37 protein-coding genes are annotated in these 46,744 nt (G+C 70.4%); 19 read left to right on the top strand and 18 right to left on the bottom strand.

From position 1 onward, the window contains the following. Positions 1-205: 205 nt before the first annotated feature. The 3 genes from ACJ8AN_RS29510 to ACJ8AN_RS29500 all read right to left on the bottom strand — a co-directional run bounded on the left by ACJ8AN_RS29510 (position 206) and on the right by ACJ8AN_RS29500 (position 6,282). Complete coding sequence (locus tag ACJ8AN_RS29510) at positions 206-1,573, bottom strand: hypothetical protein (protein ID WP_407758846.1); 1,368 nt, start codon at positions 1,571-1,573, stop codon at positions 206-208. Positions 1,574-1,705: 132 nt separating this feature from the next. Next, positions 1,706-5,035 carry an amidohydrolase family protein gene (locus tag ACJ8AN_RS29505; protein WP_407758845.1) on the bottom strand — a complete coding sequence of 1,110 codons (3,330 nt, stop codon included), beginning with the start codon at positions 5,033-5,035 and terminating at the stop codon, positions 1,706-1,708. A 68-nt stretch (positions 5,036-5,103) separates the two neighbouring features. Beyond that, positions 5,104-6,282 (bottom strand): DUF6068 family protein, encoded by a 1,179-nt coding sequence (locus ACJ8AN_RS29500; RefSeq protein WP_407758844.1) that lies wholly within the window; start codon positions 6,280-6,282, stop codon positions 5,104-5,106. 345 nt (positions 6,283-6,627) lie between these two features. Between ACJ8AN_RS29500 and ACJ8AN_RS29495 the strand changes: the two genes are divergently transcribed. The 4 genes from ACJ8AN_RS29495 to ACJ8AN_RS29480 all read left to right on the top strand — a co-directional run bounded on the left by ACJ8AN_RS29495 (position 6,628) and on the right by ACJ8AN_RS29480 (position 11,124). Continuing rightward, entirely contained in the window at positions 6,628-7,386 is a 759-nt protein-coding gene (locus ACJ8AN_RS29495) for a M57 family metalloprotease (protein ID WP_407758843.1), read from the top strand. A gap of 451 nt (positions 7,387-7,837) precedes the next feature. Continuing rightward, positions 7,838-8,605 carry a M57 family metalloprotease gene (locus ACJ8AN_RS29490; protein WP_407758842.1) on the top strand — a complete coding sequence of 256 codons (768 nt, stop codon included), beginning with the start codon at positions 7,838-7,840 and terminating at the stop codon, positions 8,603-8,605. A gap of 9 nt (positions 8,606-8,614) precedes the next feature. Then, positions 8,615-9,424, top strand: a complete 810-nt coding sequence (locus ACJ8AN_RS29485) for a trypsin-like serine peptidase (RefSeq protein WP_407758841.1) — start codon at positions 8,615-8,617, stop codon at positions 9,422-9,424. 137 nt (positions 9,425-9,561) lie between these two features. Continuing rightward, a complete protein-coding gene (locus ACJ8AN_RS29480; protein ID WP_407758840.1) occupies positions 9,562-11,124 on the top strand; it encodes a serine hydrolase in 1,563 nt (520 codons plus the stop codon). Positions 11,125-11,174: 50 nt separating this feature from the next. On the opposite strand, the gene ACJ8AN_RS29475 is transcribed toward ACJ8AN_RS29480, so the two are convergent. The 3 genes from ACJ8AN_RS29475 to ACJ8AN_RS29465 all read right to left on the bottom strand — a co-directional run bounded on the left by ACJ8AN_RS29475 (position 11,175) and on the right by ACJ8AN_RS29465 (position 14,001). Continuing rightward, positions 11,175-11,867 carry a hypothetical protein gene (locus ACJ8AN_RS29475; protein ID WP_407758839.1) on the bottom strand — a complete coding sequence of 231 codons (693 nt, stop codon included), beginning with the start codon at positions 11,865-11,867 and terminating at the stop codon, positions 11,175-11,177. Further along, positions 11,864-12,478, bottom strand: a complete 615-nt coding sequence (locus ACJ8AN_RS29470; protein WP_407758838.1) for a hypothetical protein — start codon at positions 12,476-12,478, stop codon at positions 11,864-11,866. The genes ACJ8AN_RS29475 and ACJ8AN_RS29470 overlap by 4 nt, the downstream gene beginning before the upstream one ends. Before the next feature lie 194 nt (positions 12,479-12,672). Further along, positions 12,673-14,001, bottom strand: coding sequence for an MFS transporter (locus ACJ8AN_RS29465; RefSeq protein ID WP_407758837.1), 1,329 nt, complete (start codon positions 13,999-14,001; stop codon positions 12,673-12,675). 316 nt (positions 14,002-14,317) lie between these two features. Between ACJ8AN_RS29465 and ACJ8AN_RS29460 the strand changes: the two genes are divergently transcribed. Next, positions 14,318-17,287: a tetratricopeptide repeat protein gene (locus ACJ8AN_RS29460; RefSeq protein WP_407758836.1), complete on the top strand. Its 2,970-nt coding sequence runs from the start codon at positions 14,318-14,320 to the stop codon at positions 17,285-17,287. Positions 17,288-17,339: 52 nt separating this feature from the next. After that, entirely contained in the window at positions 17,340-17,570 is a 231-nt protein-coding gene (locus tag ACJ8AN_RS29455) for an AAA family ATPase (RefSeq protein ID WP_407758835.1), read from the top strand. A 15-nt stretch (positions 17,571-17,585) separates the two neighbouring features. Here the strand turns inward: ACJ8AN_RS29455 and ACJ8AN_RS29450 are convergent, their stop codons facing one another. Further along, positions 17,586-18,935 carry a hypothetical protein gene (locus ACJ8AN_RS29450; protein WP_407758834.1) on the bottom strand — a complete coding sequence of 450 codons (1,350 nt, stop codon included), beginning with the start codon at positions 18,933-18,935 and terminating at the stop codon, positions 17,586-17,588. Positions 18,936-19,131: 196 nt separating this feature from the next. Here ACJ8AN_RS29450 and ACJ8AN_RS29445 point away from each other — a divergent pair, with 196 nt between their 5' ends. Then, on the top strand, positions 19,132-23,964 hold the full coding sequence (locus tag ACJ8AN_RS29445) for a metallophosphoesterase (protein ID WP_407758833.1): 4,833 nt from the start codon (positions 19,132-19,134) through the stop codon (positions 23,962-23,964). Between the two features lie 112 nt (positions 23,965-24,076). On the opposite strand, the gene ACJ8AN_RS29440 is transcribed toward ACJ8AN_RS29445, so the two are convergent. Together ACJ8AN_RS29440 and ACJ8AN_RS29435 are read right to left on the bottom strand one after the other, a co-directional pair. Continuing rightward, entirely contained in the window at positions 24,077-25,534 is a 1,458-nt protein-coding gene (locus ACJ8AN_RS29440) for a DUF4397 domain-containing protein (protein ID WP_407758832.1), read from the bottom strand. A gap of 304 nt (positions 25,535-25,838) precedes the next feature. Then, positions 25,839-26,609, bottom strand: coding sequence for a hypothetical protein (locus ACJ8AN_RS29435; RefSeq protein ID WP_407758831.1), 771 nt, complete (start codon positions 26,607-26,609; stop codon positions 25,839-25,841). A 289-nt stretch (positions 26,610-26,898) separates the two neighbouring features. On the opposite strand from ACJ8AN_RS29435, the gene ACJ8AN_RS29430 reads away from it, so the two are divergent. Further along, positions 26,899-29,286, top strand: coding sequence for a WD40/YVTN/BNR-like repeat-containing protein (locus tag ACJ8AN_RS29430; protein ID WP_407758830.1), 2,388 nt, complete (start codon positions 26,899-26,901; stop codon positions 29,284-29,286). Between the two features lie 99 nt (positions 29,287-29,385). On the opposite strand, the gene ACJ8AN_RS29425 is transcribed toward ACJ8AN_RS29430, so the two are convergent. Beyond that, positions 29,386-29,757 (bottom strand): hypothetical protein, encoded by a 372-nt coding sequence (locus ACJ8AN_RS29425; RefSeq protein WP_407758829.1) that lies wholly within the window; start codon positions 29,755-29,757, stop codon positions 29,386-29,388. Further along, on the bottom strand, positions 29,754-31,781 hold the full coding sequence (locus ACJ8AN_RS29420; RefSeq protein ID WP_407758828.1) for a TonB-dependent receptor: 2,028 nt from the start codon (positions 31,779-31,781) through the stop codon (positions 29,754-29,756). Before ACJ8AN_RS29420 ends, ACJ8AN_RS29425 begins: the two co-directional genes overlap by 4 nt. A gap of 392 nt (positions 31,782-32,173) precedes the next feature. On the opposite strand from ACJ8AN_RS29420, the gene ACJ8AN_RS29415 reads away from it, so the two are divergent. Next, a complete protein-coding gene (locus ACJ8AN_RS29415) occupies positions 32,174-32,908 on the top strand; it encodes a tetratricopeptide repeat protein (protein WP_407758827.1) in 735 nt (244 codons plus the stop codon). A 355-nt stretch (positions 32,909-33,263) separates the two neighbouring features. Then, on the top strand, positions 33,264-33,686 hold the full coding sequence (locus ACJ8AN_RS29410; protein ID WP_407758826.1) for a hypothetical protein: 423 nt from the start codon (positions 33,264-33,266) through the stop codon (positions 33,684-33,686). 58 nt (positions 33,687-33,744) lie between these two features. On the opposite strand, the gene ACJ8AN_RS29405 is transcribed toward ACJ8AN_RS29410, so the two are convergent. After that, positions 33,745-34,002, bottom strand: a complete 258-nt coding sequence (locus tag ACJ8AN_RS29405; RefSeq protein ID WP_407758825.1) for an SMI1/KNR4 family protein — start codon at positions 34,000-34,002, stop codon at positions 33,745-33,747. A gap of 209 nt (positions 34,003-34,211) precedes the next feature. Between ACJ8AN_RS29405 and ACJ8AN_RS29400 the strand changes: the two genes are divergently transcribed. Genes ACJ8AN_RS29400 through ACJ8AN_RS29390 form a run of 3 tightly spaced genes read left to right on the top strand, consistent with a single transcriptional unit; the run spans position 34,212 to position 36,589 of the window. Then, positions 34,212-35,648 (top strand): ArnT family glycosyltransferase, encoded by a 1,437-nt coding sequence (locus tag ACJ8AN_RS29400; protein WP_407758824.1) that lies wholly within the window; start codon positions 34,212-34,214, stop codon positions 35,646-35,648. Between the two features lie 24 nt (positions 35,649-35,672). Beyond that, complete coding sequence (locus ACJ8AN_RS29395) at positions 35,673-36,125, top strand: PaaI family thioesterase (protein WP_407758823.1); 453 nt, start codon at positions 35,673-35,675, stop codon at positions 36,123-36,125. Positions 36,126-36,130: 5 nt separating this feature from the next. Then, positions 36,131-36,589, top strand: a complete 459-nt coding sequence (locus ACJ8AN_RS29390; RefSeq protein WP_407758822.1) for a PaaI family thioesterase — start codon at positions 36,131-36,133, stop codon at positions 36,587-36,589. A gap of 5 nt (positions 36,590-36,594) precedes the next feature. On the opposite strand, the gene ACJ8AN_RS29385 is transcribed toward ACJ8AN_RS29390, so the two are convergent. The 4 genes from ACJ8AN_RS29385 to ACJ8AN_RS29370 form a co-directional block, all read right to left on the bottom strand. Continuing rightward, entirely contained in the window at positions 36,595-37,161 is a 567-nt protein-coding gene (locus ACJ8AN_RS29385) for a DUF2059 domain-containing protein (RefSeq protein WP_407758821.1), read from the bottom strand. A 115-nt stretch (positions 37,162-37,276) separates the two neighbouring features. Beyond that, the gene (locus ACJ8AN_RS29380) at positions 37,277-38,683 is read right to left on the bottom strand and encodes a protein kinase domain-containing protein (RefSeq protein ID WP_407758820.1); all 1,407 of its coding nucleotides are present in this window, start codon (positions 38,681-38,683) and stop codon (positions 37,277-37,279) included. 54 nt (positions 38,684-38,737) lie between these two features. Beyond that, on the bottom strand, positions 38,738-39,079 hold the full coding sequence (locus ACJ8AN_RS29375) for a pilus assembly protein N-terminal domain-containing protein (protein ID WP_407758819.1): 342 nt from the start codon (positions 39,077-39,079) through the stop codon (positions 38,738-38,740). A gap of 87 nt (positions 39,080-39,166) precedes the next feature. Next, the gene (locus ACJ8AN_RS29370; RefSeq protein WP_407758818.1) at positions 39,167-39,430 is read right to left on the bottom strand and encodes a hypothetical protein; all 264 of its coding nucleotides are present in this window, start codon (positions 39,428-39,430) and stop codon (positions 39,167-39,169) included. A gap of 281 nt (positions 39,431-39,711) precedes the next feature. Here ACJ8AN_RS29370 and ACJ8AN_RS29365 point away from each other — a divergent pair, with 281 nt between their 5' ends. Then, positions 39,712-40,365 carry a tetratricopeptide repeat protein gene (locus ACJ8AN_RS29365; protein ID WP_407758817.1) on the top strand — a complete coding sequence of 218 codons (654 nt, stop codon included), beginning with the start codon at positions 39,712-39,714 and terminating at the stop codon, positions 40,363-40,365. 70 nt (positions 40,366-40,435) lie between these two features. On the opposite strand, the gene ACJ8AN_RS29360 is transcribed toward ACJ8AN_RS29365, so the two are convergent. Together ACJ8AN_RS29360 and ACJ8AN_RS29355 are read right to left on the bottom strand one after the other, a co-directional pair. Further along, positions 40,436-40,963, bottom strand: coding sequence for a VOC family protein (locus ACJ8AN_RS29360; protein WP_407758816.1), 528 nt, complete (start codon positions 40,961-40,963; stop codon positions 40,436-40,438). 306 nt (positions 40,964-41,269) lie between these two features. Continuing rightward, a complete protein-coding gene (locus ACJ8AN_RS29355) occupies positions 41,270-41,569 on the bottom strand; it encodes a hypothetical protein (protein WP_407758815.1) in 300 nt (99 codons plus the stop codon). A 197-nt stretch (positions 41,570-41,766) separates the two neighbouring features. Here ACJ8AN_RS29355 and ACJ8AN_RS29350 point away from each other — a divergent pair, with 197 nt between their 5' ends. The 5 genes from ACJ8AN_RS29350 (at position 41,767) to ACJ8AN_RS29330 (ending at position 46,734) form a co-directional block, all read left to right on the top strand. After that, on the top strand, positions 41,767-43,119 hold the full coding sequence (locus tag ACJ8AN_RS29350) for an RtcB family protein (RefSeq protein WP_407758814.1): 1,353 nt from the start codon (positions 41,767-41,769) through the stop codon (positions 43,117-43,119). 137 nt (positions 43,120-43,256) lie between these two features. Further along, positions 43,257-44,165, top strand: a complete 909-nt coding sequence (locus ACJ8AN_RS29345; RefSeq protein ID WP_407758813.1) for a TIGR02266 family protein — start codon at positions 43,257-43,259, stop codon at positions 44,163-44,165. Positions 44,166-44,190: 25 nt separating this feature from the next. Further along, positions 44,191-44,613 (top strand): SRPBCC family protein, encoded by a 423-nt coding sequence (locus ACJ8AN_RS29340; RefSeq protein WP_407758812.1) that lies wholly within the window; start codon positions 44,191-44,193, stop codon positions 44,611-44,613. A 154-nt stretch (positions 44,614-44,767) separates the two neighbouring features. After that, a complete protein-coding gene (locus ACJ8AN_RS29335) occupies positions 44,768-45,715 on the top strand; it encodes an MBL fold metallo-hydrolase (protein ID WP_407758811.1) in 948 nt (315 codons plus the stop codon). A 65-nt stretch (positions 45,716-45,780) separates the two neighbouring features. Continuing rightward, positions 45,781-46,734, top strand: coding sequence for an AAA family ATPase (locus tag ACJ8AN_RS29330; RefSeq protein WP_407758810.1), 954 nt, complete (start codon positions 45,781-45,783; stop codon positions 46,732-46,734). Positions 46,735-46,744: the final 10 nt, after the last annotated feature.

The raw sequence follows: 46,744 nt of genomic DNA, 5'->3' as shown, positions 1-46,744 counted from the left end.
GCCGCCGCCGCCGCCGCCGCTGCTGCCGCTCCCGCGTTTCCGTTGATCGTCGTCATCGCTCTTGCTCCCGGGCTCGAATAGTTCTCGGAAAAGGATCCGGAAAAGTCCGTACGTCCGAGATTATCGGAACCCGAGAGCCAGAGTTGCCTGCCCCTCAAGGATCATACCCGGGGTGGGGGTCATTCCCACCCCAGGTAGGGCCGCGCTAGCGGATGAAGCGCAGGAAGACGGAGGAGTCCGCGGGGGCCGAGAGAGGCCCGGTGCCGACGTCCGTGGTGCCCTCGAGACGGGAGAGGAGCAGCACCTCGCCCGAGCGCGTCACCGCCAGCGCCCCGGCGCGCAGCACGCCCCCCGAGAAGAGGCCCCGAGACCACTCGGGGTCCCCCGAGCCCTGGTAGAGCTTCACCACGAAGAGGTGGTTGTCCGGGGTGCCTCCGGAGCGGAAGGGCAGCGTCGCCCCGCCGGCGCTCTCCCCCGGGCGGTACTGGCCCGTCACCACCAGGCGCCCCTCCCCGTCCACCCCCACCGCCGAGGCGCCCTCCGCGAAGTGGCGCACCCAGCGCTCCTCGCCCCGGAGGCCATAGGCGGCGGCGAAGGCGTCCTGGCCCTGCGCCGAGCGCACCTGGCCCTGGAAGACGAAGCCCCCCGAGTACTCGCCCACCACGAAGAGGCGCTCGCCGTCCACCGCCACGCCCGTGGCCGTGCCCTCCGCGTCCGACAGGCCGCGAGACCACAGGTGGCCCAGCTCCGGGGTGAAGCGGGCGAGGAAGGGGCTGCGCGCGCGGACGGTGGAGAGCGGCTCGCCCCCGAGGTCCACCCGGCCCAGGAAGGAGCCCGCCAGGGCGATGTTGCCGGAGGAGTCCAGCGCCAGCGCCGTCACCGCCAGGCTCCCCGAGCGCACCACCGGCTTCACCGCCAGCAGCACGCCGTCCTCCAGGCGCACCCGGCCCACGAGCGCGGCGCCCACCGGACGGCCAGGGTCCTTGAAGTTCACCGCCACCACGAGCTGCTTGCGGCGCTCGTCCACGGCCAGGGCGCTCGGGGACTGCATGGCCACGCCCTGGAGCGCCACCGGGTGGGACCAGAGGTGCGTGCCGTCCGGCGCGTACTTCGCCAGGAAGGCCCCCGCGGGCAGCGGCTCGCCCCCGAGGCTCAGCGTGGGCTCGCGGTGCTCCCCGGAGACATAGAGGTTGCCCGCCGCGTCCACCGCCATGGCGGACACCGTGGGCCGCACGCCACCATAGATGGGAAAGCCCCGGGACCAGAGGTGCTGGCCATCCGGTGCGTACTTCGCCAGCGCGAGCCCCGCGCTCCCCGGCAGCGCGCCGCCCCCGAGGTCCACGTCGTCACGCTCGTACGCGAGCGAGACGAAGGCATTGCCCTGCCGGTCCACGCCCACTGTCCTCCCGAAGATGGAGCCCTTGAGCGGACGCACATGACGCGTGGCGCCACGAACCGTCCGCTGCTCCTGGACCTGGAGCCCCACCGAGGGCGGGGGCTCCCCCGAGTCCACCCCCGCACCACACCCGAGCCCCAGACACACCGCCACCCAGAATGCTCCGCCGCGCCTCACGCCCCCCTCCTTCACGCCCGCGACATGCAAGCCCCGCCAGCTTGTACACGCGGTGGGGGGCCGTCATCGTCTGCTGGGGTAGAGGGCCCCGGCGCGAAGCCGGAGCCCCCAGCGGGCAGGCGAGCGCCGCGCTCAGTCCTGCTCGGTGCTGATGCTCGTGGTGGGGCCCCAGGTCTCCTGGCCCTCGCGCTCGAAGAAGAGCGGCTCGCGCTTGCGTCCGCCGCCGCCCACCTCATTGAGCGTCATCGCGTCGAACAGCCGCCCGCCCACCATCGTGTACTTGATGGAGGAGCTGTTGCGCAGGTCCTCGAGCGGGTTCTTGTCCAGCACGAGCAGGTCCGCGAGCTTGCCCTCCTCCAGCGAGCCGATGTCCCCGTCCAGCCCGAGGTAGTGCGCGCCCGACAGCGTCGCCGCCTTCAGCGCCTGCATCGGCTTCATGCCGCCCTGGCCGAACATCTGGATTTCCCAGTGCGCCCCGAGCCCCTCGCGCTGGCCGTGCGCGCCCAGCTGCACGCTCACGCCCCGGTCGTTGAGCACCTTCGTCACCTCGGCGATGCGGAAGTGGTTGAACTCGTCCTCGGGCACCATCACCGGCCGGCGGCTGCGCGCGTCCACCACGCGCCGGGGCACGAACGAGAGCAGCCGCTTGTCATCCCAGACGTTCGTCTTCTGGTACCAGTAGTTCTCCCCCCACACGCCGCCGTAGGCGACGATGAGCGTCGGGGTGTAGCCCGTGGCGCTGTGCGACCAGAGCTGCTGCACGTCCTCGTAGGCGTGCGGTACCGGAATCGAGTGCTCGATGCCCGTGTGCCCGTCCACCACCATCGTCATGTTGTGCTGGAAGAGCGAGCCGCCCTCGGGCACCACCATCATCTCCAGCTCGCGAGCGGCCTGCAGAATCTTCTGCCGCTGGTCGCGCCGGGGCTGGTTGTAGCTCTTCACGCTGAAGGCGCCCACGGCCTTCATCCGGCGCAGGTGCGAGCGCGCATCGTCCAGCGACTCGATGGGCGCGCGGAACGCTCCCGCGGCGCCGTACAGGATGGTGCCGGTGGAGAAGACGTGCGGGCCCAGCATGTCACCGGACTTCACCAGCTCGCTGGTGGCGAAGATGGAATCGGTGTCGTTGGACGGGTCGTGCACCGTCGTCACGCCGAAGGCCAGCGAGGACAGCAGCTTCCAGTTCTGCTCCGGGAGGATGCCCTCGTCGCCCATGGCGCCGTGCCAGTGCACGTCCACGATGCCCGGCATCAGCGTCTTGCCGCTCACGTCCAGCACCTTCGCGCCCGCCGGCACCGCCACCTTCGCCCTCGGGCCCACCGCGACGATGCGGTTGCCCTTCACCACCACCACGCCGTCCTCGAGGACCTCGTCCCCCTTCATGGTGATGACGCGGCCTCCCACCAGCGCCACCGTGCCCTCGGGCGCCGCCGTCTTCATCGGGAAGCCGATGTCCAGCCCCTTCTCCGGCACGTCCGGCAGCTTCTCCGGCGCGCCCTCCTGGAAGCGGAAGCTGTCCTTGAGCTCGCGCGTGTACAGCTCGGGGCCCAGCGCCCAGTGCAGGCGCTTGCCATCCCCCGACCAGTGCAGCCACTCGCCCGCGTCGCGAGACACCTTCGCCACCGGCAGCGCCTTCGTCTCGGGGCTCGCCACCGCGCCCTTGGCCCCGTGCGGCAGCGGCATGAGGAACGCGTTGAAGTTCTCCCGGAAGGCCACCCACTTCTCGTCCGGCGACACCCGGTACTCCGTCGCCTCGTCGCTCGTCACGTAGGTGCGCGGCTCGCTCCCGTCCAGGCGGATGCTCTTGAGCGCGCGCTCGTCGTCCTTCTCGCGCTGCTCCACCGTCAGGAAGAACACCCGCTCCGAGCCCGCGCCGAAGTGCGGCTGCTCGCCGTCCTTCACCAGCCGGCGCGGCGTGCCCCCCGCGGCCGCAACCACGAACAGCCCCTGGTCGTGGCTGTAGAGCCCGCTGCGCAGGTAGCCGCCGCCGATGGTGCGGTACACGATGAAGCGGCCATCCGGCGAGAGCGCCGGCTCGATGTAGTGCCCCGGCTGCGCGCTCACCACCCTGCCCTCGCCGCCCGTCACCGGCACCACGCGGATGCCGCCGAGCTTCTCGTCGTCCCACGTGGTGTAGACGATGCTCTTGCCGTCGCGGGAGAAGGACGGGTACAGCTCGGTGTGCTCCGTCTGCTTCGTCAGGCGCCTGGGCGAGCCACCGGGCAGGTCGCGCACGTACAGGTGCCCGAGCGCCTGGAACACCACCTTGTCCCCCTTCGGAGACACCTGTACCCAGCGCAGCATCTTCACCAGGAAGGTGTCGGGCGCCACCGCCTGGGGGAAGCGCAGGGCCTCGGCGAGGGTGCGGGTGCCGCGCACGTGAAAGGGAATGGGCGTCACCTTCTTCGTCGCCACCTCAATCCGCTGCAGCTTGCCGCCCGCCCAGAACACGAGCGACTTGTTGTCCGGCGTCCACGCCATCGCCGGGTACACGCCGTGGATGGCCCACGTCTCCTGCATGTCGCGCTCGAGCCCGTCATACACGGGCCGCTCGGCGCCGCTCGCCAGGTCCGCCACGAACAGCGTGCTCTTGCCGCGCACCCGGCGGATGAACGCCAGGGACTTGCCATCCGGAGACGGCGTGGGGCGGATGGAGCCACCCGGGCCCGTCACGAAGCGCTCGGTCTCGCGCGTGTCCAGGTCGAGGCGTTGAATGACATAGATTTCGCCGTTCGGGTCCTTGTTGTACTCGAACGTCTTCCCGGGCGTGATGTCCTGGCTGTAATAGACATACCGGCCATCGGGAGAGAACGCGGGCTCGCCCACGTCCTTCTGGTCATTGGGGCGCTCGGAGAGCTGCACGCCGTCCCCGCCCGAGCGGTGGTACATCCAGATTTCACCCGCGCCCAGCGAGCGCCGCGAGGAGAAGTGCTTGCGCGCGATGAGGAACTGGCCGTCCGGAGACCACGCGGGGCTGTTGAGCAGGCGGAACTTCTCCTGCGTCACCGCGCCAGGCTGGGAGCCGTCGCGCTTCATCACCCAGATATTGTCGCCGCCGCCCCGATCGCTCGTGAAGGCGATGGATTTGCCATCCGGGCTGTAGCGCGGCTGCATGTCCCAGGCGACGCCGCTGGTGAGCGCCTTGGCCTCGCCGCCCGTCATGGGCAGCGAGTAGAGGTCTCCGAGCAGATCGAAGACGAGCTCATCGCCCTTGGGGCTCACGTCCAGGCTCATCCAGGTGCCCTCGGTGACGTCGAGGTCCACCTGGGAGGACGGGAAGCCGGGGGCGTTCACGTCCCACTTCTCCTCGGGCTTCTTGTCTTCGGACTTCTTGTCCTCGGGCCTGCCCGCGTCCTTCGCGGACTGCGGGGCCTGGGGCTTGGGGGCCGGCGCCTGCGCGCGGGCGGAGAGGGGCAACGCGCTCGTGAGCACGAGCGCGAGGCAACGAAGGCTCAGTCGATTCACTCCGGATCCTCGGTGTTTCGGGATGGGGAGCGGAGCCTACCCCGGCGAGGAGGCCTGTGGAGTCCGCGTTACTTCTGGCCCCCGAGCCACGAGCCCCACCGCACGAGCTGGGTGCCGCCCGCGGGCGAGCGCGTGCCCCCGGCGAGCACGCGCTCGGCGCCGTTGGCGAGCGACTGGAAGCGCGCCTCATAGGGCAGGCCCGCGAGCGCCGGGGCCCACGGCTCGGCCGCGTACGTGTCCGAGAAGACGTGCGGGGTGCCGTCGACGTTCTCGGTGCGCTGCTCGGTGAGGGCGGGCACCTGGCGGCCCTCCGCGGTGAAGGTGCCCCGGGTGCCGGACGCGGCGGCGGCGGGCGGCCAGTCCCCCGAGGTCAGCGCATCCCAGGGCAGGTTCATCAGCAGCTCCTCGAGGGGCTCCGGCTCGGCCTGGGAGAAGTCCGAGCAGGGGGCGGTGTTGGGGTCGACGGGGCCCTCGGTGCGCAGGATGTAGCCGCGCTCGGCGGCGAGGCACACGCGCTGCACACCATGCATGGGCTCCACGTCCACGCGCCGGTCGTAGTACGCGCCCGGGCCCAGGGGCCGCTCCAGCGCGGGCACGGGGGCGTTGGCACCGGCCGAGCCCTCGTGGAGCTCGCGCAGCTTCAGCGTGAAGCCGCCCGGGACGTGGAAGCCGGCCAGCTCGGTGTTCGCCTCGAGCAGGCCGTGGGTGAGGTAGAGCGGGCCCGGCTCGTTGGCGTACACGCGCGTGCGCAGGGGGCCGTCCACGGGGCGCTGGTCGCTGACGTAGCGCATGGCCTCCCAGGTACGGCCCGCGCTGGAGGGCGTCTCGGCGGTGGCCTCGCCCGCGTGGGGCACGTCGAGCGGGCGCGTCGTGTCCGCGCGCACCGGCAGCAGGAGCTCCTTCGCCAGCCGCGTCTGGGCCAGGGGCTTGCCGGCCTCGTCGGTGAAGGCCAGGCGCACCCACACCCAGGGCTGCTGCACGGCCACCACCTCCAGCGTCAGCTGGCCGCCGAGGGTGCGCGCGGTGCCGCCACCGCCGGGCTCGGCTCCCTGCGTCGCGGAGAAGGTGTAGGTGACGCGGTCGCCCACGCGGGCGCGCTTCCAGGCGTCAGCGGCCTGCATGGGCGCGGGCTCGTGGGCCTGGGAGTCGGAAGGAGAAGGGCTGCTCGACTTCGTGCTCTCGCAACCGGGGAGGAAGGACAGGGCCGCGCCCAGCAGCGCGGCGAGGGGCAAGGAGGAAGGGCGCATAGGCAGGTGAGACTGGTTACACCGGCGGTGCATTCACACCGGGCCCGCTGTCCGATGGGCGGGCACCCCGTCCGAAACTCGGACGGTCCGGGTGTCGTACGCGTAACCCTTTGAGTCCACGAAGGATTTACCCGCCAACGTCAGGACTTTTTACAAGGAGTCCCAGGACGACGGGTGCATCCGTGTACCAGGGCTAATCCGGTATTGCTGTCTAAGTCCTTGTTTTCCTGTAAGTCGAGACGTTGGCCCGAGGGTTGCTCAAGGGAAGGAGCGCGCGGTCGCAACTGGAAACCTCAGGCGGCAGCGTCCCACACCCCCTGTCGTCCCCCCGAAAAGGAAGCCCCCATGCGTAAGCTCTCTATGGCGTTGCTGGCCGGTGTTGCCCTCGTTGGCTGCGGTGTCGACACTGACGCCGAGAACCAGGAGATCACCGCGAACCTGATCCAGTCCGGCTATCAGGCCGACGACATCAAGGTGGTCGATGGCCTCGTGTACGTCGGCAACGACGCTCACGTGACCCTCGAGGCTTCCCGTGAGATCGCCCAGTCTCCCCAGGGCCACGAGCAGTACAGCACCACCAATCTCGTCGGCACCAGCGTGACGAAGATCTGCCTCAACCCCACCGCCACCTTCAACAGCTACAGCCAGCTGAGCGCGGGCCTGGATCTGGCCATCCAGAACTACAACAACCTGGGCCTGCGCATCACCTTCCAGCGCGGGGGCACCGGCTGCACCGCGAACATCACCGTGCAGACCACGACCGGCGCCGGCGGCTCCTCGGGCTTCCCCTCGGGCGGCAAGCCCTACGGCACCGCCAACATCGGCACCGGCCTGCAGAGCTACAGCGTTGACGTGAACGAGCACGTCATCACCCACGAGATCGGCCACACCATCGGCTTCCGCCACTCGGACTACTACAACCGCGCCATCAGCTGCGGCGGCGCCGCCAGCAACGAGGGCCCCTCGACCGTGGGCGCCAACCTCATCCCCGGCACGCCCAGCACCGCCGTGGTGGGCGGCTCCATCATGAACGCCTGCTTCCGCTCGACCGAGACCGGCGAGTGGACCAGCTCCGACATCACCGCCCTCAACTACCTGTACTGAGAGTGGGCGTAACAGCCCCCCGGGGATGACTCCGGGGGGTCCGCTTCTCGCGGGCACCGTTCTCCCAGGCCTCACGGCCCGTGGAAGGACGGTGCCCGCTGTGCTTTCGCGTCACCGTCGAGGGTGGGGCCCCCCTGAAACCCGGGGTGTGGGCCCCCTGTCCGATTGTCGAGCACCCCCGTCCGAGCTTCGGACAGGCCGGTGTCGCGCTCGCAACCCCTTGAGCCCACGGACGATTCACCCAGCAACGTCAGGACTCTTTACAAGCAGTCCAGGATGACTGGCACATCCATGCTCCAGGGCTAATCGGGAATTGCAGGCCAAGTCCTTGTTTTCCGGTAAGTCGAGAAGTTGGCCCGAAGGTTGCTCGAGGGAAGGGGCGCGCGGTCGCGGCTGGAAACCTCAGGCGGCAGCGTCCAAACCCTGTCGTCCCCCCGAAAAGGAAGCCCCCATGCGTAAGCTCTCCATGGCGTTGCTGGCCGGTGTTGCCCTCGTTGGCTGCGGTGTCGACCCCCAGGCCGAGCAGCAGGAGATCATCGACAACCTGGTCAAGGCCGGGTTTCCCGCGGACGACATCATGGTCCACGAGGGTTCCGTGTACGTGGGCCGCGACGCCGAGGTGAGCCTCGCGGCCTCCCAGGAGATGCTCCAGGTCGTCGACGGGAGCACCAAGGAGCAGTACCGGACGACCAACCTCGTCGCCAGCACCGTGACGAAGATCTGCGTCGTCCCCACCTCCCAGTTCAACAGCTACAGCCAGCTGAGCGCGGGCCTCGACGGGGCCATCGCCAACTACAACAGCCAGAACCTCTCCTTCTCCCTGGTGCGCGGCTCGGCCCCTGACTGCAGCGCGACCATCAGCGCGAAGACCACGAGCGGCGTCGGCGGCAACTCGGGCTTCCCCACGGGCGGCAAGCCCTACGGCACCATCAACATCGGCACCGGCCTGCAGAGCTACAGCACGGGCGTGAACACGCACGTCATCACCCACGAGATCGGCCACACCATCGGCTTCCGCCACTCGGACTACTACGACCGCTCCATCAGCTGCGGCGGCGCCGCCAGCAACGAGGGCGCCTCCAACGTGGGCGCCATCCTCATCCCCGGCACGTCGAGCACGGCCAAGGTGGGCGGCTCCATCATGAACTCCTGCTTCCGCTCGTCCGAGAGCGGCTCGTGGAGCGCCTCCGACAAGACCGCTCTCGACTACCTGTACTGATACCGAGCGATGTCACTCAAGCCCCCTGGTCCGTTCCTGACTCTGTGGGGCCCGCTTCTCGCGGGCACCGTCCTCCTGGGCCTCACGGCCTGTGGAAAGGAGGAGGTGCCCGTGGTTCCCCCAGCCGACCCCCAGGTCTGCGGGAATCCGACGGAGGCCGGGCTGCATGCGCGACAGAAGCCGGAAGTGAGCGGCCTGTCGCAGTGCGGCCTGACCACCGAGTTCACCCCCATCAACAGCTACCAGGGCGAGTTCGCCGACGTCATCCAGGACCGGGAAGACGCCGTGGTGCTGATCAACGGCAACTGCACCGGAACGCTGATTGAAGCGGGCGCGGGACCGGTGGTGTTGACGGCGGGGCACTGTGTCGGGCTCGGAGACACGTCGCTGCTGGACTTCAACTTCGAGGACGCGTCCGACGGCGACCCGCTGCTCACCGAGGGCGTGGTCATCGAGCAATCGCTCGAGCCCGACTACGCGCTCATCAAGCCCGACACGCTTCCCGAGGCCACGCCAGTCCTGCTGACGACGCAGGCCACCGAGCGGTTGGCGGTCATCCAGCACCCCCGGGGCCGTCGCAAGGTCATCGCCGAGGGCAGATTCCTGGGCGCCTGCAACCAGCGCGTCTACTACGCGGCCCTGGACACCCTGGTGGGGAGCTCCGGCGCGGGTGTGCTCACCCGGAACGGCTACCTGCTGGGCGTCCACACCGACGGCGATTGCGACGCCTACGGCCGCGGCACCAACAACGGCTGGACCGCGGAAGCGATTGTCGAAGCGTCCGAGTACCTGGTGAGCACCGATATCGCCGAGCGCTGAGGTCCGCGCGCTCAGCCCTCGAAGAAGTCGACCTGGCCGGTCTCGAGGAGGGCTCCGGATGCGCGCCCTCGTGAGGCAATGGCTCCGGGGGGCTCGCGTATAACGGCGACGACGTCTTCCCCCCAGGAGCCAGGCCGATGCATCGACGTGCCGTCGTACTCCCCTTTCTCTGCGCGCTCTTGCTGCTGCTCGGAGGAGTGCCCGCCTCCGCGCAGCCGGCCCCGCTCGCGGGCTTCGACGCCTCCACGAACGCCGCCCTCCGCGAGTGGAACGTGCCCGGACTGGCCGTCTCCGTCGTGAAGGACGGCAAGGTGGTCTTCTCCAAGGGTTATGGCGTGCGCAAGGTGGGCGAGTCCGCGCCCATCGACGACCACACCCTCTTCTCCATCGGCTCCATCTCCAAGTCCTTCACGGCCATGGCGCTGGGCATGCTCGTGGAGGAGGGCAAGCTGTCCTGGGATGACCCGGTCCGCCAATACCTGCCGTACTTCGAGCTGTATGACCCGTACGTCACCCGCGAATTCACCATTCGGGATCTGCTCGTGCATCGCAGCGGGCTGCCCGAGTTCTGCGGCGGCATCCTCTGGTACGGCTCGGATTTCAGCCGCGAGGAGGTGGTCAAACGGCTTCGCCATATCAAACCCGTCACCAGCTTCCGCGCCACCTTCGGCTACCAGAGCGTGACGTACATGGCGGCCGGAGAGGTCATCCGCGCCGTCACCGGCAAGAGCTGGGAGGACTTCATCCGCGAGCGCATCTTCACCCCGCTCGACATGAAGGAGAGCAGCTCGCTGTTCCGCGAGCTGAAGGGGGCGAAGAACCTCGCGATGCCGCACGTGCGCCTCGAGGGCAAGCCGGTGGCCATCGCGTATCGCGACTCGGACGCGCTCGGGCCCGGGGGCTCCATCGTGTCCAACATCCACGACATGAGCCGGTACGTGCAGCTGCTGCTGGCCCAGGGCACCCTCGAGGGCAAGAAGCTCTACGGCGAGGGCGTGGCCCGCGAGCTCTTCACCCCGCAGATGCTCGTGCCGCTGCGGCCCTCGTCCCGGCCCGAGCTCAAGCCGCTCAACGCCACGTTCAGCGCGTATGGGATGGGTTGGTTCCTGCGCGATTACCGCGGGCGCAAGCTCGTCACGCATTCGGGCGGGATGGATGGGATGGCGGCGGTCGTGCTGCTCGTGCCGGAGGAGAATCTCGGCATCACGGTGCTCTCGCACCAGGATGGCGCCATCGGCACGACGACGGCGTACCAGTTCCTCGATGCGTACCTCGGCGCGCCCCGGACGGACTGGTCCAAGCTCGTGCTGAAGTTCCGCGAGGAGGGCGAGCAGAAGGAGAAGGAGGCCGAGACGAAGCTCGTGGCGGCGCGAGTCCAGGGGACGAAGCCCTCGCTCGAGCCCGCGCGCTATGCCGGCAGGTACCGGGACCCGATGTACGGGGACCTCTCCATTACGCAGGAGAACGGGAAGCTGGTGCTCGGGTTCAGCCACAGCCCGTCGTTCACGGCGGACCTGGAGCACTGGCAATACGACACCTACCGCCTCCACTGGAGGGACCCCATGGGCTTTCCCAAGGGTTTCATCACCTTCACCCTGGACGCCAAGGGCAACATCAAGGGCTTCGAGTTCGACCAGCCCCGGCTGCTCGACGTGAACTTCGACGAGCTGCACGTCACGCGCGCACCGGACGCGCATTGATTCGCGAAGGGCACGCCTTCTCGAGAGCCATCCCGGGAAGGCGGCCTGGACTACCGCGCGTCCGGAGTGCCGCCGTCTGGCGGAGCGCCACCGTCTGGAGCCGAAGACGGAAGGGGAAGCGGCAACGGACCCGCTCCCCCGTCTTGCCCCTCCGGTGACGAGCCACCGTCTCGCCCCTCGGGCGCCGGGGAGGGTGAATCACTGGAACCCCCGTCTTGGGACGGCGAGGCGGGAGAGGGTTTGCGCTCGATGGGCTCGAAGCCGGGCACGACTCCCGGCTTCGCCGGGACGCCACCATCCGGGTCCCACGCTTCGAGCGGCTCCTCGGGCTCGCCGTCGAAGACGCGTCGCAGGATGCGGCCATCCTTGCTGATCGCGTACTTCACCCCCGAATCCAGTGCTGCGTACTTACCGCCGCAATAGTCGGAGTCTTCGTAGATATAGACGAAGATGATATCGCCTTGACGGGTGACGATATAGCGCTGCCCCTCGAGCCTGTTCCCGCATGAGGTCTTGCGAGTGCGAGGAGGCAGGAAATCACTGGTGGCGATCGCCACCGCGCGAAGCATCTCGCCATCGAGCTCGAAATAATACTTGCTACCCTCACCCACGGCGACAGTGGGGCGATCATAGAAGCGAGGCAGTGCAATCGACGTGTCATCCGCCACCGGCCCCGGAGGAGGAAATGGACTCCGGACGCAACTGGAGAGAATGGCAGCCAGCACGAGGGGCAGATTCCTCATTGGGACTCTTCCTCATCCTTATCAAGGCGATAGGTTTTCGAACTGAGCCAGGTGACCTTGCCAAGCTTCTTCCGGCTCCATTCGCCATTCACCTTGGAGAATCGCAGCAGGGCTCGGGTTTCAGGAGCATATTGATAGAAGCCCTCACAGGTAGACTCCCCCTGGCTTGATTTGGAATCCGAAAAGAACGCAACGATGGCGATGGGAATTCTTCCATCCTTGGTTTCCACGACCCACTCATGCACCTTCGCCAGGTTGATGATCTCCTGCATATCCGCTTGGGATATGGGGCTTCCAAAGGGGTGATTGTGAAGGGCAAAGACGTACTTGATGTTCCACGGAGAGAAACGCGGATCATCCACGAGCGGTGGAAGCTTACAGGTCCGTCTTCTCTTCTGGAGATCATCCGCCTCTGACTGATCCGTCAGCATGCTCATCCGATACTTATCGTCCGGTGTGTAGTACAGCCAAGCGCAGTACTCGGTGGAAACTCGCAGCGCCAGTTCACGGTCCTTGATGTGTCCCACGCTGGCATTGGGCTTCGAGAGAATCAGCGAGCAAGCCGCGCTCAGCGCATCCGAGGAATCATCGAACGGCCCGAAGTCCATCATCGGGGGAAGACTCTCCAGCGGACCCTCCCCTGGCGCGGGCCGGACGACCCCCGGAATCGGCTTGGGTGCGGAACACCCCAGGCCGAACAGGACCGGGCTCAGGAGCCACCATCTCGACACACCGCTTCGAAACATTGAGCCCACGGTAGCACGCGGCACTCCGCCGCGGCAGAAGGGAAGGCGCCCGGCCCGGCTCAATCCTCCGTGGGCCCCATCCGCGTTGCGCCCTCGCGCATTCCCGTGGCCACCTCGGGGATGATGCCCAGCCGCTCGTAGATGGGCCTCACCCGCTCTCGCAGCGCCGGCAGCTTCACGGAGAACCATACCGCCGCCACCAGGCACACCACCCCTCCCACGCCAATCGTCGCCGGAGCCCCGATGCGCGCCGCCAGCACTCCCGCCAACAGGCTCCCGAACGGCGCCGTCCCCATGAACGCCATCGCGTAGAAGCTCATCACCCGGCCCCTCATCCGCTCCTCGACAATGGTTTGCAGCAACGTGTTGCACGCCGCCGTCGTCACCATCAGCCCGTACCCCGTCGCCGCCAGCGTCACCAACGACAGCACCACGTTCCTCGACAGCGCGAACGTCAGCAATCCCAATCCAAACACCGTCACCGTCAGCACAATCACCCGGCCAAAGCCTCTCACCGAGCGCCTCGACGCCAGGTACCCCGCTCCTCCCAGCGCCCCCATCCCCGTCGCAGCCATCAGGAAGCCCAGCGTCGACGGCCCTCCCTTCAGCACCCCCGACGCCATCACCGGCATCAGCACCGTGTACGGCATCCCCATCAGGCTCACCACCGCCAGCAGCACCAACATCGTCCGGATGGGCGGGAAGTGGAACGCGTACGCGAAGCCCTCCTTCATCTCCTCGAGCAGCGCCCCGCGCTTCCACGTCCGCTCCCGCTGCGCCATCCGCATCGCCAGCAGCGAGGCGATGACGGCCACGTAGCTGAACCCGTCGATCAGGAAGCAGCCGCCCTCGCCCACCCAGGCAATCAGCCCTCCGGCCACCGACGGCCCCAACAGCCTCGCCGCGTTGAACATGGACGAGTTGAGCGCGATGGCGTTGGGCAGGTCCGCCCGCTCGTCCACCAGCTCCACCACGAAGGCCTGCCGCCCCGGCACGTCGAAGGCGTTGATGAACCCCTGCACCATCATCAGCACCGCCACGTGCCACACCGCGATGTGCCCCGTCATCGCCAGCACCGCCAGCGCGAAGGACTGCAGCATCGACAGCACCTGCGTCACCACCAGCAGCCGGTGCCGGTTCCACCGGTCCACCAGCACCCCCGCGAACGGCGACAGCACGAAGGTCGGTATCTGTCCGCAGAAGCCCACCACCCCCAACAGCAACGCCGAGCCGCTCAGCCGGTACACCAGCCAGCTCGTCGCCACCCGCGTCAGCCACGTGCCCACCAGCGACACGCTCTGCCCCACGAAGAAGAGCCGGTAGTTGCGGTGCCCCAGCGCCCGCAGCAGGAACCGCCAGCCGCCCTCGCTCCCCACTCGCGCCGCCATTCCCACTTCTCCTCACGGGCGGTGCGCGTGGGCTCCTCCCACGCCGGGCTACACCCGACTGCCGGGCGCGGCCCGCCGCCTCTCGTTAAAAGTAGGGTCGCCCGGCCGCCGTGCTCCTCCGCGTGTGACCCCGCGTGTACCCGGGCGCTCGCCCGTCCGGCTGCAAGACACAACTGTCCCTTTGGGTCATGATGCGCTGCGGTGTACAACGCCGGTTTGAATCAGGACGTGGATCAGCCGTCTTCCGGTTCTTCCGTGATCGGAATACCCTTTCACTCGCAGCGAGAGAGGGCCTGACGTCTTCAGGGGGAAGTACGTGGAGAGCCAGAAGCGGTCCCAGCCGGAGCAACAGGCCGCCCTACCGGAAACGGTGGGTGAGCGGCAGCCGGACGACCGCCCGGGTAGCCCCGAAAGCCCGCTGGACGCACTGGAGGTGTTGGAGCAGGAGCTGGAGCGCGCCCGCTCGGCATTGAGCGCCGGCGAGTCCGAGCCCACGCGCGTCGTGGGCCCTCCCGTGCCGCTGCCCGAGGGCGCCAGCGAGCCCCAACCGCTGCCCCGGGGCACCTCGGTGGGCCGCTACCTCGTGCTGGAGCGCCTGGGCGCCGGCGGCATGGGCGAGGTGTACGCGGCGTTCGATCCGCAGCTCAACCGCAAGGTGGCCATCAAGCTGCTGCTGCCCGGCGGCGAGGGGCTGGAGCGCAACGAGGCGCGCCCGAGGCTGATGCGCGAGGCGCAGTCCATGGCCCGCCTCTCCCACCCCAACGTGCTGCCGGTGTTCGACATTGGCGAGCTCGGGGACCGGGTGTTCATCGCCCTGGAGCTGGTGGAGGGCGTCACCCTGCGCCAGTGGCTCAAGGAGCAGCCGCGGCACTGGCGCGAGGTGGTGCACGTGCTCACGCTCGCGGGCCGGGGCCTGGCCGCCGCGCACGCCGCGGGCCTGGTGCACCGCGACTTCAAGCCGGACAACGTGATGGTGGGCCGGGACGGGCGCGTGCTCGTCTATGACTTCGGCCTCGCGTGCGAGCAGGGTACCGGCACCCCCGGCGCCCCCGTGCCGGTGGACATCGCCGAAATCCTCCGCGCCGAGTCGACCAGCCAGGACACCGTCGCCGGCTCCATCTCCGGGCTCACCACCCGCGCGCCGCTCGAGACGCCGGTAACGCGCCACGGCCTCATCATGGGCACCCCGGGCTACATGGCCCCCGAGCAGTACCGCCAGGAGCCCGTCACCGACCGTGCGGACCAGTTCAGCTTCTGCGCCACGCTCTACTACGCCCTCTACCGGGAGCACGCCTTCGAGGGCAGCGGCGCCGCCGCGCTCGCCCGCGCCACGCTCGAGGGCCGCGTGCGCCCACCGCCCCGCGACTCGCGCGTGCCGGGGTGGTTGCGCCGCATCGTCCTCAAGGGCCTCGGCCTCCACCCGCGCGAGCGCCATGCCTCCATGCAGGTGCTGCTGGACGCGCTCCACGACGACCCACGCACGCGCCGGCTGCGCCAGGTGCTGGTGGGGGTGGCCGCGGCCTTCCTGGTGGCGGTGGTGGCCGGCGCCGTGGGCCAGTGGCACCAGCGCCAGGGCCTGTGCGAGGGCGTGGCCACGCGCCTGGACGGGGTGTGGGACGCCGCGCGCCAGGAGGCCGTGCAGCGCGCCTTCCTCGCCACCGGCCAGCCCTACGCGGCCGACGCCTGGACGGGGGTGAAGGGCGCGCTCGACGCCTATGCCTCCTCCTGGGTGGAGCACCAGCAGCAGGCCTGCGAGGCGACGCGGGTGCGCGGCCTGGCCTCCGAGGAGCTGCTCACCGCGCGCACCTTCTGCCTCGAGCGCCGCCGCTCCGAGCTCAAGGCCCTCACCGGCGTGCTCGCCGAGGCCGACGCGGGCGTGGTGGAGCGCTCCGTGGAGGCCGTGCGCGAGCTGTCCGAGCTGGGGCCCTGCGACGAGGTGGACCCGCTCGCCTCGCGCGTGCCCTCCCCCGAGGACGCGCGGCGGGTGGCCCGGGTGGAGGGCCTGCGCGCCTCGCTCGCGCGCGCCCGGGCGCTGCGGATTTCGGGCCAGTACGCGGCGGGGCTCGCCGTGGCCGCCCCCGTGGCCGCCGAGTCGCGCGTCGTGGGCTACCGCCCCCTGGAGGCCGAGGCCCTGTTGGAGCTGGGCCAGCAGCAGGCGGGCTTTGGCAACCTCGAGGCCGAGCACACCCTCAAGGAGGCCGCGTGGACGGCCGACGAGGTGCGGCTGGACGAGGTGCGCGCCGAGGCGCTGGTGGCGCTCACCCAGCTCGTCTCGTACGACGCCGCGCGCGTGAAGGACGGGCATGACTGGTTCCATCAGGCCCGCGCCCTGTTGATTCGCACCCGGCGCCATGGCCGCATCCTCGCCCAGCTCGAGAGCGCCCACGGGCTGGTGTACGCCGCCCAGGGGGACGCCGGCGCCGCCGAGGCCTCGCAGCGCAACGCGCTCGCCGCGCTGGAGAAGGTGGCCGCGCCGGAGAGCCCCGAGCGGGCGGTGGTGCTGCGCCGGCTGGGCAACACGCTCTCGGCGCAGGGCCGGCACGAGGAGGCACTGGCGGTGTACCAGCGCGCCCACGAGGCCTTCCTCAAGGCGCTCGGCGCCGAGCACCCGCGCGTGGGCAGCTCGCTCGTCAACATCGGCATGACGCTCAGCGCGCTGGGCCGCAACGCCGAGGCGCTGGAGCCGCTGCACGAGGGCGTGGAGATTGTCGAGCGCACGCTGTCGGCGCGCCACCCCTTCCGGGCGGTGGCGCTCGACGCGCTGGGCGCGGCGCTGGGGCGGGACGGGAAGACGGACGAGGCGCGGCAGGTGCTGCTGCGGGCGGTGGAGGCGGCGGAGGGGTCGCGCGGGCCGGAGCACCCGGACGTGGCGGGGCCGTGCACCACGCTCGGACAGGTGCTGCTGGACGCCGGACGCCCGGGTGAGGCGCTGGGTTATTTCGAGCGCGCGCTGGCCCTGCGCGAGCGCGTGCTGGGGCCCCAGCACCCGGAGCTGGCCGGGCCGCTCACGGGCCGGGGCGAGGCGCTGGTGAAGCTGGGCCACCCCACCGAGGCGCTCGCGCCGCTGGAGCGGGCCCTGGCGTTGCGCGAGTCGCACGAGGGGCCTGGGAGGGAGCTGGCCGAGACGCGCTTCGCGCTGGCCCGGGCGCTGTGGGACTCGCAGAAGGACACCGCACGGGCCCGTCAGCTCGCGAAGCAGGCCGAGAGCGCCCTCGCACAGCCGGGCTCCGAGGCCCTGCTCGCCCGCGTCCAGGCGTGGCTTGGCTCCCGCACGCCGCGCGGGTAGTGGCGACAGAAGCGCCGAGTGGCCATGGGTGTAGTAGGAAGTCGCCACCACCATGCCAATCACCGAACTGCGAATCGAAGGGCTTCGCACCATCGAGAAGCTGCATCTCAAGCTCGATGGGCTGACGGTCCTCATCGGCGAGAACGGCAGCGGTAAGAGCAGCATCATCGAGGCGTGCGAGCTGCTCCGGCGCGCGACGAGCGAGCGCTTCCTGGGACGGAGGGAGCCGCCAGGCGCTCCAGCTGCGCCGAGCAGGCTCGCGCCCCGGACGCCGCGCGGGTAGCGGAACCCTTCGCCGCTAACGCCCCGAGGCGGCCCCCTGCTGCATCTTCTCGGTGAGCTGGTTCTTCATCGTCTTGCCTACCGTGGAGAGGCCTCCGCTCGGGAAGGGAGCGGCCCCTTCAATCATCTTCTCGAGCAGCGGGTAGTAGGGATCCGCCGCCACGGAGGGAATGCGGAACGCACTGCGCGCCGCGGGCAGGAGATAGCGAGGGATGGCGTGAGAGCCCTCGTCCACATCCCCGCTCATGAGGAGGATTTCGTTCATCCTCGGGCTGGTGAGGAAGTCCGCGAAGGCCCGGGCATCCCGCTGACAATCGAAGCCACACGACTTGCTGAGCACCAGGGCGTCCGTGAAGAGCACCGGGTGCGAGCCCGCCCCCAGCGGAGCGGAGGCCATCAGGACGGGGGCCGTGTCCTCCCTGTTCTTGATAACGTGGTGGAGCCGCTCGGAATACCCGATGAGCGCGCCCGCCCTGCCCCCGGCGAAGAGCTGGGCCGCATAATCCGGCACGTCGTGGAAGGTGTTGTCCAGGCAGAGATCCTGGCAGGACACACGGCAATTGCCTTCCACCCTCGTCAGCTGGCCCACCACGTCCTCATGGAGCTGGGGAGCCGTGGAGCCCGGGGGCACGACCAGCGCGTCCTTCAACGTCTCGGGGCCATACGTGTCGGCCCAGGCGTCCAGGTAGAGCGATGGCAGGTTCCAACTCCCCTGGAAGTCGCCCACCAGCCGCCTGCTCATGTTCTTGTCCAGTTGCAACGCGCCGAGCGCCGTGGCGAGTTGGGCGGCCGTCCTCGCCTCCACCACCTGCGGAGCCCGGCTGAAGACGAAGTGGCTGCAGAGCAGATGCGGATAGCCCCAGGCGCTGCCGCCGGAAGCACCCACGGCCGTGCTCGCCGCGGGATGCCAATCCTCGACGGGCAACACGCCCCTCCAGGGCTGGATGTCATTCTTGATGTCGTCGAGCAGGACCGTGTCGACCTCGACGACGTCGTAGGCTTCCGCGCCCTCGCCGCGCAGCCACCGGCTCAGCGTCTTCGGGGTGTAGAAGTCATTCGACTCGGGGGCCGAGGGCTTGAGGATGAGCTCCACCTGGCCCTGCTGGCTCGCTTCGAACTCGGTCTCGATGCGTTTGAAGAGAGCCCGATGCCTGTCCTCATTGGCGTCGGGCAGATAGGGAAACAGCGCGACCCGGAGCGGGCGTCTCGGTTGTGCGTGGGCATCGGCCGAGCCCCCATTTCCCGCGGCCCGGGAGCTCCCGCACCCGTTGGCGAGCAGCAGGACGGGCACCATCGCCCGGAGCCACTTCGCGTTCGAACCGCGGTGCTGCACCACCCTCTTGCCGCCCTTCGTGAAGATAGACATACGCGCCTCCGGAGAGGGGGGAGGATCCATCAGCCCACGCCCATACGTCCAGCGTCCGCTCCGCCCCGGAGTGAAGACGGGACGCACTCGCGGACACCGCGCGGGACACACGCCCGTTCCGCGCCGCCGTGGCACACTGCGCGGCGGACCTGGGAGCGCGGGGGCGGAGTCCTCGGACGCGCTCGGAGGGGGAATCGTGTCGCGGCTGAGCTGGCTTCACCTGTCGGATCTGCTCATGGGCCCCAAGGGCTCTCGCTGGCTCTGGCCCGAGTACCGGGAGGACTTCGAGCGCGATCTCCGCGCCATGCACGACCAGACGGGACCGTGGGACCTGGTGCTCATCTCCGGCGACCTCACCGATACCGGCAGCCAGCGCGAGTTCAACCTCCTCGACTCGGCCCTCAAGTCGTTCTGGGCGTCCCTGCGCGGCCTGGGCTCCGACCCCATCCTGCTGGCCGTGCCCGGCAATCATGATCTCCACCAGCCCAGCCTCCCGGCGAAGACCCGCGAGAGGTTGAGCGCCCGGCGGTGGCACGAGCGCGACCAGGAGCGGAACGACTTCTGGAACGAGCCCGAGAGCGCCATGGTGATGGCGGCCCGGACGGCCTCGCTGTCGAGCGCCCGGGAACGGAGCGACTTGTGGAGCGAGCCGGACAACGCGCTGGCCCGCTCCACCCGGATGTCCTTCCTGGCGTTCTCCTCGTGGCTCACGACGTGGCAGATCCACCGCCCCCAGGGCCTCGAGCTCCAGCTGAGCAAGGGCTTCCTCCCGGGGGATTTCGCCGCGACGGTGGCGAAGGACGGGCTGCGCGTGGGAATCGCCGGGATGAACTCGGCCTTCCTGCTCGCCGAGGCGGATGGCTCGAGGGGGCCTTTCGACGTGGATGCGCGGCAGCTCCAAACGGCCACCGGCGGCTCCCTCTCCGGATGGGCCAGATCGCATGACCTCACCCTGCTGCTCACGCATCATCCTCCGTCCCGCCTGCACTCCGAGCGCCTGTTGCCGCTCCAGCGCGAGCTCGCCTCCTCCACCCGAGGGCTGCTGCACCTCTGCGGGAGCCAGCACGAGAGCGAATCCCCCCCGGAGATGAAGCCCCTGCCGTTCTCGTGGGTCTACCAGGCGCCCTCGCTGTTTGGTGGAGCGCCCGGCTCCCGGAAGCAGGGCTACGCGGTTGGAGTGCTCGACCTTTCGGGCCCGAGTCCTCATGTCCGCCTGTTCACGCGCGAGAGCAAGGTGTCCAGCCACTCGGGGCAGGCGGGGCTGACGAGTGGAGGCCAACTCCAGCTGCCGCTGCCCAAGGCCCCGGGGCAAACACCTCCGCGCGCCGCTCCCCCGGCAGAGCTCCGCCGCACGCCCGAGCCCACCCGGACTCCTGCCCCCGCTGCCGTGCCCGCGCCCGCTCCCGTCCGGCCGCAGGCGCCCCCCGCCCCGCTCCCTCCCGGTCTCCGGGCGCGCCCCCTCCTGGACACCGCGCAGGAAGTGGTGACCGCACTGGCCTGGGCCCCCTCGGGCAGGGAGCTGGTGCTCGGATTCGACAGCGGCAAGGTGTGTTCCTGGGAACTGGAAGCCCAGGAGCCGCGCTGGACGGTGCAGGCGCACCAGACCTCCATCCTGGAGGTCCGCATCTCTCCGGACGGGCGGCGGATCGCCACGAGATCCGCCCTGAACCTGCGCCTCTGGAGCGTGGAGGAGTCGGAGACGAGCCTCCTGCTCATCGGTCCCACGACGAATACCAGCGTCTGCCTCGCCTGGTCGCCCCAGGGAGTGCTCGCGGCCAGCTTCACCGATGAGAACACCCACTTCTGGCAGGCCCGGGACGAGCTGCGGTGGAACCCGGCGACGTACAAGGCCTCCACCCTCACCAACTGCCTGGCCTGGTCGCCCGATGGGCGCACGTTGGCCTGTGGGGGGAAATGGCTCGGACGGCTCACCCTCCTGGACGTACGAGAGGATTCGGGCCTCCACTTCCAGGAGCGTCTGAACCTCCAGGTCAACGTCAGCCCCATCCAGGCACTCGCGTGGCAGCCCGGCACCTCGTGGCTCGCCGTCGCCTCGGACAAGCTCGTGAGGATCATCGACCCGGCCAATCCCAGGCGGAAGCTCGTCCTCGAAGGACATACGGACACGGTCGTCAGCGTCGCGTTCTCCCACGACGGGCGCTTGCTGGCCTCCAGATCCCAGCACGGCACCATCCACCTGCACCGCACGGACACCTGGGACACGGTGGCGGTCCTCGGCTCGCCCTTCGAGTCCGACGACGCCCCCAAGCGGCTCGCCTTCTCGCCCACGGACAACGTCCTGGCCAGCATCTCGCCCGGCGGCTACGGCGTGAAACTCTGGGACCTCGACGTCGACACACTGCTCGGCCAGCGCGAGCCGCCGCGCACCGTCCACACCGTGAGCGCCAAGGTCGTCCTCGTCGGCGAGGGACGCGCGGGCAAGAGCTGCCTCGCGCAGCGCCTCGTCGAGGACCGCTACGAGGAGCAGGACCCCACCCACGCCATGCGCACCTGGTCGCTGCCCCTGGAGCGGCTCGACCCGAAGGCCCACGTCCCCGACAACGAGCGCCGCGACATCGTCCTCTGGGACATGGGCGGCCAGAGCGAGTACCGGCTCGTCCACCAGCTCTTCTTCCGCGACACCTCCGCGGCCCTGCTCGTCATGGAGCCCGCCCGCGGCCAGGCGGCCCGGGATGAAATCGAGGGCTGGAACCAGCGGCTCTCCGCGCAGCTCGGCGGCTCCCCGCGCAAGCTGCTCGTGGGCTCCAAGGTGGACAACGAGTGGGTGCCGGTGGACCGCCCCGCCATCGAGCAGTTGCTGCGCCAGTGCGGCCTCGAGCCCGACGCCTATGTCTCCACGAGCGCGAAGAGCGGCCGGGGCCTGTCCGAGCTCAAGGCCCAGCTCGCGCGCGCCATCGACTGGGACAACGTCGGACGCAGCAGCCACCCCGAGCTCTTCGAGCGCATCCGCCAGCACCTGCTGCGCCTGCGCGAGAGCGGCCGCGTCGTCCTCTCCCTGCCGGATTTGGAGCGCGAGCTGCGCGCCTCCCATCCGGAGCTCGCGGACCCGGAGGCGCTGCGCACCGTGGTGCAGCAGCTCGGCCGGCGGGGCGTGCTCGCGGACACGCGGCTGGCGGATGGCACCCAGGCGCTGGTGCTCGACATCGAGCAGGTGGAGCGCTACGCCAGCTCGCTCATCGTCGCGGCCCGGGAGAACCCCAACCGCGTCCCCGCCGTGGACATGGCGGCCTTCTCGCGCGCCCCCACGCTCCCGCGCATCCGCCCCGAGCAGCGCCTGCCCCGGGACCAGGAGCTGGTGGTGCTCGACTGCGTCATCGAGCTGCTGCTCCAGCACGGCCTCTGTCTGCGGCACCAGGGCCTGCTCATCTTCCCCTCGCTCTTCCTGCTCTCCCCCTCGGAGCCCGGCGCGGAGGCCGCCGTCCCCTCGCGCGCCTACGCCATCTCCGGCCCCGTCGACAACATCTACGCCTCGCTCGTCACCGCCATCGCGCTCAGCCGCGGCTTCGGCCCCATGCGGCTGTGGGAGGACCGTGCCGAGTTCGGCGAGGAGCCCGGCCAGGACTCCTGCGGGGTGCGCAAGGTGCAGCGCTCCGAGCAGCAGGCGCGGGGCGTGGCGCGGCTCGAGGTGTACTTCGACGCCGGCACGCCCGAGACGACGCGCCGGCTGTTCCTGAGCTACGTCGACACCCACCTGCGCGAGCAGGGCGTGGAGTTCGTGGAGCAGCGCTCCGTCTCCTGCCGCGGCTGTGGCCACGTCTTCCAGGAGCGCACCATCCACAAGCGGCTCGCCGACGGGCACGCGGACGTGCTCTGCCCCGAGTGCGAAATCCGCACGCCCCTCTCCCCCCCGGCCCGCGAGCCCGAGCTGCTCGAGAAGACGTGGGTGCTGCGCACCGGCATGAAGGACGAGCGCTCGCGCATCGTCTCGGAGACGAAGGTGAGCATGACGGAAGCACACGGCCCGGACGCCCCGCTGCGCATCCTCCACCTGAGCGACCTGCACGTGGACGCCGGAGCGGACCCCGTCTCGCTGCTGCAACCGCTCATCGCCGACCTCACGGACCCCTCCGACCTGGCGGTGGACCAGCTGGACTACCTCGTCATCTCCGGCGACCTCACCAACCGGGCGGACCCCGCCGAGTTCAAGAAGGTGCTGGAGCTGGTGTCCGCGCTCCGCGAGCGCTTCTCCCTCACGGCCGAGCGCTGCATCATCGTCCCCGGCAACCACGACCTGGACTGGAAGACCCGGGTGTACGAGTGGCACAGCCAGCTCGAGCTGGACGTGCGGGGGCTGCCCGCGGGCAGCTACAAGCAGCAGGGCGAGGGCCACCTCGTGCGCCTCGACGCGAAGTACACCGAGCGCTTCCGGAACTTCTCCCAGCACTTCCACCACCCGCTGCTGCAGCGCGAGTACCCGCTCGACCCCGAGCAGCAGTGCATCTCCCTCTTCTCCCCGGACACGCGGCTGCAATTCCTGGCGCTGAATTCCTCCTGGGAGGTGGACCAATGGTTCCCCGAGCGCTCGCACCTGCACGAGGGGGCGCTGTCCCGGGGCCTGCTGGAGGCGCGGCGGCAACTGGAGCAGGCGCGCGCGACGGGACAGCTGCCCTCGGACGCGCCGGTGCTCAAGCTGGCCGTCTGGCACCACCCCATCACCGGCAACGAGAAGATGCAGCGCGATGCCTTCCTGGCCCGGCTCCAGCAGGACGGGGTGCGCCTGGTGCTGCACGGGCACGTGCACGAGCAGCGCGCCGACCTGGTGGGCTACACGGACCCCTCGAAGCAGGTGCACGTCATCGGGGCGGGCAGCTTCGGAGCGCCCACGCACCACCGGCCCGAGTCCGTGCCGCGCCTGTACAACCTGCTGGAGGTGGCGCGCGACCACAGCCGCGTGCGCGTGCACACCCGCGCCCTGCGCAAGGCGGAGGGGGCCTGGGAGGGCTGGGCCGTCTGGCCCGGGGCGACGAAGAGCGAGCGGAGGACCTGGTACGAGCTGGCGCTGCGCTGAGCCGTGAGGCCCCCGGGCAACGCGCACCGGACGGCACGGAGGAGGGGCCCGGCCGCCCCTCCTCGACGCACCGCCCAGCCACTGCGACTCAGAAGTTGAGGCCCACGCGCACTCACTCCCCACCGGGCCTCGGGGTGAGCACCCGTACCGACCACGGCGTGGTGGCCGTCTCCACCAGCAGGAGCCGCAACTGGCTGTCATCGCCAGAGCGGAACGTCCCCGCGAGCACGCCGAAGAGGCCCTCTCCCTCCACCGGCGCCGGGGTGATGTCGAAGCGTGTCGGAGGCGAGTCCGTGGCCAGGACCGCCGAGCGCACGCCCAGGGTGAACTCGAGGGTGGGCACCGGCTGTCCCTCGGGCGGAGAGTCCTCGGTGTAGGCCACGTCGTCGAAGACGGCCTCGCTCGGCAGGCGCGCGCTCTCGTCGAGCGGTGAGGCATCCAGCACGGGCGCGCTCGCGGACGCGTGGATGAAGCGCAGCCGCGCCTGGTCGGGGTCCTCGGCGAACCCCTCGGCGTAGGGCCGCAGGAGGAAGGTGGAGCGGCCGGTCTCGGCGTCCTCCGGGTCCCCCGAGGCGATGAGGAGGTAGCGCTCACCGGACATCAACGTCGCGGTGGATTGGGAGAGCAACGGCGGCACCCCCGGGCGGACGCGGGTGGGGCTGGCGGTGAACACGTCCAGGGTCTCCACCCCCGGCGAGACGGCGATGGGAGACGACAGCTCGCCGAAGCCCACCTGGCCCGCCTGCTCGTCCGCCCCCAGGAAGACATCCAGCTGGCCCGCCTCCTCGGAGGCATTCAGGAGGTACACCACCGGGTCTGGCCTGATGCGGGCCTGGGGCGCCGTGCCCCCCGCGACGAGCAGCGAGATGCCCTCGGCGAGGCGCGGCGCGGCGGAGAGCAGCCCCGAGAGCACGACGAGCACCTCGCTTCCCTCCGGGAGCGCCGGCAGGGTGAAGGCCACCGCCTGGGTGCGGGGATCCTCGCTGTGGAGCGCGAAACGCAGAGGCGCTACCGCTGGCAGCTCCAAGCCGGCCGCGCCAGAGTCCGAGAAGCGGGCCAGCTCCCGGACCTCGGCGCTACCGTCGCTGTCCGTGTCGATGTCCAGCGTGGGCGCATCCGCGCTCGCATGGAGGAGGCGCACGCGGACCATGCCCGGGGCGGGCGGAGTGAAGGACTCCATGACGGGCAGGATGCGCAGGGCCGCCTCGGAGGTGCTCGCCCCCGACAACCCCGCGGCCACGGCGGTGACGTGGGCCCCCTCGCCCAGGGTGATGGGCTGACTGCCGTGGAGGGGCGGCACCTCCGTCCCGCTCCCCGCCGGGCGCAGTTGCAGGACGAGCGTGGAGGAGGAACTGGAGACGGGGCGCTCCTCGGTGGTCGTCCCATAGGCCACGTGGGTGAAGAGGGGCTGCCCCTGGCCTTCCACGTAGACATCCACCGCTGGCAGGTCCGGTGACGCGTGGATGAAGCGCAACTGGGACTGCACCTCGTCACCGCCGCAGCCCGCGAGCACGCCGCAGACGACGCCCCACCACACGACGAGCCACCGCCAACCCGGCCAGGTCCTCATGACGTTCCCCTCCCCCCGAGACGCGCCCACCGGAGAACCTCCGGGGCCGCTCGCTGTCCTCACGGTGGGGATGGCGCGTGCACTCGGATAGCGGGCCAGGAGCGGACGTCCGCCTGCCCGGGGGAAGCGCCAGTCACGGTTGCCCCTGCCTCCCATGTGAGGCCCGGGACGCCCTTCCCGTGCTCCGGGGAGGGCTATAGAGCCAGCCTGGCGCTACCTCGCGCGGCTCCGCTCGCTGCTACCCGCACGGCACGGAGGAGGGGCCCGGCCGCCCCTCCTCGACGCACCGCACGGCCACTGCGACTCAGAAGTTGAGGCCCACGCGCAGCATGGCCAGCGGCCCGCTGCTCTCGGTCGCGCGCGGCATGTAGTAGCCACCCAGCAGCGACACATCCACGATGTTCCAGTTGTAGCCCACCATCGCGCCGCTCATCAGCTCGAACTCGCGGCCCGGGTGCTTGCCCACCTTCTCCGTCTCGAACTCGTGCTGGTAGCGCGTGTTCAGGCCCACCACCAGGTTCTCCGTGAGCAGGTAGCCCAGGCCCACGTGGCCCTCGATGTCTCCCTCGGGCTGCCCCAGCTCCGTGCCCACCACCAGGTTCGCCGTGCCCAGCACCTGGCCCCAGCGCCGGCCCGCCGCCACCACCCCCTCCATCTCGCCGCCGTCGGACTGGAAGCCCACCTGCTTGTAGCGCAGGCCTCCCGACAGATTCACCCCGTGCTGCTTCTGGTTGAGGAACTGGTACTTCGCCTGCGCGCTCGGCGTGAAGCCGTTGCCCGTGTTGCGCAGCTCCGCTCCCGCGCGCAGCGACAGCCCCTTGATGATCACGAACTCCACCCGCTGCGACACGCCCAGGCCTCCCGCCTGATCCTCGCCCGACTGCGACGTGGCATCGCCCGACGTCTCCGCCCGCACGTCCGTGGGCGGCACCGCCGCGCTCTCCGAGAGCACGAAGAAGCGATCCATGCTGTTGCGGCGCTGCTCGGCCGCGGACTCATCCTCGGAAGACGACTGCGCGAGGGCCGCGGGGGCGATCAGCATTCCGGCGGCGACGACGAAGAGGGGGGTTTTCATGGGGGCGGCAGTATAGCCAGCCAGACCGGAATCGGAAAAACCGCGCTTCTCACTCCCTGAGAAAATAGCGGTTCCCCTGGCAGTGAAACCCCGGTCCGCCCGCCGTCGGGAAGGGGACAGAAGGCCGTGGCCACCGAGGGAGTCCGGAGGTCCTCTGGAGAGATCAGCGATTACGTAATTTCATCTATATTCCAGCAATCCTGTTTTCTTACTTGCCAAGAAGTCGCGAATCGTGTCAGAACCGAAAATCGAAGCTTGGAAGAATTCCAGGCAAGTAAGGAGCTGTGTGATGCGTTCCCAGAAGAACTGGCATCGGATGTTCGCCGCGGCGTTGGCCGTGACCCTGGCCCCCGTGTACGCCGCCCACGCCGAGCGGGACCACGACGCCGATGACGCCACGGCGCGCCGCCAGGCGATGGACCAGTGGTACAACGAGACGTACAGCCAGAAGGCGGCCAGCCCCCGCGCCAAGGGCGGTCCCTGGACCCCGGCGTTCCAGCGCTTCATGAATGACGCGGCGGCCAAGGAGCGCGCGAAGTACGCCTCGCAGCTGCCCGGCACCGCCACCACCATCACCGCGGTGACGAACCCCAACGCCACCATCGCCGCCACCGGCTCCACCTGGGTGAACATCGGCCCCACCAAGGCCGACTACATCGAGAACGGCAGCAGCAAGCTGGTGAAGACGGACGCGGGCCGCGTGAACACCATCGTGGTGGACCCGACCAACACCAGCGTCATCTACACGGCCTTCTCCGGCGGTGGCCTCTGGAAGACCACCAACGGCGGCACCACCTGGACCCCGCTCACCGAGTCCCTGGGCAGCCTGTCCGTGGGCACCGTGGCGCTGGACCCCAACAACAGCCAGACGGTGTACCTCGGCCTGGGTGACCCCTTCGACGGCACGGGCATCGGCCTGGTGAAGTCCACCGACGGCGGCGCCACGTGGATGGCCCCGGTGTACCTGGGTGACTCCACCTCCATCACCGACATCAAGGTCGCCACCACCAACAGCAACATCGTGCTGGCCACCACCAACAAGGGCATCTTCCGCTCGGTGGACGCGGGCGCCTCCTGGACCAAGACGACCCAGGCCACCGGCTTCACCGAGGCGCCGGCCGCCTGGAGCCTGGCGCAGACGGGCCCCACCAGGTTCGTGGCCACGCTCGAGGCCGAGCCCTCCTTCACCAGCGGCAACACCCAGGGGCAGATCTGGGTGAGCAACGACTCGGGCGCCACGTGGACGCGCGCCACCGGCGCCACGGTGTCGGGCACGGCGAGCCTCGAGCGCATGACGCTGGCCGCGGCCCCCTCCAACCCGAGCATCGTCTACGCCGAGGCGGGCAACCACGCCGGTGACCTGCAGGAAATCTACAAGTCCACCGACGGCGGCAGCACCTGGGTGGCGCTGAGCGCGGCGGGCAAGCGCTACAGCAACCGCAACACCGAGGCGAGCACGCTGGGCCAGCTGCTCAACACCCAGGGCTGGTACAACCAGGCCGTGGTGGTGAGCCCCACGGACCCGAACACGGTGTACTTCGGCGGCGCGCTGCACATGGCGAAGACGAGCGACGGTGGCTCGACCTTCAAGCAGATCTCCAACTGGCTGGCGCAGTTCAGCCTGCCGTACGTGCACGCGGACTTCCACGCGGCCACCATGGCGGGCGGCAAGCTGTACGTGGGCACCGACGGCGGCATGTTCGTGTCGGCCGACGCGGGCACCACCTTCAGCGACAGCCTGAACGTGGGCATCGCCTCGCACCTCATCTACGACGTGGGCTCCTCGGGCGGGGACCGCAACGCCGTCATCGTGGGCCTGCAGGACAACGGCACCCGCGTGCGCTCGGCGGCCTCGAGCGTGTTCAACCAGGAGATCGGCGGAGACGGCTTCGGCTGCGCCATCCACCCGACCAACGCCAAGCTGATGCTCGGCTCGCTCTACTACGACCGCATCCAGAAGAGCACCGACGGCGGCCTGACCTGGGCGGCGTCGGCCACCGGCATCACCGAGAGCAACAACAGCTCCACGGCGCCCTTCACCACGGTGCTGGCGCGCTGGACGGGTGACACGACGGGCAACACCGTCTTCACCTTCTCGAACACCAAGGTGTACAAGTCCACCAACTTCGGCACCTCGTGGACGGCGCTGGGCATCACCGGCATCCCCAGCGGCATCTTCATCCGCGGCGTGGGCGCGGCGCACAGCAACGGCAGCGTGCTGGGCTTCGTGGCCAGCGGCGGCCGCGTGATGCTGTCCAACAACGGCGGCACGAGCTGGACGCTGGCCACCACCACGCCCAACAACGGCCTGAGCATGAGCAGCGTGGCGTTCGACCCGACCAACCCGAACACGGTGTACGTGACCTCGGTGGCGCCGGACGCGACCAAGTCGCACGCCTGGAAGTCCACGGACTTCGGCGTCTCCTGGACGGCCATCGAGAACGGTCTGCCCGCCGGCGTGCCGGTGAACCAGATCTCCATCGACCCGGGCAGCAGCACCACGCTCTACGCCGCCACGCACCTGGGCGTGTACCGCTCCACGGACGCGGGCGCCTCGTGGACGCGCTTCGGCACGGGCATGCCGCTGGTGAACGTGACGGACATCGAGATCCTCCCGGACTCGAGCCTCGTGCGCGCCGCCACCTTCGGCCGCTCGGTGTGGGAGCTCACGCCCTGAGCTGAGCCTCGCGCTCTGAAGTGAGAGGGGTCCGGACCACGCGTCCGGGCCCCTTCTTCGTTCAGCGGGAGCTTGCTGCTCGTGGGAGGAGCGCGCCGCTCAGCCCGCGCAGCTGCCGTCGAGCGCCGTGCCGCTCGCGCCCTCGCACTTCGTCAGGCAGTCGCGGTCCTGGAAGCACGCCTCGCCCGAGCCCCGCCTCGGCACGCACTGGCCGTAGCGCGTGTTGGCCTCGAAGTGGGTGGAGCACGTGAGGCGCGCCTCGCACTCGGCGGCCTGGGAGCACGGCTCGCCCTCGGCCTTCAGCGGGTCATCACAGACGCCCTTCGGGTCCTCCAGGCCTCCCTTGGGCAACGGAGGCACGCCGCACACCAGGCCCTCGGGGCACGGCGTCCGCGCGTCGCATGGCTCGCCCAGGCCCGAGTGGCACCCCAGCACCCCGAGCACCACGGCCCACATCCATCCTTTGCTCACAGGCTCGCCTCCAGCGAGAGCGTCACCGAGCGGCCCGGCGCATCCACCCCCGAGGCGTGGGAGCGGTACGAGGCATCGGTGAGGTTGCGCAGCTCCAGACTCGCGGCCAGTGAGCGCCAGCGCGCTCCGGCCCGCAGGTGCACCGCCGCCCACCCCGGTGTGCCCCGGCAGCCGGGCGACTCCGGGCAGATGCGGATGTCCTCGCGGTCCGCCGCGCTCAGCCGCTCCTGCGCCGCCGCCCACTGCACCACGCCCTCCACGAAGGCGAAGTCCACCGGCTCCCACGTGGCGCGCACCAGCCCGTTGAGCGGCGGAGACTTGGACAGCGGCTCCGTCTCGGGCGGGGCCTCGGGCTCCAGCGGATTCACCCGCGTCTGCGCGGAGTGCACCCACGCCGCCTGCGCCAGCAGCGTCACCGAGCGCACCGGCTTCACCTGCGCGGAGAGCTCCACCGAGTGCACCCGCGCGCTGTCCGCGTTCTGCCGCGCCAGGTAGATGAGCCCGTCCGGCGTGCGCGCCTCGCCGTTGAGCTCGGTGGGCGTCGTCGTCACCATGTCGTCGATGAAGGTGTAGGCGTAGACGGCCTGCACCCGCGCCACCTCGCCCCGCTGGAAGCGCCCGCCGAGCTCCCCCGTGTACGAGTACTCGGGAGACAGCTCGCGGCTGGGGAGCACGTAGCCCGGGCCCTCGGCGCCCAGGCGCAGGTAGTCGTCCACGTTCGGCGCGCGGAAGCCCGTGCCGAGATTCGCGAAGAGCGTGAGGTCCTCGCCCGCCCGCTGCTGGAAGCCCACTTCGCCCGCCACGCCCAGCGCGCGCGCCGTGCCCTCGGGCAGCTCGGGGCCGCCGGGGAAGAGCAACGCCAGCCGGTCGTCCGCGGGCAGGTGCGTGCGGTGGAATTGCACCCGCGCGCCCGCGTGCCCCGTCGCACTCTCCCCGAGGTCCAACTGGAAGAGGCCGAAGAGGCCCGCCGCCAGCGACGTGGGCGAGCCGGGGTATCGGTCCAGCTCCGGCCGCGGAGAGAAGTCCCCCGGCACGAGGATGGCGCCCCGGGTGGCACTGCCCGTCACCTTGTCGTGGAAGGCCTCCGCCCCCACGCGCAGGCTCGCCTCCTGCCACGCGAGGGGCAATTCGCCCTCGGCGCGCAGGCCGAGCGTCCACACGTTCGAGTCCTCGCGCTCGATGCGATCTCTCGAGACGCGGAAGCGGTCGGAGCGCTCGCCCTGACGCAGGGCGCTCGCGTCCACGCGGATGCGGCGCAGGGGCCCCGCCGAGGCCACCGTGAGCTGGCCCTGGAGGAAGTCGCGCTCCTGCAGCGAGAAGACGCGGAAGTCGCCGGGCACCGAGCGGTCCGTGCGCGGCGCGTCGCCCTGGCGCGTGGCCTGGTACTGCACCAGCAGGATGGAGCCGGGGGCCAATCGCTGGCGCGCCTTCACCGCCGCGTCGTACTCCGTGTAGCCCGTGTAGCGCTGGACGCCGACGTCCGCGCCGCCGTGCAAGTCATTGAAGTCCCGCCCCGTCACCACGCCGAGCACCGCCGTGGAGCGCAGCCGCGTGCCGAGCAACAGGCTTCCCTGGAGGCTCCGGTCCGCGCTCCCGCCCTGCGTCCGCAGCGTGGCGTGGAGGGGACTCTCGCCCTCGGAGTCGAAGCGCGGCGTGAGCGTGTGCACGTTGACGATGCCGCCCAGCGCATCCGAGCCGTAGAGCACCGAGGACGGGCCACGCACCACCTCGAGCCGCTCGATGAGGAACGGGTCGATGGTGTTGAGCGATTGGTTGGGGCCCGCGCGGGTAATGGCGTTGTTGAGGCGCACGCCGTCCACGAGGATGAGCACCTGATGGCCGAGCAGGCCGCGGATGACGGGAGCACCGCCCGCGTGGTTGGTGCGCTGCAAGAAGACGCCCTCCTCCTCCAGGAGCGCCTCGGGCGTGGAGCGCGCGGGACGGCGGGACAGCTCCTCGCGTGTCACCTCCGAGCCCACGCGCGAGGCCGGCAGCAACGGCTTGGCCAGGTGCGTGGACTTCACCCGCGTCTCGCCACGAGTGCCCGGGGAGCCGGAGCCTTCACGCTCGGACTCGGACTCCGGGGACTCCGTGTCCGGCGGTGGCGGGATTTCGGAGACGGGGCACTCCGCCTCGGCTTCCTGTCCGGCCTCTACCGGGAGGGCACAGCAGAGCAGGGCAGTGGTGCAGGAGCGGACGAGGGCGCGCGCGGCGCGAGGCAATCGGAGCATGAAGGGGGGACGAGCCGGGGCACGGGCCGCGATTCGTTGGCCTGCAAAATAACCCGATTGCAAATACGCGACAACGACGGCACTCCCTGGGAGGCGGGGCCGCTTCACCCGGAGCGTGGGGTGCCGCACTGCGGCAGTGTTTCCGAGGCCTCGCGTAGGATGCGCCCCGTGACGGAAGGAAAGGGATGACGGAGCACAACGGGCGCGAGGCGTGGCCGCCAGAGCTCACCGAGCTGCTGCGCGGGGTGGACCGGCTGCGGCGCACCGGACGCTACGAGGAGGCGCTCTCGCGCATGCGCCAGCTCGTCGAGACGTACCCCCGGCAGGCGCGCGTGCTGCTGGAGATGGGACAGACGCTCGGCATCTGGGGCCGCTCGCCCGCCGAGGCCCTGCCCTGGTTCGAGCGCGTCCTGGAGATGGCCCCCGGCCATGCGACCGCGCAGCTCTACCGCGCCCTCGTGCTCGCGCAGCTCGGCCGCCACGCCGAGGCCGTCGCGGACTTCGATGCACTCGAGGCCCGGGGCCGCTACCGCCAGGCGCTCGTGCTGCACATGAAGCGCGCCGAGTCCCTCGAGGTGCTCGGCCGGCTCGCCGACGCCGAGCGCGATTGGACGCTTGCCATTGCCGAGGACCCCGGCAATCCCTGGCTGTTGCACCAGCGGGCCACCGGGCGCGGGAAGCTCGGGCGGCTGGCGGAGGCGGTGAAGGACCTCACCGACGCGCTCGCCGCTTCCGCGAAGGAAGGAGAACCGGTGGACGCGGAGCTGCTGCGCGACCGCGGCGTGCTGCGCGAGCGGATGGGTGACCTCACCGGGGCCCGCGCGGACTTCGAGGCGGGACTCTCCGCCCTGCGCCAAGGCGATCCGCCCGCGCTCGTGGAGGACTTGCGCCACAGGTGTCAGCCAGGCCCCCGGGGGTAGAGGCTCCGGCCGTGTCCATGCGCCAGGTGATGCGCGTGCCCTCGATCGCTGGCTCGGGGCATGGGCGGGTACGGCCGCGGCGACGAGAAGCCGAAGGAAGGACTGCGTGAGAATGTCTGTTACTCAAAGTGAAACAGCGTGGGGCACCTGACTCGTGGGGGAATACGCTCCAATGGACAGGCGCCTTCTCGGACAACTCGCTGACCCGCGATAAAATTGCTCATTGACCACGGGTTCATCGGGTCATCCATTCGTTCATCGTTGGTTGGGAGAATCGGCCGGAATGCCAGTGATGGCAGTTCTCATCCGACTCCGGACGGCATTCGCGCACCGGCTCTCCGAGGAGTGAACGGTCATGACGAACAAGTCGAGCCGGGTCCTAGCAACAGGTGCCTCCACTGCCGTGCTGCTGGGTGGATTGCTGATGACCGCCCCCGTGGCCTTCGCCAGTTCGCAAGGCTGCACCGGAACCAATCTGCGCACCGATCCGGCGCTGCTCTGCACGTCGGTGGAAGGCGAGAGCACGTCCGTCAAGAGCATCCAGGCGTCGATCGACATCAAGAACTACACCTGCAACGCGGACTTCAAGGTCTGGGGCACCTACGCGAGCGGCAAGAAGTACTCCGACACCGGGCACGCCAAGTGCGGTGTCGGCCGGGTCTGGGTCGATTTCAATCCGCCTGGCGAGAAGTTCAAGGACGGCACCAAGGTGTGCGGCGCGCTGGTCGAGAACGGCAAGGTCCGGCCGGAGCACGCCTGCATCGAAATCGAGAAGTGAGCGGACGCGTGCCGTGAGCCTGCGTTGAAGGATTTGGGCCAGCCCCACCTCGCCTCGCTCATCCAGCTCGTGTGGCTGGGCGTGGCCATGTACCCGTGGGTGGGGCCCGCGCTCTTCGCTGGCCCGCGAGCTGGTACCACTCGCGCAGGGCCACCGGCAGTGGGAAGCCCAGCCGCCGCTCGGCCGCGTCGAGCTCCGAGGCCGCGTACCCCTGCCCCTCCCGCAGCGGCTCGTGCCAATGCGCCACGAACCGCTTCACCAACGCCCATCGCTCCGGCGGCGCCAGCAGGAGCTCCACGAACTCATCGGTGGTCATAGGCGCACTCCGGGGAGACTCCCGGTCGCGTTTGGCGCGGACTGGTACGACCATCGGACCAGTTGCGGGAAAATCGAGCCGGGAGGGGGCTCGTCCGGGCCATCTTCCCTGCTCGAATGCCTCCAGGGGAAGGAAGCGGGCGCGGCCGGGTTCCCCGCTCGCCCCCAGGGGACAGCCCCGAGGCACTGCGGTATGAGGGCCCTGCCCCGATGTCCTCCCCCGCTCCCTCGCGCCAGCCCGGTCCCCTTGCGTGGGCCGCGCTCGTCTTCCTCGGCCTCACCAGCGCCACCTGGTGGCCCCATAGCGACCTCGGGGACTCGCAGCTCTATCAGGTCGTCTCGCGCCACATGGTCGAGGACGGCGCGTGGCTCTCCCTGCGCTACCTCCCCGACGTCCACCCGCGCTTCTTCGAGCACCTGCCCTTCGGCTTCTGGCCCTTCGCCCTCGTCATCCGCCTCTTCGGCGAGCCCGCCCTGCGCCCCCTGTGCGCGCTCTTCTCCCTGGGCACCCTGCTGCTCACCAGCGCCGTCGCCCGCCGCGCCGCCGGGACGTGGGCCGGCGCCACCGCCATGCTGGTGCTCGCCTTCCCCGATGGCTTCTTCATCCGCGGCGGCCACCCCTTCCTCGAGCCCCTCCTCCTCCTGCTCTCCACCGCCTCCGCCCTGCCCGTGTTGCTCGGCGTGCCGCGTGCTCGCGATTGGTTTGTCTGTGGGGTGCTCGCCGCTGGCGCCTGTGCCGTGAAGGGGCCCTTCGGCCTGCTGCCCTTCGCCGGTGCCACCGTGGCCCGCGCCCTCGTCGAGCGCTCCTGGAAGGTGTTTGTCATTGGCTCCCTCGTGGGCCTCGCCGCCACCGTGCCCACCGTGCTCTTCCTCGTCACCCACGCCGACTGGTGGGAGGGCTATGTGCGCCATCAGGTCCTCGCCTCCGCCTCCGGCGAGCGCACCGACGGACAGCTCTCCTGGTACCTCCCGTGGAGGACCGTCGTCAGCCGCTTCTGGCCCGGGTTGCCGCTGCTCGCCACCGGGGGGGTGCTCGCGCTCGGCCGGCCCGCTCGCGCCTTCCGCTCGCTGCTCCCCGAGGGCACTCGGGATGAGGCCGGTGTCCGCCGCTCCGCCCGCGTGCTGCTGCTCGCGAGCCTCTTCGTCCTCACCGCGCTCTGCATCCCGGGACGCAAGGTGTGGAATCACTCGCTCGTCGTCTTCCCGCTGCTGGCCATGCTCGTGGGCGTGGGCGTGGGCCCGTGGCTGGAGGCCCGGCTCGCCTCGCCCGGGCGCGCACGGAAGGCCCGGCTCGTGCTGGCGGGGCTCGCCCTGGTGGTGCTGGGGGCCTCGGCGGCGGGCGCGGGACGGCTGCTGTTTCCCCCACCGTGCCCCGCCTCGGGAGCGCTGGCGGCCCAGCTCGCGGACGTGCCTCCCGGGGCCTCCGTGCTGGTGGTGTCCCCTCGCGCCGAGTGGACCACCGTGGCCGCGTTCGCCGTGGAGCGGCGCTGGTCTCCGTGGCGCCTCACCGGGTTGGGGGCGGGACTCGCGCCTGGAGGTCCCTCGGAGGCCCGCGTGGCCTTCGTCGCGGAGGGTGCACCCGTGAATGACTCGGCGTGGCACGAGGTGGGCCGCGACGGCCGCTGGCGTCTGCTGCGCCGGCCCTGAGAAGCTGTTATCCCCCGTCTCCGCATGGCCAGCGACGACGCGTTCCCCTCCGACAAGCGGCAGATGATCGAGAACATCGATCGCTTCATGAACGACTCCGTCCCGCACAACCGCGAGCTGGGGTTGAGCGTGGTGGACGTCGGGCCGGAGGAGGCCACGCTGCGGCTGCCCTACTCGGAGAAGCTGGTGGGCAACCCCGAGACGGGCGTGCTGCACGGCGGCGCGGTGACGACGCTCATCGACGCCACGTGCGGCATCGCCGTCTTCATGAAGCTGGCGCGCCTGGCCCGCATCGCCACGTTGGATTTGCGCATCGACTACCTGCACCCCGCCACGCCCGGCGAGGAGCTGCTCGCCCGCGCCGAGTGCTACAAGCTCACGCGCGCGGTGGCCTTCGTGCGAGCGCTCGCGCACCACGGGGACCCCGGCAACCCGGTGGCCTCGGCGCAGGGCACCTTCATCATCGTGGAGGACTGAGAGCCATGCAGAGCACGCCCCCGGGCACGTCCCCCCGCGTCGCCGAGCTCCTGCGCCAGGTGCGCCAGTCCGGCGACTACCGGCTGCTGACCGACGTCATCCCCTACACGCGCTTTCTGGGCATCGGCGTGGAGAACACCACCGGCGAGGTGCTCTGCCGCATGCGCTACGCGCCCATGCTGATTGGCAACAGCTCCATCCCCGCGCTGCACGGGGGCACGCTCGGCGGGCTGATGGAGTCCGCCGCCATCTTCGAGCTGCTCCTGCGCACCCAGGAGGAGCGCGTGCCCAAAATCATCAGCATCACCGTGGACTTCCTGCGCTCGGGCAAACCTCAGGACACGCTGGCCAAGGCGAGCATCACGCGGCTCGGCCGGCGCGTGGCCAACCTGCAGGTGCAGGCCTGGCAGGAGGACCGCTCCAAGCCCATCGCCAGCGCCAGCGCCCTGTTCCTGCTGTCGTAGCGGCCCTACAGCTGCTGGCCCTCGTGGCTCGCGGGCTGGGGCCGCCGCTCGTCCTCCGCGAGCTCCCGCAGCGTCTGCTCGGCGAGCCTCACGCCCCACTTCTCGCCCACGTCCTTCGCCTCCTCCAGCACCTGGGGCTGCGCCGCGAGGAAGCGCCTGCCCGCGGGGGACTCGTGGAAGGCGATGGCCGCGTCCAGGTCCTCCTCCTGCAGGTGCTTCATGTACACCGGCACCAGCATGTCCACCATGGACTGCTCCGCGGCCACCTCGCGGAACTTCTCCATGAAGCCCTTGGGGATGTGCGGCATGTGCGCGAATTGCTCCGTCATCATGTCCAGCATCTGCTTGCCCGCGTCCTCCGCCCCCGTCAGCGCCATCAGCCGGCGCACCTTCTGCTCCTTGCGCCGCCGGGCCTCGGGTCCACTGGCCTCCGCCTTCGCCACGGGCGCCTCGGTGACGGTGGAAGCCGACGCGGCCGGAGCCGCCGTGCCCGCCCCCGAGTGCGCGCAGCCCACCGTGAACACCGCCAGAAGACACCACCGCCAGGACGCCAGGGATTGAATGGAGCGCAAGGCTCGGCCCTCCGCAACGAGAGGACTCCAACGATAGTCCCCGCTCCCACGCGCCCGTAAAGGGGGGCTCCCCACCACGCGCCCGGGAGGGCTCGGGCTTCGTCGTCCCGTCGACTCAGCGCGGGCGCACCGTCACCGTGTACGTCCGGCGGGGACCGTCCTTCATCCACAGCAGCATCGTGATGGTGCCGGGGCCCTCGGGCTCGAGGCTCAGCGTCTCGCCCCCCACCACCCGCACCTCCACCACGCCCACCGTGCCCACCGCCACGCGCCGCACCCCGGGCACCTTGATTTCGTACCGCGAGCCCATTTCGAGCGTGAGGGGCACGGCCTCGGGCATCGTCGCCGTCACCACCGGCGGCTCGCGCGTCCGCCACGTCACCACGTCCGCTCCCGCCAGCAGCAGCCCCGCCCCCACCACCACCGCCGCCACCGGGCCCCAGCGAGAACCCGGCGGCCGGCCCAGCTCCGCCAGCAGCGTGTCCATCGAGGCGAAGCGCCCCCCCGGCTCCAACGCCAGCCCCCGCTCGAGCGCCGCCTTCACCGGCCCCGGCAGCCGGACGCTCCCCGGCACCGGCACCCGCTTCCAGCGCGCCTCGCCCCTCGCCCGCGCGTCGAAGGGCCGCACGCCGTACAGCGCCTCGTGCAGCGCCACGCAGTAGCTGAACTGGTCCCCGCGCGCGTCCACCTCGCGGCCCGCGTGCTGCTCGGGGGACATGTACGCGGGCGTCCCCGGCACCACGCCCGCCCGGGTGAGCGCCTCCGCTTCCTCTCCGCGGCCTGCCTCGGCGCCTCCACTGGCTCCCGCCTCGTGCCGCACCAGCCCGAAGTCCGTCACCCGCGGCCGCCCGTCCGCTCCCACCAGCACGTTGGCCGCCTTGAAGTCCCGGTGCACCAGCCCCGCACGGTGCGCCGCCGCCAGTCCCTCGCCCGCCTGGAGGAAGAGCGCCAGTACCTCGCGCCACGGCCGCTCGCGCTCGCGCAGCCACGCCGCCAGCGTGGGGCCCTCCACCCGCTCCATCGCGAGGAAGACGGTCTCGCCTTCCGTCCCCAGCTCGAAGAGCGGCAGCACGTTGGGGTGGGACAGCCGCGCCATCGCCTGCGCCTCGCGCACCAGCCTCACCCGGCCCTCGTCCCCGCCGCCAGGGCGCAGCAGCTTGAGCGCCACCGTGCGCCCCAGCCCCGGGTCCCTCGCCGCGTACACCACGCCCATCCCGCCCTCGCCGAGCAGCCCCTCGACGACGTAGCGGCCCACCTTGTCCCCTGGCTTCAGCGCGGGGGACTCGGGGCTCATGGGCAGCGTCGGAGTGCCCGTGTCCAACCGCGTGGGCGCGCTCGAGCCGCCGGGCCCCGAGGCCTCGCCCGCCACCACCGCCACCAGCTCCCGGCACGCGGCGCATCCGTCCAGGTGCCGCTCCACCTCCGGCGTGTCCTCATGGGACAGCGCGCCGGAGGCGAAACCCGCGAGCACGTTCTCGTCCGGGCACCCGTCCGGCGCGCGGAACCGCGATTCCAGGGACATGGTGGGGGAATTGTCGCAGGCGCGCCCCGCGACGGGAAGCCACCCCACCCCGGCTCAGCCCTGGACGACGAGCTTGTATGCCTTGCGCGCTCCGTCCTTCGTCCACACCAGCAGCGTCGTCTCGCCCGGCTTGCCTCCGGTGATGTGGAGCACCGCCCCGCCCTTGCCATCGACGGCGATGTCGGCCACCTCCGGGTCCCCCACCGCGACGCGGGTGAGGTCCTTCACCGGCAGCTCCTTCTTCTCGCCCGGCTTGAGGGTGAACGTCTCCTCGGGGGCGGGGAGCCCGGCCTTCTGCCGCGCCGGAGCGGGGGCCGCCGGCTCCGCGCCCGCCTCCGCGCCAGACACCGTCACCGCCAGGACCGCGATCACCGCCCTCAGGTTCTTCATGTGCATGGGTAGCTCCTCTGTGTTTCTTCCGCCTTTTGCCCGGGTCCGCGCGGTGTTGCACGGCGGCGCGAAAAAAAGTCGCGGGCCCCTCTCTCAGCGCTGGCTGGCGAGGAGCACCGAGAGGCTCTGGTCGAGCTCCCCGGGCACGTCGCGCAGGAGGCTGTGCAGCTCGCCCGCGGACAACTGGAGGCGCTCGGCGCAGGGCCGCGCTCGGGCCGCACCCGGGGCCAGGACGCGCGGGCCTGGGCGAGCACCTGGGCGGAGCACCGTCTCCAGCGAGGGCAGCGCCGCACAGGCCCGGGCGGAGGGCCGCAGGTGGGGCACGAAGAGGCGGGCGAGCGAGGAGGCGTCGGACATGGGGGAGGGCCTGACGGGATTTACAGCCGGAGGCGGGGCTGTCCGCCTTTCTTACAGGGACCGAGAAGCCGGGCTGGGCGGGGAAGAAGGGTTTTACTCCGGCCAGGCGGAGGGAGTGGCCTCGGGGTGGCGGAAGGCGAACACGGCGAGTGATGCGGGGGAGACGGTGCGTCCACGAGAGGAGCGCCAGGGCGCGGGTGTTTCCCGGCACAGCCCATGCTTGTACCCCTGGAGGGACAGGGCTGGCGAAAGTGGTTCTCGGGGCGGCGCCGGGGGTGGTGATGGGAGTGCGGGAGCTGAAGGAACAGGCGCTGGACCTGTACACGCGGCGGAAGTTCGCCGAGTGCGCGCGCACCTACGGGAAGCTGCTCGAGCTGGAGCCGAGGGATCCGCACCTGTACGTGCGCCACGCCGAGGCGTGGAGACGGGCGGGAGACCGGAAGAAGGCGATCTGCTCGTACCGGACGGCGGCGGAGCTGCTCTTGCAACTGGGGTGCGAGGCGCGGGCGCGGGCGGCGTTGAAGGTGGCGCTGGAGCTGGATCCAAGGGACAACGAGGTGGCGAAGGCACTGGAGCGGCTGTCGCCCACGTACGCGCCCTACCGCGAGGCGGTGCACATTCCTCCGCCGGAGCCTCGGCCGCCCTCGCGAATCCCCGAGCCGCAGCGGGACATGGTGGAGCTGCACACGCGGCAGGCGAACGTGCCGGGACGTCTGGCCTTGCCTCCGGCGCCGGCCGCACCGGTGGCGCCGCAGCCCTCGCCGGCCGAGGTGCGCAGGTTGTCGGGGAACACGCTGGCGGTGAGGGCGGCGCCGGGGACGCGCTGGCTGGTGGTGTCCTCGCGCACGCCACTCACGGCCTACGAGGTGGACGACATCGAGCGGGTGATGTCGCGCGAGTTCACGCTCGAAGTGACGGTGACTCCCGAGGGCTGATCTCCCCTCGCCCGCCGGGAGAGGGACGGGGTGAGGGGAACGCGGCCCCCGGGTTGGAGCCGCGGCTGAGTTACCGGCCGCGCTTCGCCGTGGAGCCACGCTTCGCCGCGGGCTTCGCCTTGCCCACCACGCGCTTCGCCTTGGCGGCGACCTTCTTCACGGCCGTCTTCGCCTTGGCGGCGGCCTTCTTCACGGCCGTCTTCGCCGTCTTCGCGGCCTTCTTGGCCACCTTGCGCGGAGCCTGTGCGGAGCGCTTCTGGTAGCGCGGCTCATAGAGCTGGACGCGCAGGCCGCCGGGGATGCGGAAGTACGTCACCAGGCCGTAGCCGTGGTCGGCGATGTCCCCGTCGAACTCGACGCCGCGGGACTTCAGGTCGGCCACGGTACCGGGGAGGTCATCGCAGTAGAACGAGACGTCATGGCCGCCGCCGGCCTGGCCCGGATCGGTGGGGTGGATGCCGAGGTCGCCCTCGGGGAGGTCGAAGATGAGCCAGCCCTCGCCCACGTCCGAGTACGGCAGCTTCAGCTTGTCGCGCAGGAACGTGCGGGCGGCTTCCGGCTCGGACGAATAGAACAACCCATGCAGACCACGAATCATGAGACCCCTCCTCGCGCGAGATGCGCAGGGGCCGAGTCGCTAGCACGTGGCTTCTCGCGCCTTCAAGCATCCCGAGCGGCCCGTGACGCCCGAGGGTCGGCGGGGTGCTTCAACAGGACGGCGGAACGCGCCCGGCGAGGCGCATCCCGGCGAACACCCTCATGCCGCCGGAGAACGGCAGGCCCAGCCAGTGCACGAGCATGAGGAAGCGCAACACCATCCGGAGGGGCGGTGAGCAGACGCTCCGCGTCAGCGCCACGGCGGACGCGGAGGACTTCGTTCAGAGAGGACGGCGCGGCGCCCGGCTCAGAGCGTGGCCGAGTCCTGCTGCTCCTGCTCGGTGGACTCGGAGTCGGGCTCGGTGGAGAAGAGCTCCTCGAAGCTCGAGGCCTTCTTGTCGTTGGCGTCGTTGAACCAGGCCATCGACTCGCAGTGCTCGCTCTTGCGCTTGGGGTGGCAGTGGCGCACGCCATAGACATGGTGGCAGCCGCATGCGTCCACGCGCTTCTTGCCGCAGATGGACGGGTTGAACACCGGCGCCGTCTTCACCTCGACGGGTCCCGCGTTCACGGTCATGGCCACCAGCAACGCTCCGAGAATCCCCATCTCCCTACCCCCTTGAAGCTCCGCCAGTAGGAATGGGAATTCTTCAGTGAAGGGGCAACTGCGGGTGCCCAGCGCCAGACAATCCCTGCCTACCGGCCGTTGGCCGTTCGCATGCCCGTCCGCCTGCTTTGTCCGTCAGCTTCCAGAGGACGCTTCCGTCGCTGCCAGCGGTTGAATACTCCCAGGGGGAAATGGCCATGAGCTGGACGCAAAGGTTGGAGAAGGTCGCCGAGGGGCACTACGTCCTGCCGAAGACCAAGACGATGCGGGTGGATGCCCACCTGTTCCTCTCGGACAAGCTGCTGTGGGGCGAGGGCGCCGAGCTGCCCGGCCTCGAAGAGGGCGTGTTCGATCAGGTAGTCAACGCGGCCTCGTTCCCGGGGGTGACGCGGGTGGCGGTGACGCCCGACTGCCACGTGGGTTACGGCGTGCCCATCGGCACGGTGGTGGAGACGGACGGCATCCTCCTGCCCACGGCCGCGGGCTACGACATCGGCTGCGGCATGGTGCAGCTCAAGACGACGCTCACCGCCGAGGACGTGGCCGACAAGGCCAAGCGCCGCCAGTGGATCGACGAGGTGACGAAGCGGATTGCGGTGGGCGTGGGAGCCTCGCGGGCGCAGAAGCAGCGGAGCATCAACGCGCGTACGTTCGCCGAGGTGGTGCGCCACGGCGCCAAGGCCCTGGGCCGCACCGCGTCCACCACCGAGCGCGACTTCATCCCGGTGGAGGATGACCGGGTGGACATCCCCGAGCGCGCCTACGACAAGCGCGACCAGCTGGGGAGCCTCGGGGGCGGCAACCACTTCACCGAGATGCAGGTGGACGAGGACGGGCGCGTGTGGGTGATGCTGCACACGGGCAGCCGCGGCTTCGGGTGGAACATCGCCAAGCACTACTTCCTCGAGGGCGCGGCGGAGCTGGGGCTGGGCAAGCGCAGCGAGGACTTCATCTGGCTGGACGCGGAGAGCCGGCTGGGGCGCGAGTACTGGAACCTGCACAACATGGCGGCCAACTTCGCGGTGGCCAACCGGCTCATCATCGGCGAGGCGGTGTGCGCGGCGCTCGAGGAGGTGTTCGGCGGGACGGCGGACATCTACTACGAGATTTCGCACAACCTCATCCAGAAGGAGGCGGGCAAGTTCGTGGCGCGCAAGGGCGCGACGCGGGCCTTCCCGGGCGGGCACCCCGCGCTGCGCAAGACGCAGTGGGAGAAGACGGGGCACCCCATCCTCATCCCGGGCTCGATGGAGACGGGCAGCGCCATCCTCTTCGCGCAAGAGGGGGCCGAGGCGTCCATCTACTCGGTGAACCACGGCGCGGGGCGCAGGCTGTCGCGCGGCGAGGCGCGGCGGGTGCTCAACCAGTCGGAGACGGACCGGCGCATGAGCGAGGCCGGCATCCTGCTCAACACGCGCACCACCCCGCTGGACGAGTCGGGGCCCTGCTACAAGAACCTCGACGACGTGCTCGACACGGTGGAGATGGCGGGCCTGGCCAAGGTGGACAAGCGCCTCAAGCCCATCGCCTGCATCAAGGGCGCGGACTGAGCCCTCCTCTCCCTCGCCCTCCGGGAGAGGGTCGGGGTGAGGGTACTGGGAGTCCGGCCGTGTGCCCGGGGAGCCCGGCTGTGTGGGCCTTCCCCACTCGTCGGCCCCTGGGGAGCGCGCTAGAGTGGGCGGCCGAGATGAACGCGCCGTCCCCCTCCCCGTCCCATCCGCCCTCCCGAGAGACCGAGCTCACGCGCGCCGAGGCCGAGCAGGCCAGCCAGGAGGCTCGGCTCGCGGAGCAGCTGCAGCGCGCGGCCGCGGAGTCCGAGTCGCTCTCGCACCGGCTGCGGGAGCTGCGGCAGCAGGTGGCGCGGGTGCCCGCCGAGCGCCGGAGTGACGAGCACGTGCGCGGAGCGGCGGCGCGGCTCGAGTCGGCCTCGGGGAACACGGGCGCCACGGAGGAGGCCCGGGAGCGGGCGCTGGCGGCGCGTCACGAGGCCTTGGAAACCCGGCGCCAGGCCGCGCAAGAGGCCCAGGCGGCCCTGCAGCAGCTGCAGCAGCTCAACACGCGGGCGCAGCAGGAGCTGAGCGAGGCGGAAGCGGGACTGAAGCGCTCGGCGGAGGCGGCGGCCAGGGCGCAGCGCGAGCGCGAGGCAGCCGAGCGAGCGGCCCGGTCGCAGCAGGCGCGGCCGAGGCAGCCGGCCCCGGAGCGTCCGGGAGCGAGGGCGCAGCAGGAGAACCTCACCCTTCCGGAGCCGAGCCCCCTGGGGGCGCGGGCCTCGCGCGTGCGGATGCAGGCGAGCGTCCACCGGAGCAGCGACTCGAACTTCTACACGGGCTTCGCGACGGACATTGGCGAGGGCGGCCTCTTCGTGGCGACGGTGCAGACGGTGCCGCGCGGGACGAGCGTGGACCTGGACGTGACGCTGCCGGGAGGGCGGCCGATGAAGGTGTCCGGGGTGGTGCACTGGACGCGCGAGGTGAACGACAAGACGCCCGAGCTGATGCCGGGGCTCGGGGTGAAGTTCACGCACCTGCCGCCGGAGGTGGCCTCGGCCATCTCGGACTTCGTGGCCACGCGCGAGCCGCTGTTCTTCCCGGACTGACGGCCGGGCCCCAGGAGAGCATCACATGAAAGAGTACAAGGCCAGCACGACCATTCAGGCGTCCCCCGAGCGAATCTGGGCGGTGCTCACCGATGGGGGCTCGTGGCCCCAGTGGGACCCGTCCTGCGACAAGATTGAAGGCCGCATCGCGCCGGGCGAGAAGCTCAAGGCCTTCACGAAGCTCAGCCCGGGCCGCGCCTTCCCGGTGAAGGTGACGGAGTTCGTGCCGAACCAGAAGATGACCTGGACGGGGGGCATGCCGCTGGGGCTCTTCAAGGGCGTGCGCACGTTCACGCTGGCGCCCCAGGGCAACGGCGTCGAGTTCACGCTGCACGAGGTGTTCAGCGGGCCGATGCTCGCGCTGATCGGCGGCTCCATCCCCGACATGACCAGCGCCTTCCAGGGCTTCGTCGCGGGACTGAAGAGCCGCGCGGAGAAGCCGGGCTGAGTCACGGGGCCCCCGCGGCCCTCACGGCCGTCCGGAGAGCCGCCGTCCGGCCGAGCGCCTCCAGACCCCCGGCCCCTGGCCCACCCCGTGTCCACACCCCACCTTTTGCGGCGAACGAGGCCCCGGGCTCCGCCGGGGGAAAGGGAGCAGGGGGATGCGTGTCCACCATTTGAATTGCGTGACGATGTGCCCACCGGGTGGCCCGCTGATGGATGGGCGCAGCCATCTCAAGGGAACGCCGGCGGCGCTGGTGTGCCACTGCCTGCTGCTGGAGACGGACCAGGGGCTGGTGCTGGTGGACTCGGGCTTCGGGCTCGAGGACGTGCGCAACCCGAGGCCGCGCCTCAGCCCCTTCTTCCTGGACTACCTGTGCCGGCCGCAGCTGCACGAGGAGATGACGGCGGTGCGGCAGATAGAGCGCCTGGGCTTCAAGCCCGAGGACGTGCGGCACATCGTGCTGACGCACCTGGACTTCGACCATGCGGGGGGCCTCGACGACTTCCCGACGGCGCGGGTGCACGTGATGGCGGCGGAGGCCGAGGCGGCGGTGGCGCAGGCGACCTGGCTGGACAAGCGCCGCTTCCGTCCGAGGCAGTGGAGCACGCAGCCGCACTGGGTGACGTACGCGATGCCGCGCGGGGGCGAGCGCTGGTTCGGCTTCGAGTGCGTGAGGGAGCTCGAGGGGCTGCCGCCGGAGATTCTGCTGGTGCCGCTGGTGGGGCACACGCTGGGGCACGCGGGCGTGGCCATCCAGCAGGCCAACGGCTGGCTGCTGCACGCCGGAGACGCGTACTTCTACCACGAGGAGATGAACCCCGAGCACCCGCGGTGCACGCCGGGGCTGTGGGCCTACCAGGAGCTGATGCAGAAGGACGGGCGGCTGCGCCGGCTCAACCAGGAGCGGCTGCGCGAGCTGGTGCGCCGGCACGACCGGGACGTCACCGTCTTCTGCGCGCACGACCCCGTGGAGTTCGAGCGCCTGGAGCAAGACGAGCGCGCCCACGAGCCGCACGCGCTGCGCGGGCTGGGCTCGCTGGAGGCGCAGGAGCCCGGGCGGAACGAGCCGCCCCTGCCCCCGATTCCGCCCATGCCGACGGTGTGAGGCCCGTGCGACACGGCCACGTGAAGCCCGGAGCCCCGAGGCTCCGAGACTGTTAAGGTGTGCCCGTGATTCGCAAGGTGCACTTCAAGAACTTCCGCTGCCTGCGGGACATGGAGCTGACGCTCGAGCCCCTGACGGTGCTCGTGGGTCCCAACTCGTCCGGAAAGACGACGGTGTTGGACGGGCTGCAAGCCTACGGGCGCAGCGTCCTAGCGCCCTCTGACTTCTGGCAGCAGGACACCTCACAAACCGTCTCCATCGATTGGGATTACGACACGGACAACGATCCCCTGAAACTCAAGGCCGGCCCACACGCCGTATCTGATAGGGGATTTCCATTTAGCCGTTCCACCTACGCCAATCGTCACCCGTATCAAACACTCGCCTTCGATCTGACAGCTCTCCGTCAGCAAAACACGCTGGAACTCGCGCAAAGACTCACGCGCAGCGGACACAATCTCACCAACGTCTTCGCGTCCCTCTCACGCCAACAGCAAGCCGCTGTCGCCCGGGAACTGTGCCGGCTCGTTCCGATGTTCAGCGATGTGGACCTCCAGCCCACTTCCGCAGGACAGCACCGGCTTCGCTTCCAGGATCGCTGGAAGCCCGACCTCTGGCTCACACCCGACCAGGTCTCCGATGGCACGATGCTGCTGCTGGCCTTCATCGTGCTCCAGCACCAGAACCCCCAGGTGGACCTCATCACCATCGAGGAGCCCGAGCGGGCCCTGCACCCCTATCTCCTCGATGAGCTCATCCAGATGCTGCGCAAGATGACCACCGGTGAGATTGGTAAAACGCCCGTCCAGGTCGTCCTCGCCACCCACTCCGCCGAGCTGCTCGACTACGTGCGCCCCGAGGAGGTCCGCTTCCTCACCCGCTCGCAGGAGGATGGCTCCGTCCAGGTGAACCAGGCCCCCGCCGATACCACCAACTGGCGGCGCGTCTACGAGGAGTACAACCAGTCCCTCGGAAGCATCTGGCTCTCCGGCGGCATGGGCGGCGTCCCCGGGGCCTGAGCATGTTCCG

Source organism: Archangium sp. (assembly GCF_045802675.1).
GTDB lineage: Bacteria > Myxococcota > Myxococcia > Myxococcales > Myxococcaceae > Archangium.
Note: the sequence above shows the minus strand (reverse complement) of the source record. Positions and strands in the feature narration are given on the sequence as shown.

Coding starts and splice junctions, on each gene's coding strand:
- ACJ8AN_RS29500 (WP_407758844.1), bottom strand. CDS start 6,282: ATGCGCCCTTCCTCCTTGCCCCTCGCCGCGCTGCTGGGCGCGGCCCTG.
- ACJ8AN_RS29495 (WP_407758843.1), top strand. CDS start 6,628: ATGCGTAAGCTCTCTATGGCGTTGCTGGCCGGTGTTGCCCTCGTTGGC.
- ACJ8AN_RS29490 (WP_407758842.1), top strand. CDS start 7,838: ATGCGTAAGCTCTCCATGGCGTTGCTGGCCGGTGTTGCCCTCGTTGGC.
- ACJ8AN_RS29485 (WP_407758841.1), top strand. CDS start 8,615: ATGTCACTCAAGCCCCCTGGTCCGTTCCTGACTCTGTGGGGCCCGCTT.
- ACJ8AN_RS29480 (WP_407758840.1), top strand. CDS start 9,562: ATGCATCGACGTGCCGTCGTACTCCCCTTTCTCTGCGCGCTCTTGCTG.
- ACJ8AN_RS29475 (WP_407758839.1), bottom strand. CDS start 11,867: ATGAGGAATCTGCCCCTCGTGCTGGCTGCCATTCTCTCCAGTTGCGTC.
- ACJ8AN_RS29470 (WP_407758838.1), bottom strand. CDS start 12,478: ATGATGGACTTCGGGCCGTTCGATGATTCCTCGGATGCGCTGAGCGCG.
- ACJ8AN_RS29465 (WP_407758837.1), bottom strand. CDS start 14,001: ATGGCGGCGCGAGTGGGGAGCGAGGGCGGCTGGCGGTTCCTGCTGCGG.
- ACJ8AN_RS29455 (WP_407758835.1), top strand. CDS start 17,340: ATGCCAATCACCGAACTGCGAATCGAAGGGCTTCGCACCATCGAGAAG.
- ACJ8AN_RS29450 (WP_407758834.1), bottom strand. CDS start 18,935: ATGTCTATCTTCACGAAGGGCGGCAAGAGGGTGGTGCAGCACCGCGGT.
- ACJ8AN_RS29440 (WP_407758832.1), bottom strand. CDS start 25,534: ATGAGGACCTGGCCGGGTTGGCGGTGGCTCGTCGTGTGGTGGGGCGTC.
- ACJ8AN_RS29435 (WP_407758831.1), bottom strand. CDS start 26,609: ATGAAAACCCCCCTCTTCGTCGTCGCCGCCGGAATGCTGATCGCCCCC.
- ACJ8AN_RS29430 (WP_407758830.1), top strand. CDS start 26,899: ATGCGTTCCCAGAAGAACTGGCATCGGATGTTCGCCGCGGCGTTGGCC.
- ACJ8AN_RS29415 (WP_407758827.1), top strand. CDS start 32,174: ATGACGGAGCACAACGGGCGCGAGGCGTGGCCGCCAGAGCTCACCGAG.
- ACJ8AN_RS29410 (WP_407758826.1), top strand. CDS start 33,264: ATGACGAACAAGTCGAGCCGGGTCCTAGCAACAGGTGCCTCCACTGCC.
- ACJ8AN_RS29405 (WP_407758825.1), bottom strand. CDS start 34,002: ATGACCACCGATGAGTTCGTGGAGCTCCTGCTGGCGCCGCCGGAGCGA.
- ACJ8AN_RS29400 (WP_407758824.1), top strand. CDS start 34,212: ATGTCCTCCCCCGCTCCCTCGCGCCAGCCCGGTCCCCTTGCGTGGGCC.
- ACJ8AN_RS29395 (WP_407758823.1), top strand. CDS start 35,673: ATGGCCAGCGACGACGCGTTCCCCTCCGACAAGCGGCAGATGATCGAG.
- ACJ8AN_RS29390 (WP_407758822.1), top strand. CDS start 36,131: ATGCAGAGCACGCCCCCGGGCACGTCCCCCCGCGTCGCCGAGCTCCTG.
- ACJ8AN_RS29380 (WP_407758820.1), bottom strand. CDS start 38,683: ATGTCCCTGGAATCGCGGTTCCGCGCGCCGGACGGGTGCCCGGACGAG.
- ACJ8AN_RS29375 (WP_407758819.1), bottom strand. CDS start 39,079: ATGCACATGAAGAACCTGAGGGCGGTGATCGCGGTCCTGGCGGTGACG.
- ACJ8AN_RS29370 (WP_407758818.1), bottom strand. CDS start 39,430: ATGTCCGACGCCTCCTCGCTCGCCCGCCTCTTCGTGCCCCACCTGCGG.
- ACJ8AN_RS29365 (WP_407758817.1), top strand. CDS start 39,712: ATGGGAGTGCGGGAGCTGAAGGAACAGGCGCTGGACCTGTACACGCGG.
- ACJ8AN_RS29360 (WP_407758816.1), bottom strand. CDS start 40,963: ATGATTCGTGGTCTGCATGGGTTGTTCTATTCGTCCGAGCCGGAAGCC.
- ACJ8AN_RS29355 (WP_407758815.1), bottom strand. CDS start 41,569: ATGGGGATTCTCGGAGCGTTGCTGGTGGCCATGACCGTGAACGCGGGA.
- ACJ8AN_RS29350 (WP_407758814.1), top strand. CDS start 41,767: ATGAGCTGGACGCAAAGGTTGGAGAAGGTCGCCGAGGGGCACTACGTC.
- ACJ8AN_RS29345 (WP_407758813.1), top strand. CDS start 43,257: ATGAACGCGCCGTCCCCCTCCCCGTCCCATCCGCCCTCCCGAGAGACC.
- ACJ8AN_RS29340 (WP_407758812.1), top strand. CDS start 44,191: ATGAAAGAGTACAAGGCCAGCACGACCATTCAGGCGTCCCCCGAGCGA.
- ACJ8AN_RS29335 (WP_407758811.1), top strand. CDS start 44,768: ATGCGTGTCCACCATTTGAATTGCGTGACGATGTGCCCACCGGGTGGC.